This is a genomic window from Methanobacterium alcaliphilum (assembly GCF_023227715.1).
In the GTDB taxonomy this organism is placed as follows: Archaea; Methanobacteriota; Methanobacteria; order Methanobacteriales; family Methanobacteriaceae; genus Methanobacterium_E; species Methanobacterium_E alcaliphilum.
Genome location: NZ_JALKIF010000007.1, coordinates 57,672 through 115,342 on the forward strand (window position 1 = coordinate 57,672; position 57,671 = coordinate 115,342).

Genomic DNA, 57,671 nt, shown 5'->3' on the forward strand with positions numbered 1-57,671 from the left:
CATGGTTTTAAAGCATTTTCTTCTTTTTTTTCTACAGGTATGTCCTCTGAATTAACCAAAGCCTGGTTTTTAAAAAAATCATCCATCCAATCCGCCAGATCATAGTCCGAAAGATTTTCAAAAAAATCCCAAGCATAACCTTCATGCTCGTCACTTAAATTAAGTTCTCCTCCGGTAACTGTTCCAGACATTATAATGTGGACGGCCCTAATAAGGTGTAAATTCTGCTCAGAAACACCAACAACATGGTCTAAATCTATTTTAAGGCCAGTTTCTTCATAAACTTCTCTCAATAGAGCATGATCAAATGATTCATTTTGATCTACTTTTCCACCGGGAAGTTCCCATTTTCCAGGATTAGTTTTTGAATCAGTTGATCTTTTAATAATGAGGATTTTTCTGTCATCGTCGCTGATTAAAGCTCTTACAGCCAGACCGTAGACATGGTTTATCATTTTTTTACCTTTAAAATATGGATGCTATTTATTTTAATGTTGTTTAAATAATCATTATGCAATTTCTTTAGAGTGTAGTTTTATAAATTAATAATGAGGCTTTAACCTATTTAAATATAAATATAATAAACTTTAATTTATTTTATCAAAAAAATTTAATCAGATTTGGGTGCATTATGAGCAAGATTATCAGCGGAACAGAATTTAAGATAGTATCTTCGAGTAGAGAGTGTCTTAATTGTTTATTTAATTGCGAAATAGTTGTCGAAGAACTCAAAGAGGTAAAAATTTATTGCAGACACCCTAAAGGCCCTGGAAATCCAGAGCATTGTATTTATTATAAACAAAAAAGAAATTAATTATATTAATGTCCTACTTTAATAAAATAGAGAAATTTCATTGAAATTTGTAAAGAGGGGAAATAATGGAAGCAAATAACACTAACTACATTCTTATAATAATTATATTAGCGGCATCTATTTATTATTTTTATATCCAGGCGTTATACACAGCTTTTGGTTGGCTCTTGCTGGCAATTTCTATTGTGGCCGGAATTTATCTCACTAAAATTGGTGCAGAAAAGAAATATTATTATATGATCATGTTATTGCCTGTAATATCACTACTACTATTTGTTTATGATTTTTTTTATTGATAAGATCCAGATTTTTAATTTTTTATATTCTTTTTTTATATTTTAATTCATTAAACCTAATTTGGAAACATGTTCCTTCCGACATGTCTACTTTTAAATCAGCATTCATTTGCCTTGTTAAGCTTTTAACTAATCTTAATCCTAGAGTATTCGTTTTATCATAATCAAAATTATCTGGAAGGCCAATCCCGTCGTCTGATATTTTAAGGAATAAATCATCATCCTTTTTAGTCAATTCAATGCATATTTTTCCATTTAAATCATGAGGAAATGCGTATTTTATACTATTGGTCATTAATTCATTAATTATAAGTCCACAGGGAGATGCAGTTTCAATATTAAGATATACTTGATCAATTTGGGGGATGATAGTTAGATTTAATGTTTCTTTTTCATAAGTACGGGTCAAATTGTTAATAATTTTAAGTATGTATATTTTCATGTTAATTTTTGAAAGATTAGACGATTGATAAAGATTTTCATGAGTCATAGCTATGGTTTGAACCCTATTTTGAATTTCTACCAGCGCATTTACGATCTGTTCGTCTTCAAAGGTCAATGACTGCAAACTGAGCAGGCTGGAAATAATTTGTAAATGATTTTTCACCCTGTGATGTATTTCCATTAATAATACTTTTTTTTCTTCCAGAGAACTTTTTAAATCATCTTCTGCCTTTTTCTGCTTAGTGATATCATGTAAAACAACACATAATACTGGATCATCCAGAGTTATAAGTGGGAATGAAGTCTTTTCTATGTTTTTAATCACACCAGAGGGGGTTTTTAAAGTGAAAGTCAATGTTTTCACATCTTCAGGGATTTCAAAATCATAAAATAGATTTTCAAGCGTTTTTTCTATATTTTCTTGAACATTAGGGAGCATTTTTTTAGGGGAGTAGTTTAACATAATGTCTATAAGAAATTTTCCTATAACCTCTTCTTTTTTTAATTCAGTAATATATTCAGCTGCGCGGTTCCACTCAACAATTTGGCCTCCTTTTTTGCATAAAACAATGCCATCATATGATTGTTCAATAACATTTCTAAATTTACTTTCACTTTTTTCAAGAAGTTCGATATTTCTTTTACGTTCTGTGACATCTCTGATAATGGCTGCCATCATAAAATTATCATTAAGTGGCCAAAAAGTCAATGAGATTTCTACAGGAAATTTCTGACCATTTTTTCGAATGAATGTAAATTCCAGTATTTCATTTAACTTTTGTACAGTTCTATTTGGTTTCTCATGGCCAAGAATTTTATCTAACTTTTTCAAACTACTATTTTGGGTTATATGGGTAAGTATTTCATTGAATTCTTCTATATGCTCTTTTGGAGTAATAAAATCAATTTTTTTACCAAGGATTTCTTCTGATTTATAACCAAAAATTTTTTCTGCTCCATTATTCCATTGTACAATTTCTTTTTCATGAGACATGATAATTATAGCATCAATCGAATTTTCAATTAAGGCCATTGCTTTTTTTTCGTTTTCTTCAGCAGTTTTCCGCTCAGACCGGGCCTCTCTCATAGTGAGCATCAGCCTGAAAAGTACAAGCCCGATTACCAGACTTGTTGCAAGTAGCATATTCAAAAAAATCCTCGGGTTGCTGTAATAAATCCATATGATTGATAAATAAAATGTAAAACCCCAAACTGGAATTAAATATGGAGTTATAGCTAAATTCATGAATTTTGATTTATATGAAAGATCTTTTATGGATTCGCACTGTTTTTGAGTAATTTGTAAAACAGCGGCATACCCTATACATAAATAGGCAGTTAAACATATGAAATCAGCCACTCCGCCACTTAAATATGTGTTCTGAGCACTGTAAAAACCAAAAATGGCTGCGGCCAATATTAATATTAGTGCACCTAATATTAAAAATGAAACCGGCCTATTTCTTAACTGCCCTGCATTTCTAAAGAATACCGTGATGTTAACAAATATAAATATGAATTGTGTGATAATAAATAAAGATATTATAATTAAGTTATAAAGATCGTTATGGCTGTAAGCTACGGCAGATTCAATTAAAAATGCCCATATCATCATAAAAATAATAGTAATCATTATCCCAATGTCCACGATTCTTATTGCTCTTTTTAAAATGCTTAGTTGTGGTCGGGGTAATATGAGTAAACCTGCAGAAAATAACATGGAATATAATGCATAAGGTATAAAGTGCTCAGTTTCGTAAGATGGTTGGTTAAATACTAATTCTAATATTGTCCAGTGGAAATCACTAAAAAACCATATAACTTGGGCTAAAAATATAATAGTCCATGCTAGGTAATAATTTCGCCCATATTCTTTTGATTTTTTCAAAGCTTTAAATAATAGATATACTACAAATAAATTGGCTATGGGGAGAATTATAGAACTTGCCACGGCTCTATGATTATAATTAGACGGAGTTGCTTGCTGAAAAAGAATCAGTAAAACCCCAAAAGTAATTAAAAGACCTACAGATAACTTTAAATAATTTTTAGGAGTCAAATATTGTTTTATAATGACACCACCGCCGATTAAATAATATTTTAATTCATAGTTAAATTTTAAATTTAATTATCACTTTGGTGCCATTTTCGAAATTAGTTTCTAAACTACCTTTAATTTGAATAACCAGGCTTTTTATAATTTCAAATCCAAAAGAGTCTGTATTGTCAATACTAAAATCAGAAGGTGCGCCTACACCATCATCTGCAACTTCTAATGAAACATGTCCGTCAGGGGTTTTATGAAGATTTATTTTAATATTGCCGTTTCTAAGATCTGGAAATGCATGTTTTAGGGCATTAACTACTAACTCATTTAATATAAGTGCCAATGGGATGGAAAAATTAACATCTAACAATACTTCTTCCAGATCCATTTTTAATTTAATGATTTGGTCTTCTTTTTGATATACTCTAAATAGTTCCGTGGTTACATAACCTATATAATCTTCGAAATTCATGTATTCTAATTTTGAAGATTTATAAATCATTTGATGAACTAAAGCCATTGAATATGCTCTGCTGCGTGTTTCTTGCAAAATGTCAATTGCTTCTTGATTTTGGGTATGCTTGCATTGAAGATTCATTAAACTAGAAATTAGCATTAAATCATTTTTAACACGATGGTTAATTTCTCTCAGCAACATTTTATTGTCTTCAAGGGATTTTTTCAGTTTTTCTTCAATTGATTTTCTTTGAGAGATGTTTCGAGTCACAACTATGGTTTCTTTTACTGAATCATTTTTAAAAATACCCTTACCATTAGTTTCCACCCATAAATAAGACCCATCTTTTTTTCTGAGTCTGAATTCTGCAGAATATGAATCACCGGATCTTAAAATTTGTTGAGCTTTTTTAAGAACATCTAAATCTTGGGGATGTATAAAATCATACCCATTCTTACCAATGCATTCTTCTACAGTATAACCGGTTATATTTTCACATGAAGGAGATATGTAGGTGATTAATCCGGTGGGATCATGTACAGAAATTATGTCTGTGACATTATCTGCCAGTATTCTGTAATGCTTTTCACTAGCTCTGACTTTTTTCTCCATTTCATGTTTTATTAAGGCCATTTCGATAGTAAATTTTAATTCTTGTTTGTTGAATGGTTTCGCTAAAAAATGATGGGGCAGGGTTGATTTAGCACGATTTTGATTCATTTCGTCATTATAAGCAGATAAATAAATAACTGGAACATCAATTGCTTCTTTTATTTTTTCCACAGCATTTATTCCGTCTATTTCTCCTTTTAACACAATGTCCATCAATATAAGATGCGGATTATGTTCTAAAGCTAATTGAATCGCTTCTTCTCCTGCAGGAGCTACTAAAGTTGAATAACCCCATAATTCGAGGTATGCTTCGATTTCCATTGAAGTCAGTGCTTCGTCTTCTACAATAAGGATTTTTTTCTCCATTTTAACCCCGTCATCTAAATGTTAATCATTCTAGCTTTATTTTTAAGATATTTATATTATTTTGAAATGCGAAAATTCATATCTGCATACCAATTATTTTGTACTAATATATTCTGCTGTGTTCTATAAATCCCCCATAAACATATTATTTTTTTTAAGCTAGTCCTTTATTCTCTGGAAGTTCAGTTGAATTCATTTCTATTTTTTATAGTATAGCTAGAAAATTGAGATGATGGTTTAATAAATGTTTAATAGCAGTAATTTCAAATTAATTTAAACAGATGTTTATCTTAAAAGAGTTAGGTTCAAAATGAAATTTTTTTAGTATATGTCAATTAATTATAATCAATTGCCCTGATTTTTTAATTATTATAAAACATTAATCTCAATTGGAGAAAAAAATGAAAATTATTACTATAATACCTGCTTACAATGAGGAAAAAACAATATCTTCTGTTGTAAAGGGGGCTTTAACTTATTCTAATGTTCTGGTTGTTGATGATGGGTCAATTGATCAAACTTCAAATCTAGCAAGCCTTTCGGGTGCAGATATTATAAAACACTCTAAAAATAGAGGAAAAGGGGCAGCTATTAAAACAGGTATTAAAAAAGCTTTAAATGATGATTATGATGTCATGGTCTTTATTGATGGTGATGGTCAACATGATCCGGATTCTATTCCATCTTTAGCTCAGTCAATTGGGAGATATGATTTTATAATTGGTTCAAGGTTTAAAGAAGATGATTTTCGGAATATGCCTATTCAGAGACGGTTTTCTAATAAATTAACTACAAAACTTATTAGTTATGTCACAGGATATCATATTACAGACAGCCAGAGTGGTTTCAGAGCGATTTCAAGTAATTGTGCTGAAATATTTCTCCATATCAAATATGATGATTACGTTTATGAGTCAGAGGCTCTCTACCAAGCATCAAAAAATAGCTTATTGATTAAAGAAGAACCTATATCTTGTAACTATCAGGATGAAAAATCGTATATCGGTTTGATGGATGTTTTAAAATACCTCAAATTTATCATAAGGCTTTTCATAAGGAAAATTAAAAGGAGATTCTATTTTGAAGCAATTTTATGTATTAATTGTTAGCTTATTACTCGTAATATTATTAATATTATGGTTAGGCCCGATAAATATTATTAATGCATTGAAAAGTGCAGATTGGTGGTTAATTTTATTAGCTTTAATTATACATTTGGTGGTTGTGGGTATAAGGGCATTAAGGTGGGGGTTTATAATTGACCAGCCCTTTGAATTTAAAAAAAATTATATTGTTAAAACAATTGGCCTTTTTGCAGGTAATTTTAGTCCTATGCGAAGTGCAGGTGAAGTTTTAAATGCAGTAGCAGGGAAAAAAATCAATGGAATCACTTTATCTGAAGGGTTATCTGCAGGTTTAACAGAACGGTTTTTCGATCTAGCCATAGTAGGTGTTTTACTCTTAATTTCAGCAATTTTTATTCCAAAAGTGAGAGTACTTGCTTTTTTAGGAGGTTTAATCTCTATTGGTGTAACTGTACTGGTTTATCTTATAAATTGGAGGGAAAGAAGTGGTTTAATTCTTTATGAAAAAATACACAAAATTTTTTCAAAATTACCTATCAAAGAGGAAATCCTAGATAATTTTTATAATAAATTCACCGTTGGGTTAAAAGGAATAATTGAGTACACTCAATCTTATTCCAATTTTAAAAATTTGACAGTTATCTGTGTTTTATCTTTAATGTCTTGGTTATTGGAATGTTTACGACTTTTTATTGTATTTGCTGCTTTTAATATTGAAATAAGTTTTTTTGCAATAATAATTATTTTTCTCTTGGCTAATTTAGTTGGAATTCTCTCAGCGCTTCCAGGAGGAATAGGATCGATTGAAATCTCACTCACAGGATTATTCGTATTATTCGGAGTTTCTGCATCATTAGCAGGTAGTATTGCATTAGTAGATCGTTTGGTATCATTCTGGATTGTCACAGTTATGGGGATTATTTTCTCAGCTTATTATGCCAGCGATATTTTAGGGGAAATCAAAAAATATACTTTAGATTTGACTGATTATAAAGATTAAGTTGAATTTAATGTTCTATTAACTTTTCATACTTTGATATTGAAACCAATATCTACTTCGCTAGCTGCTTTACCTCCGCGAATACCCCAATTTTCCATAGGGGGTTCTTTAAGGATAATTGTGATATCGTTTCCATCAATTCCGGGATTTTCTGTTAATTTGTTCACAATATTTTTATAAAGTGATTTTTTGGCTTGTAAAGATCTGCCGGGGAATATGGTGAGTTCTATTAAAATAGCTTGATCCGATTTTGTAGAGGGAATTTCAAAACAATCTTTATTTAACTCGTAAATTCGCTGAAATCTATCGTAATCCGGTATTTTAAAAGATTCTACTAAAGAAACATGAACTGCATCCAGTATGGCCTTTTTATATTCGTTTGATTTTCCTTCTAGGATTTCTATTTTCACTAGTGGGCACATTTTATAACCTCAAAAAATTTCCTAATATTATTCTAATTTTAATTGATATTGACATAATCCACTCTGAATTGATTTAGTAATAGGTTAAGGTGAGTGAATACTTTTTTTTATTCATAAATTCAAAATATATTTTGGAAAAACAATATTTTCTATATTTTTCAATATAAAAATTTGTATTTATTGGTATATGGCATGTTTTGTCCATTGTTATTGTTAATAGGCTGATTTTAATGGCGGTGCTTGCAGCTGCAATATCCCATATTTTTTTCAATCCTCATTACAAAGAAATGGACAAGTTTTTATACTCTAAAAAAATTGTCTTTGTTTCTTTTAATAATAGGTGCTTAAAACAGGAATTAATCAGGATAGCAGAGTTTTTTTTTAGTTTTAATTTAATTTCTACAATTTTATTCAGTTTTAATATTTTATTCACAGCTTAAGTTTGGTACAGGTGCAGAAAATACATCTAAATAACAAAAGAAGCCGTCGGTTTTTTGTTTGACTTTATTTCATTTTTATTTATTCTATTCTTCTGCAATTTCTTTCAACTTTTCCAGAGCTTTTTGCCAGATATCGTTAAAATATTGTTTCATATCTTCGTCTATTTCTCCGGGTCCAGTTAAATCCACTATTAATTTAGTTTTATTGCCTATATCTTTAAAGGTGTAATTTTCAAGTGATCCAACATATTTTTCAGCTTCTTCACCGGTAGTGATTTCTTTTCCTTCTTTCACTAGGCCTCGGTTTTCAATAGAAATAAATTCATATGGTCTGTTTTCTTTTATGAGACTTAACATTCCAAAAATCTTGCCATTCTCGTCTGGTGACATGAAAACTATTTTACTCCCTTCACTCCAGTCCCCTTCAAATGTCGAACCTGGTGAAAATGGTTCTGTCCAGATTTCGTAAGTATCCCTGTCAAGCATTATGTGCCAAACCTTTTCTCTTGGTGCATTAATACTTTTTGAGTACTGTTGTTTTATCATATTATTCTTCTCCCTTTTTCAAAATATAAACAATATTAATATTGTTTTTTTAATATTAATAATTTTCCAGTTATTAAATTGAAAATAATGATTAAAGAATTGATTAAAATTGGAAAAATGAAGAATATTTTAATATTGCATGCTTTCTTGAATTAGATTATTTGGTGTAACTGTTGGATACTATTGCATATTTAAAAGCAGAAGAAGAAACCCTGTCATTAATGGTCCGGCATAAGAAAAAAGATATAAACTAGCAGCATTTCTAACTAGCATTCTTGATAAGTTTTGGGTTACAGATTTTAATGTGAAATTCACTTGATGAATTTCTAAGCAATCAAAGAATTTGGTTTAGTTTTCAAATAGTTAATATAGAAAAATTAGTCACGTTTATTGAAGTGTATGGTCTTATGTAAGTTCTGCCTAGTCGGTGAAGCTCCACCAATTGAGCTCCTAGAGAAGTGGTGAGAAATAAGGGAGAAACTCCAACTCAAAATCAGTTAAATTATGGCCAAGTTATTACATCCCATTTATGGAATCTAATAATATTTTGGGGCCAGTTTCTGCTTATTATCTTCTTTTAGTATTCGTGTCTCTAATTAATTTATTCACCATTAAATTATATTTCAAAACTCTTTTTACACTAATTTTTTTTCAGATTGGTAAAAATTTTATTTTAAATCAAAATCTTTATATACTCCTATGACCAATTATTCATTTAACTGACTAGCAAGTCATCAAATTGATCACTTAGTCAGAGGTTATATGGTGAAGAATATGTCACTTGCAAAATGGAAGGAAAGAGAAAGAGAAGAGCGTCAAAACGATATCACAAAAGCCGCAAGGAAATTATTTGCTGATAAAGATTTTGATAGTGTTTCAATGGATGAAATAGCAAAAAAAGTCGGTCTTGGTAAAAGTACTCTTTATCTTTATTTTAAAAGTAAAGAATCATTGTACTTTGCTGTAGTTTTAAAAGGTATACGAATTTGGGCTGAAATGATTAAAAAAGAAGTTGAAAAAGGCAATACTGGTTTAGAAAAGTTTATTTTGTATAAGGATGCAAATAATGAGTTTTCTAATGAATATCCTGATTATTTCAGGCTTCTATATTCTCCTACCTCCATTAAAAAACAATTCAATAAGGAAAAAATGAACAGTAGTGAAGAATTTCAGGAAGTAAGGGAACTATTCCAAGAAATAATGTTCATAGGGATAAATTCGATTCAAAAAGGTATAGATGATGGTGAAATCAGGCCCGATGTGGATCCTATAGAATCAATTATTCTTCTATCAGTAATATTCAATGGTAAGGTCAATATGGGTGATTGGAGCAAAGAAATACTGGAAAGCAAGGGAATTAATGAACAGAAATTTACTCAAGATATCGGGGACTTATATCTTCACATGTTACTGAAACACTAAAATCAGGACTTAAATTGAAACTTTGGCTTTAAAATGAGATATAAATTTTATTAAAAAAATAGGGTGTAGAAATGAACTGCAATGAATTAGGAAAAAAATTAAATGAATTACTAAATTTGGAAAATGAACCGGTAGCCATAATGTGGTCTGTAAAAGAGCCAAATGATGTTAAAAAGGAAGAAGATAAATCTAGATTCTGTAAAAAACTTAAAAAAGCAATGGAAGGCGAAATTTTTTATTCTACGGTGGAAGAGGAAGAATGTATGGGTGGGGCTAGATATTCTGGGCTTAAAGACATGGGCGAATACCCTGCAAATGTGCAAAGTGGTGCATTCATGGTCCCTAAGGGTTTATATAAAAATATTCCTGCAGTACAACGTTCAAGGAAAAATGAAAAATACATGACTCCCGGAATTTTTAATGCAGTAGTTTTTGCTCCTTTAAATAAGGCAGAATTTGAAGCAGATGTGATATTCATGGTTTGCAATGCGAAACAGGGTATGGAGCTACTTCATGCAAATGCATATGATTCAGGAAAACATGGAATGGGTGCTGACGCGGTTCCAATATGCAGTTCAATGGCTGCAGCCCCCTACATGGCTGGAAAAGTCACCTATGGATTCGGCGACGTTGCAGCAAGGAAAAATATGGATATCAATCCAGAAGATATCATGGTAAGTATTCCGGGAAGTGACTTGTTCCGTATAGTTTCAAATTTAGAAGAGATGCGAACTAAAATGTTCTTTAAGGAAAAATGATTTTTTAACTGATTATTCTATCTTTTTTAAAAATTATGTCCTTAAAAAAAGAATTTAGACTACTCCTGAAATATTTAGAAAATTAAAAAAAATATAGTTATAACCTGTGGTAGTTATGAATTATGAAAACCACTATGATCTTGCTAAAGATGAAATAATAATGATCTTGGCGGGATTAATGGTCGGACTCCTTGTTGCGGCATTCGATTATTCAATCATGGGAACAGCCATGCCTAAAGTTATTAAAAGTTTAAATGGTTTGGAATATTATATATGGCCGTTCACATCTTACATGCTGTCCTCCACCATTTCCATAATCCTTTTTGGCAAATTATCAGATATTTATGGTAGAAAACATGTTTTAATCATGGGAATTATCATATTTATTATAACTTCAGTTATGTGTGGATTTGCAACCAACATGTTTGAATTAATTATATTTAGAGGACTTCAAGGAATTGGGGGCGGAATTTTAATATCTCTACCTTTTATTGTGGTTGGAGAAATATTTTCTCCAAGGCAAAGAGCTAAATACATGGGAATACTTGCATCGGTATTCGCACTTGCAGATGTTTTAGGGCCTATTATGGGTGGTGTTATTACAGATAATCTTGGTTGGAGGTGGGTATTTTTTGTAAATGTTCCAGTTGGGATCGCTGCCATATCAATGATTTTTTACTCACTTCCAAACTTTCGATTGCCTGATGTTAAAAAAACCCTTGATTATTCTGGAATTATTACATTTACATTTGCTTTAACTTCATTATTTCTGATAATAACATTTTTAAGTGATCTAAACACATATCCTCTCATTGAACTAGTGGGAATTATTGTATTTTCAGCAACTATGTTCGTATTATTCATTTTGACTGAAAAAAAAGCAGTAGAACCAATTTTGCCATTAAATCTCTTTAAAAATTCAATATTTACTATATCTGCAATAGAAAGTTTTTTAGCAAGCGCCTTAATGTTCTCGGGGGTAATCTATGTTCCTTTATTTGCACAAGGTGTTTTAGGTATGAGTGCTACAAATTCAGGAATTATAATGATACCCATGCTTTTCTGTCTTACAATGGCATCAATAATCACAGGAGAAATCATATCTAGGACTGGAAAATATAAAAAGCTAGTAATTGTTGAATTTATTATAACTGGGGTGGGGGTTGTGCTTTTGGCTTCTATGAATGAATATACTTCTTATTATTTATTATTAGTTTATTCCACTGTTCTGGGTATTGGTTCTGGAATGGCATATAATATATTCAATGTGGCTGTGCAGAATGCATTTTCACTGAGAGATATAGGTATCGTAACAGCTTCCATGCGATTTTTTAGAAATGTAGGTGCTATTATATTCGTTCCAATATTTGGATATATAATGAATTTCACCTTAGAAAGTTCAATTACAGTTGCTTTGAGCAAAACTCAAGTTTTAGTAATTTCTATTCAGAATGTTTTTTTCACAGCCATATTACTGGCATTTGCAGGTTTAATCTTCGCTTTCCTCCTTAAAGAAATACCTTTAGGATGAGATTCAGCGATTAAATCTGGATTTAAAATAAATTTTTAATGGAGAATGATAGGATGATTCGAGTGGCTGTAACCGGGGCCAGCGGAAAAATTGGCTCAAAAATTATTAAAACCATACTTAAACAAAAAGACATGAAAATTGTGGCAGCTATAGGTTCACCAAACACACATCTGGAAGGACGTGATGTTGGTGAGATAATCGGTTTGGAAAAAATGGGCATTCTACTAAATGGCGCTCAAAAACTTGTTGAAGTTTTAAATGAAAATAAACCCGATGTCATAGTTGATTTCACATCGCCTAATGCAGCTACTAATACAATAAAAACTGCAGCAGATTGCAAGGTTAATTTGGTTGTGGGTACGACTGGATTTTCAGACCAGCAATTAATTGAAATAAAAAAAGCAATCGAGAAAAATAAAACTAAAGCAGTTATTGCCCAGAATATGGCTGTGGGTGTAAGTGTATTCTTTAAAATCATTGAAGACCTTGCAATGATTCTAAATGATTATGATATTGAAATAATTGAAGCTCATCATAAACATAAAATAGACGCACCTTCTGGAACTGCTGTTAAAGCACATGAAATCATAGCTAAGGCACTTGGAAGGAATAAAGATGAAACTGGGATCCATGGCAGGCACGGTATTGTGGGTGCACGGACTTCTGAAGAAATAGGGATTCATGCAGTTCGTGGTGGAGATATCATTGGCGAACATACTGTAATCTTTGCGGGGAGGGGGAGCGAATAGAAATAGTTCACAGAGCACATAGCAGACAGGTATTTGTAAGAGGGGTAATCAAATCACTGCGATATGTTATGTTGGCTTCTGAAGGAGAAATAAGTGACATGGGAGATGTTCTAAATATAAAATAAAAAAGAAAAAGTTTTAATGAATCAGGTAGAAAGGGGGATGTTGAAAAAATTCAAGAAATTGTTTATATTTATTCCACCTAAACCCACTGAATTGTTTAAAATTAATTTCACTGGTGTCTGATTGAATTGTGGGGATTGAAGTTCTACACTGGTATTGGTATTTTTTATAACTTGATAACCCGGTTCAAAATTAATTCCACCTGAATCAATCACTCCTCTTATTGAAACACCAGTGGTGTTGAACTGTTTTAATGCAATGGTGATTCCACCGATCTGTGCATTGGTGGTAATATTCCCACTTTTATTCATTTTCGGAGTTCCCATTATCATGAAACCACCGGTGTTAACTTTCATATTAACCTGGTTGAAATCTGCCTCATCTAATAATAAATAGCCACCACCAAAGTATTTAATATGGGTATTTAATTGATCTATCTGTGTTCCATTTCCAAGTGCAATATTTAATCCACCCAGATCAAATTCTATATTTCCATTATAAGTATATGCACTATCCAGGGCTATTTTTGCAGAGCCTGACTCCATATTGGTATTTATATTAAGAACGTCGCCCTGTCGGTTATAGGTGAGTGTTGGTATTTTACTATCATTATTAGTTTTAAAAGTTATTTCATAAATTGAATCCATATTTTTGGGGAAATAAACTTCAGCCCCACCAGATTTCGACGAGAAATTCAAGTTAACGGTTTTAATTCCCTGAACTTGTGATTTGTCCAGTTTAAAAGTTTTAGTCACTATGTCTTTTTCATTTTCTTCGTTTGTGTATCCAAATACAGCTAAATAAATAGCTCCAATCAATGTTATTAAAAGAATTACCACTATAATAATCCCTAAAATTTCTTTATTTTCCATCATAGTACCCCCATTATAAAGAACACTATAATTACTAGAAGAGATGGAATGCCCATACAGGATAAGAATGATTTTCCATATCCTATTTTTTGTTCACTTTCTGTAGCAATAATTCCAATAAAAATTATCCAGATCAATGCTAATAAGAACATGATTAATGATGCAATTATGGCTTTTCCAAATGCAATAGAAGTTATGCCTATTATTAAAAGGATATAAGGCGCTGCACTGTATCCCATTAGTCCAAAAAATCTCCCTAATTCTCCTTCCCCATCAAAAAATACTTTTGAAACGATGTGGGTGATGAGTGTCCAGATAAAAATTTTTATCAGAGCACATATTATGGCAAAAATTGCAAAAACCAATACAAGCAGGGGGTTCCCAATTGCTCCACCTAGTACAGTTCCAAAAATCAATCCTAAAAATGCTGAATAAAATATTAAAAAATAAACACCTTTTTTCGCTTCATTTTTCTCCTTAACTGATTTTAATGTTTTTTCGGGGTTTATAAAAATTTCAGCGGTTTTTTCAAAAAAATTTAAATATTTAAATGTCAAACTGAACCTCCTTTTTAATTAACATGCTTGTTGTTATCATTTTGATTTATATATATTAATTAGGGTTTTTGTGGTCTGATTATTTTTTTTAGAAAGTTCTTGGGCACGGAGGTTGTATTTTGCCTACTTTTTAGAAGATAACATTTAGGCAAGCCAAAAAGTTTATATATTTAACTCCCTTTAATTAATCTATACGTGTTTAGGTGAACCTAAAATGTCAGCAAACGACGCTTCAAAGAATAAAAATTTAAGTGAGAGTATTGAAGAATACTTGGAGCTCCTGTATAAAATTGGTGATGGTAGTCAACTGGTTAAGACATCAAAAATATCAGAAAATCTTAATATTGCCCCTGCCAGTGCCACCCAGATGCTAAAAAAATTAGATGGTTTGGGTTATGTCAATTATTCTCCCTATAAAGGAGCTTTTTTGACTGAAAAAGGCTTAAAAAAAGCAAAAAGCATCACTCGGAAACATAGATTACTTGAAAAATTTTTATACGATGTTTTGAAGATAAAAAAAGAAAAAGTCCATGATCAAGCTTGTGAAATGGAACATACGCTATCAGATGATGCCGAAAGAGCTTTGTGTCACTTATTAGAACAACCAGCTCAATGTCCTGATGAGGAAGTAATTCCTGCTTGTAATTTTAAATTCACCACGTGCGAAGAGTGTAAGGAACGTAAAAATGAAGAAGTTGATGAAGTAGGAAATAGAAATGAAAATTTAATTTCCATTTCAGACCTTAGAGAACATGAAACCGGCAAGGTTTCTTTTATTCGTGGGGATTATAAAGTTATCCGACGGTTAATGGATATGGGAATAACTATTGGTGCTACAATAAGTGTCATGAATATTGCTCCATTAAAAGGCCCAGTTGAAATCGCAGTCAGAGGATCAAAACTTGCTTTAGGTCGAGATATAGCTAATAATGTCTTTGTAGAACAAGTTAATGAAGATAGTAACAACACAGGGGCAGCCAGTCATGGTAAATAGTGATAATGGGATATTAAACAATTCTTCAAAAATTAATTATAATAATCTTGATTTTACAATTGCTCTTGCAGGAAATGCAAATGTTGGAAAAAGTGTCATATTTAATCATTTAACTGGATCACAACAGATTGTTGGTAACTGGCCAGGCAAAACTGTTGAAAAAGCAGAGGGTAAATCCAATTTTAAAGATCATAATATTCATATAATTGATTTACCGGGCATATATTCATTTTCTACATTTTCTCTGGAGGAAATAGTTTCCCGAGAATATATTGCTCATGAAAAACCAGACGTGGTCGTCAATGTTTTGGATGCTTCTGTTCTGGAGAGAAATCTATTTTTTACATTACAACTCATGGAAATGGGAGTTCCATTAGTAATTTGCATTAATCAAGTTGATATTGCTAAACAAAAGGGGATTAAGATTGATACTCAAAAGTTAGAAAAAGCTTTAGGAGTACCAGTAGTAGCCACAGTAGCTATCCGGGGTGAGGGATTACAGGAACTTATGGATACTGCTGTAAAAGTTGTAAAGAATAAAGAAAAATGTAAAGAATCTATTAACTATGAGTCAATAAAATATGGGGCTGAATTAGAAAACAGGATTAAATCTTTAAAAGAGTCTATGGACTCTGAAAAATTAGAATTTGATTATTCTAATCGTTGGATGGCTATTAAAATACTGGAAAATGATCCCGAAATTAAAAAACTTATAAATTCTGAAACTACTTCAATCATCCCCTATGCTAATCAATTAGCTAACGAAATCGAAGAGATTCACAGTGAACCTACTTTTTCAGTAATGGCGTCTGAAAGATATGCTTTAGCTAATAAAATAGCTTCGGGGGCTCAGATTCAGACTGAAATTAAGATACCATTTTCTGAAAAATTAGATAAATTTTTAACCCACCCCTTTTATGGCTATGTCAGTTCGATTATAATAATAGGTGGCCTGTTATTATGGACTTTTTTAATTGGGGGATATTTATCGGATCAAATTACACAAGCTTTAAACTTCTTTGAACCTGTGAGTTTAGATTCATCAAGTTTGTTATATGTTATTTTGTGGAATGGTGCTTTCGGAGGATTTGTAGCGGGCATAACACTTATAGTTCCATTTGTAGTTCCATTTTATATTCTTTTATCCTACATTGAAAATTCAGGACTTTTAACCAGAGTGGCCTTTATGATGGATACATTCATGCATAAAATAGGGCTACATGGAAAGGCTTTAATTCCTCTCATATTAGGGTATGGGTGCAGTGTGCCTGCTATCGATAGCACTAGAATCCTGGAAAATCGAAGAGAACGCCTTTTAGCAGCATTCGCTATCACATTCGCCCCATGTGCAGCTAGGACCATAATAATATTAAGTTTAGTGGCCATATTTGTTAACATATGGTGGGCATTAGCTCTTTATGCACTGGATATTTTAATAATATTTATAATGGGCAAACTTGCTCTTAAAGCAATGCCTGGTGAATCAACCAGCCTTATAATGGAAATGCACTCATTAAGATTGCCTGATGCTTCAGCTATTTTAAAACAAACATGGAATAGGACTAAATCATTAATATACTTGGTTTTCCCTTTATTTATTGTTGGAAGTGCTATTATTCAAGTATTCTATGCACTGGGTATTTTGAATATGATCAGTGATTTTTTAACACCATTGACTGTTACCTGGTTGGGTTTACCTGCTTTTGCAGGTGTACTTCTTCTTTTAGGAATAGTAAGAAAGGAATTCATCATATTAACCCTAGTGTCATTTGTAGGTACAGATCTATCACTGGCATTAACTCCCGCCCAATTTATAGTTCTGGCCATTGTAGGTATGCTGTACATACCCTGCTTATCTACTGTGGGTATATTGATTCGAGAATTTGGGTGGAAAGCTGCAGCCTCAATCACTACTTCCAATTTAATCACTGCATTTTTAGTTGGGGGCTTATTTGCATGGCTATTACCTTATATTCTGTAAGTAAGGAAAAATTAAAAATATTATATATTTAATATAATATTCCTACCCATTCCAGGGGATTCTGAAATAATATAATTATTAAGGTGTAAGTGTGAGTAGTAAAGTAAAAATTTTTTCATGGAATGTAAATGGTATAAGGGCAATTCACAAAAAAGGCTTTTTGGATTGGTTTAAAGAGTCTAAAGTGGATATTTTATGCATCCAAGAAACTAAAGCATCTCCTGACCAATTACCTAGGAAATTAAAGGATGTAGGGGGTTATAAAAGTTATTTCAATTCTGCAGAACGTAAGGGCTACAGTGGGGTGGCACTTTACACCTCTATTGAACCAAAAAATGTTCAAAATGGTTTTGGGATTAAAAAATTTGACAGCGAAGGCCGTGTACAAATTGCAGATTATGATGATTTTACACTTTTTAATATCTATTTTCCTAATGGAAAAATGTCTGATGAAAGACTTAAATACAAATTAGAGTTTTATGATACATTTCTGGATGTTGTAAATAATCTTAGGGATCAAGGCAAAAATATTGTGGTTTGTGGTGATGTTAATACAGCACACAAGGAAATAGACTTGGCAAGACCCAAAGAAAACAGTAATATCTCAGGTTTTTTACCTGTAGAACGAGAATGGATGGATAAATTTTTAGACAATGGTTATTTGGATACTTTCAGGATGTTTAATTCCGAAAAAGATAATTATTCTTGGTGGAGCTACAGGACCAGAGCACGAGAGCGAAATGTCGGATGGAGATTGGACTACTTCTTTGTAAATAAAGAATTTAAAAATAATGTTAAGAATGCATACATTTTATCTCAGGTCATGGGCTCAGACCACTGCCCAGTAGGTTTAGAAATTGAAATTTAGTATTGTGGGTTATCCATAAAATTAATTATTTTTTCTAGATATGACAATGAATTTACATTATTGCTCAAGGCAATATTAAATTCTTTTATTAGTTTTCTTCCATTTTTGTCTGCAGTGTGCAGGTCAATAAATAAGAGTATTTCTTTAAAAATAGTTTCATCATATTCTTCAGGAGGAGACATCCCCCAAATATTGATTAAGGCCCATTCTTCGCTAGATTCAACAATTTTTTTCAATTCTAAAGGTTCATTATTAAAAACCTTATCTTGAATGAACTTCGTCAGATCTCTGTTTTTTAAAGCCCAAAACTTCAAATCTTCATATTCCTCATTGAAATCAGATATTTCTGTTGATTTCTTTTTTCTTAATTCTATAAACTCCTCTTCATAACGGTTTAAATAATAAGGTGATTCGTTTAATTCGAATGGTATGTTATTGTCATATCTCACTTTAAGTTCTTTTCCAGTTTCCAGGTGCAATATTTCATCGTCTGAGAATTTTCTATGTTCTAAAAGCTTTTTTTGAATATCCAATTCACTTTTCCATTTCTTATATTTTTCAGCCTTTAAATGGGCAATGTTAGTTTTAAAATAGTTTTCAAGCATTTTCATTGCCCTAATTTTTTCCCAATTATTTTTTTTAATGAATTGGTTGGTTAAAAGACCTATTTCAATGGGGTCTTTTGGTTTGTTCCTTTGAAAATGCAGTGTGAAATTTGCCACTTCCTCTGGAAATAGTGAGGGAATCAAATAAATCATTGTCCAGAAAAGGACACAAACAAAAAAAGAAATTATTAAAGGGATTAATATAGTTTCTAAATTCAATTTTATCCCCTAATTTTTTGAGTCATTCTATCTTAAAAGTGATGGATTTAGTCTTCTTCATATTCTAAAATGGTTTTTCTAAGTTCTCTTTCACTTTCAGCGATGATTTCAACTTTATTAACGGTGACGTTTTTATCTTTTAAGTAACTGGCTAACTGAGTTGGGGTAACAATATCATCTAAATCAGCTATCACCGATTCAGCTTCACATGAAACACTATCAGCTCCAAATATGGAAACTGCATGGTATGCTTCTTTTTTCTGAGCAGTGGTTATTCTAAAGGTACGTATCTTTTTTTGCACCTGCGAAATATCAATATTCATTCGCTGCAGAGAAATTAAAACGTGTTTGTTCAAGGCCTCTTCTAGAGTTTCTATATCAATAACGTCCTTTTTTAAAGTTATACGGGCTGCTTGACATATTTGGGCTAAATCACGCGCGTGAGCGTAACTTGGTTCTAGTCCTTCTCCTCCTTTAACTGTAGGAGTATACACCTTTTTAAGTCTTTCAATTACATCGGAATCATAGTTTTCCTTTAATAAATCTAAATTCCTTTTAAATACTTCCGCAACATTATCAACTGGGGGATTTTTAAGGAAAATATGTAATGGTGCCCTCCTTAAATGGGCTTCATCCATGATACTAACATCGAGGTTTGTTGAAAAAGCTGGAATGAAGTGACTGTGCACAATTACTGGAACTCCTCTAACGTAAATAACATCTTTCTTGTTTTCCATAGGGACGATAAGTCTGTTAAGGATTAATTCATGATCATCTCTTTGTCTTCCTAAATCATCTACTAATAATATTCCGCCATTGGCCTTTATCATAGGAGATGTTTCATAAACTCCTTTGTTAGGATTGTAAGTAGTTTCTAATTTATTTAAATTTAATTCAGATCCCGTAAATACAAATGGGGCGTGAATTTTAACCCATCTGGGATCTGATGGCTGTTCTGGACAGTTTCTATGAAAATCAGGATCATATAATTGAACAACTTTTCCACCAAATTCCATATATTTGGGAATGATAAGGGGCGGTAAAAGATCTGAAGTTTTACTCACAATGAATGTTTTTCCTGTTCCAGGAGATCCATAGACAAAAATACCTTTTCCAATGGTGCATGATTCTACTAAACACTCTTTTGCATAAGTAAGACCCACAACGTCGCTGAATGTTTTTTCTATTATTTCTTCTGGCACATCTACAGGGTGACGGTTGTTTAATTGGGCATCCATAATTTCCCAGTAATTATCATAGGAAACCGGTGCTATGCCAATGTAAGGATTTTCTTCCATTATTCTTTTTGCTTTTTCTCTTCCTTTTTTGGTTATAGTATAATCAATACTGGAAAATAGGAAACTACCACCAATTTGCGCGCAAAAGCCGTCTTGTTCTATTTTACGCAGTTGTTCTTCAAGGATATCCCAGTGAATACCAGTCATTTCATTTATACGGCTGGTTTTTACGGTTCCATGGGTGGAAATAATTTTTAAAAGTAAATCTCGAACAAAAACTTCTGATAAACGTAAATCTTCTAATTTTTTGGGTTGTTTTAATTTTTCGAAGATGGATTCCATTTGTTCGTCATGATAATAACTCATCAATAACACTCCTCAATATGATAATCTTAAAAAATTTAATAAAAATTTTATTGTCATGCTTCATAATATTTTTTGAAGATCACTAATATCTGCTATGACTCTCACATCCAGTTTTTCTTTTTCAATAAGGTCCTTTTCTTCTTTTGTTAATTGAGAATTCACAAGAATAGCAGACATCCCTGCGTTAACTGCACCCATTATATCCTCATTAAATTTGTTACCAATCATTATGGACTTTTCAGCTTTACAACCCATCCTGTTCAGAGCTTCTTCAAATATCCTGCTGTGAGGCTTTTCAAATCCGACTTCATCAGAAGTAACCACTTCTTCAAAGAAATTATAAATACCTAACCTTATTAGCTTTTCCCACTGTTTAATGGTAATTCCATTAGAAATAACTCCTAAACGATATCCTTTACTGGTTAAATCTATTAATGTTGATGTGGTGCGTGGAAAAGGTCTCAACAATGCAAATTTCACATTATGGTAATTAATCATACCTAAAGCAATAAGTAGTGGTTTTTCCTCACCAAAAACAGTTTTTGTGAGAACATTAAAATGTTTGTCATAATTCGATCCTTTTTGGGCAATTATTTCCCTTAAAAGGTCATAAGCTTCAGAAGTAGTTAAGGGTAAACCTGCATCAATCATCATGTCTAAAGCGGCATTTCTAGCAAGTTTTGCGAAACCCGAAGTGTCATAAAGAGTATCATCAATATCAAAAAAGACTGCCTTTAGCATTATCCCACCTATCTAATAATGAGATATTTTGACTTAATAAGGTTGTTGATTTAAAGTTGTGATTCAATTTGAAAGATATCTTAATTAATTAGGAATACACTTTTAAATTAGTTTTATTTTAATATATGTAAAAGAAAAGAATTTTAAATCAAAAAAAAGCATCTAAACTACTTTGTTTCTCTTTTTGAGCTAATTCGGATAATTCTTCAAACGAATAACCCAATGAACTCATTATCCTGGAAACAGCAGGTAGGACTTGATTGTTTATATAATAATCTGGATCATATTTCCGATTTTCAGTATCTTCAATAGGCACTGCTCTTTTACTTATCGGATCTTTCCCCTTAACGATCACGTAACGAATAATAGATCCTCTTTCTATTTTTCGCCCCTTTTCTATAGATCTTTGGGCGGCAATTACATGAGGACCTATTTGTTTATAGTCACTTAATTTTTTGGTGATCTGGGTATGAATGACCAGATCATCCATTTTAATTTTACCGCTTTTAATACTTTTCAAGACATGTTCTATAATCTCTTTAGCTTTTTCGGGCGATCCATCTTTTAGAATGGCCATGAGTATATTTTGTTGGGTTTCTTTTGCAATAGGGGCCCAGTCACGCCTAACTAATTCCAACCCTTTGGCTACTATTTTGTCGTCTTCAATAAGGGCATATCTTTTTTTAGATACAAAGAAACCTCTGCGGTAAAATCCTTCATATTCCAGTTCCATACCTTCCGGCAGGTCATGGTTAATATACTCTAAAAATTTATTTACCTGAGTTTTAATTTCTTTTTCCAGTTCACTCTGCAATGAGCACACCGTTTATAACACCGTGTTGGCCTGGTCGAGAGGTTACCCGTACTTTACCTGCACTGGTCTCAACAACAGCACCTTTGGTGATAATATTACGCCTAACAAAGTTAGGGTTAGCATTATTTTCTATAACATTTAAAACTTCAGCTACTTCTATTTTATTAGTTTCAGGATTAACAACGTTTATTCTGCTGTCAGTAGCTAATCGAACTTTAAGATTTCCGCCCCGGGTTCTGATTTTTCTACTTTTTTTGTCTCCGATTTTAGTTTCAGCAGCTTCTCTTCCTAATTCACATTTCTTTTTTCCGCGGTTCATTTTTGCTCGTCCGCCGGATGGTTTTTTCATTGATTTTCCTTGCCAAATTGCCATTATTTCACCTTGTTAACATTATTTATTAATTGATTTCGCTATATGACTATTAAAGAACAATCATAATCATAGTTGAAATCATAGAATCATCATAATAGATTCAAAATCAGTAAAAACTGAGTTCAAAAGCACGATGGTAATTTTATTTAATTGAATTATATACTTTTGTATCTATTAAATTATCCCATCAAGCTTTAAAAATATTTGCTATTCTTGATAGTATTAATCTTTGAGGCCATACCAATTATTTATCCTCAGATTTCCAAGAATATATATCTTTAATTTAGTTTACATTATCTACTATTTAAATATTAAACTTATCTGACCCTCGAATTATACTAATATCATTTTATAATTTTTATTAATTCCTCGCTATAATGTATTGTTAATATGTGTATGGAAATTTTTAATAATTAATATGATATGTGGTTAATTTCACATCAAATATGGCCAATTATGTAGTGGAGGTAATATCCTCAATTGCCTTAATCTAGGCATCTTATCTATTTATCTCAGTACCTTAACCTGTAACATTGCTAATATTGTGGGGATCCAATAAAAATCCCTGGTCCAATTCATATGGATATATAGTTTCACACCATTTTATGGGTAATATAATTTACATTCATGGATCAATTCAACAGTAACTATCAATGTAAACATTAAATGAAGTTTATACAATTACCAGTAAAACCATTACCTTTTCATAATGGATCGGTATTATATACTATACCTTGATGGTAGCATTCGCACACCTCTAAGCACAAAATACTCAAGACCTATTACAATAAAACCTTCTAAGACCATACGATTCATGAAGGTAAGTTCACTTGGTATCTGGAGTCCAATATACTCCGAAACTTACATCATTGACAGAACGGCACCAAAACTTGTTTCCACATCTCCTAAGCCAAAGCTATTAAAATCTCAAGAACATCTACTATTGTAATTAAATTAAGTAAAAAGGTAAAGGAGGGTATTAACTGGTCTAATTTTTGTGAAAAAACAAATACGGAAAAAAAGTTTCCATAAAAAAATGGATTTCAGGAAATATACTTTATATAAAAACCAGTAAAAAAAGAAGTAACTACTCTTCCTACGTGTTTAATGTCCCAAATCAGCTATAAAAGACTAAGCAATAATAATTTGGTTAAGTACTACATTTATAAATTTAAACAGGAAAATAGCTCTTTTTCTGATTTTTTCTTTTTTATTAATTCTATTTTTTTAGTATGATACTAATTAATTAATATTTGTCACATATTTTTAATTCTCATAACCTTTGAAGATAAAAAAGGTTTATTTAAATATTTTAAATCTCAATCTTGAATCAAGATTAAAATATTTTTTAAATTTCATTAATAATTAAAAAAGATCTAAAAAACAATTATCTCAAAGAATTAATCAAAGGGTGAATCTATGAAAATTGGCATGTCACACGGCGCTGGTGGAGAAGTAATGCAGAGTTTGATTTCAGATATCATACTCAAAAACATAACAAATAAACAGGTAAATGGCGGAGTAAGCCTGGATGATTTAGATGATGGTGCTACCATCCCACTTAATGATTATGAAATTGTGGTTAGTACAGATGGACATACAATCGATCCTTTATTTTTCCCTGGGGGAGATATCGGTAGAATTTCTATTGCAGGAACAGTCAATGATATTGCTGTGATGGGCGCTAAACCATTAGCTATTACCAATGCTATGATCATACGTGAAGGTTTTCCTGCTGATGATCTGGAAACTATTGTTAAATCAATGGATGAAGTATGTAATGAAACCGGAGTTTCCATTATTACCGGTGATACAAAAGTAATGGAGCAGGGCAAATTAGATCAGATGGTTGTTGTTACTACTGGAATTGGTTTAGTTAAAAAAGGAGAAGTAAAACGTGACAGTGGATTAAAAGTTGGTGATAAAATAATTCTCAGCGGAAGCGTTGGGGATCATGGAATGGCATTAATGGCATATAGGGAAGGATTTGGATTTGAAACTGATCTTAAATCAGATGTTGCACCAGTATGGGGGATTGCAGAAGCAGCTCTGAAAATAGGTGGAGTAACTGCAATGAAAGACCCCACTCGTGGAGGCATTGCCAATGCTCTTAATGAAATCGCCGAAAAGTCTGGTGTTGGTTTAATGCTTGATGAGGATAAAATACCTCTTAAAGAACAGGTTAAAGCAGTTTCTGAAATGCTGGGTATTGACCCATTCGAGGTAGCCAATGAAGGTAAAGTTATTATGGGTGTTCGCCCGGAATTAGCAGAAGAAACATTAAGTGCAGTGAGAAGTACTAAATATGGTTCTGAAGCTCAAATAATTGGCGAAGTCACTGAAGGAAATCATGTACTTATGGAAACATCTTTAGGTGGGAAAAGAATATTAGAAGCACCAATCGCTGATCCGGTTCCTCGAGTTTGTTAATATTTCTCTTAAAAGGGAAATTATAAATATTTTTTATCACAAATTTTACTAATATAGTTAATATAATAATTATTTCAATGGACATTGTTTACAAAGCAGGGTTAAAGGGATTTTAATGAAAACTATACTAAAAAAAAGAATTTTGGCCTTTATAATAGATTTTTTAATTGTCACTGCTTTTATATGGATTTTAAGCATTATTTTATATCCAGTACTTTTAATGACTGGATTCTTTGCCATATTTAATTTTTGGCTTTTATTATTAGCCATTTTAATTTTAGGATATTTTACTTACCTGGAGAGTTCATATGGGCGTACAGTGGGAAAAAGCATCATGGGGATAGAGGTAAAAGCTAATGAAGGTGACTTAACCTATCAAAAAGCAATTATACGAAACTTATCTAAAATATTATGGTTCCCTATAATTATAGACTTTTTAGCATCTTTTCTTACCAAAGATGATTGTTTAAGATTACTGGATAAATATGCTGGAACTAAAGTGGTCTTAATTGAGGATACCAAGGAAAATAAAGATTAATAGTGTCCTTCTATTTTTATTCTTTTTTCAGTGATCTGAATTTTTCATTTAATACTTTTTCTAAGGACTATATAAACTACTCAGAACAAAAATATTATTAACCTTTATTAGTTTTGGGGAGGTTTAATAATGAAAGATCAAGTAAATGAAATGAAGAGTCAAGTTGCAGAAACCATGGCCACTTTAGTAACCACTGCATTTGGATTAATTGCAGCATTAGCATGGAATGATGCTATAAAGGCCATAATAACGGAATTTGTGGGTAAAGGTAATGGGATTATGGGTTTATTAATATACGCCATTATAATTACCATTATAGCAGTCATTGCAACTATATTAATTGCAAGAGTTCTTGCTAAACCTGCAGTTCAAGCTGTTAGAATAGTAGAATGAATAATTAAAAGGCCGGTTTTTTAAAGGAGGAGGATAATTATTCAACTCTTCTTTATTTTAATTAAAAGAATTTTTTGTCTAAAAAAAGATTTAATTGAGCAATTGAATTTATCTCAATTTTCTATTATATCTCATAATTAATCTTCATATTTCTTGAGTAGGAGAGATATAGCTTTAAGCAGTTGCTGCCAACTTAAACTTATTTGTGCTTTTTTTGATGATTTATTAATTATAATTAAATAAAACTTAACATGTTCATGACCAACTTTTTGTAAATTCTAATTCCTGAAAATAAAAATAATATTTGAAAATATTTGAATATATTGATACTTCAGAGGAAATAACTGGGACAAGTTATAATTTGTGATAAAAAAATTTTCGAATGAGAAAATCAGTGCTAGATTTGATATTAAAATAGTAAAATTTTTGTAAAAAGGGATGCTGTGTAGTTAATGGTGTTGTATTAGTGCTATTTTGACTCCATTTGGATCTTCCAAGAATGTCAGGGTCCCTACTGTTATAGGTATAGGTTCCATTGTAATATTAGCACCTTTAGATTTGAGATCTTTCAATGTGCTTTCCATGTCTTCCACATCTATCCCCACTGAAAACAAACCTTTTTCATTTTCTGCGGTTTTTATGAGCTCTATCATGGTGTCTCCTTCCCCTTTTAGCAAGTTGATTGTTACTCTAGGTATAGGATTGTGTTGGCTATCTAATTCAAATCCCATAACCTCTGTATAAAATCTAATTGACTCGTCCATATCATTAACGATGATGGTAATATATTTAATTTTCATATTTTTTATCACCTTAACCCTCTTTTACTCTCTGTTAATAATTATTACGTGGTTATGCTTTCATTAAATTATAAAATCAGGATGCAAATAATAAGAATTTTAATAATATATTAGATTATATTATCAAAAGCATCTATTAATTAGGAAATCCCGGCTGGAACTCTGATGGGGGAATATACATAATTTCAGCATATCCTTTTTTTAGTAAAAGAGCATTTAGATTTGTTTTATTCACGTAAACCACGGCTAAAGTTCTACCATATTTGTCCTTATTTTTTTTATCATCCACGTCTAGATAAACTGTTTTTCCCAGACAATAAGATTTGACGAAATCTTTAGCTTCTTGATATCCTGATTGTCCCCGTTCTGGAGTGTTCACTCCAACAAATCTTACTCGACCTACTCCTTCTACGTCAATAGTGTCTCCGTCCACTACATAATAACAATAACCTTTTTTTTCAAAATTTTTGGGTGTTTCATTATTTTTACTAGAATTAGCAGTATAATTTGAATTATTAATTGAATAATTATTCTGTGAATCATCTTCTTTGATTGAAGATTCAGAATCAATACAACATGCAGTGATGGTTGAAATCAGTATAATGGCCAGTACACATATTACAGATTTATATTTTTTGTCTAACATGATTATCCCCAATTTATTATGTGGGTTACAATAATATAGAATATATAATATAATACATTGAATCATATATAAAATATGTGTATTTGTATGGGTGTATTCATATGGTGGTTGTTATGATAGGGTGATATTTTTAAATTTAGACCAATAATATATAGTAAATAATTTCATTTTATAAAAGCATAAATCATCTGGGATGGACATGGTTTTAAATGAAAAAAATGAGTTAAGAAATTACATTTGGGATGTTATTAAAGAGGAAGATATTTCTAATAGGCCTGATGGTGACCATGGGAAAATTCCGGATTTTAAGGGGTCGCATAAAGCAGCTAAACTTTTGGCAATGACTATTGAGTGGGATGAATCTCATAACATTTTTTGCAGCCCTGATTCTGCACAGAGAATTGTTAGAGAATTTGCCTTAAGGGATGGAAAAAACCTGATTATACCATCACCTAAACTAGAGAAAGGTTATTTATTTATAACTCCTAAGAATGCTCAATCAGATATTAAAACAGCTTCAACAATCGAAGGCACATTCAAATTTGGTAATCCTATCGAAAAATTTCCTAAAATTGACATTGTAGTAGAAGGATCTGTGGCTGTTGATAAAGAGGGTAATAGATTAGGAAAAGGGGGAGGATATGGGGATAAAGAGATTAAAGAGCTGTTTCGTCAAGGGTCTATCAATCAGAAAACTCCTATCATTACCACTGTACACCCTGTGCAGATTATAGATAACATTCCAACAGAAAAGCATGATGAAAAAATAAACATGATCATAACTCCTGACTTTATATTGAGATTATTTCTAGATCCATCTATACCTGTTGTAAGGTGATATTGTGGATTTTAAATCAATAAACTGGAAAGAAATTATAATTGCATTAATACTGGGATTAATATTGACTATTTTAATCAATTTGAGATTTATATTTGTAAAATTCCCTTAAAAATGGAAATTGAATTTAATGAGTAAAATACTTTGGAGATAAAAATGAGAAGTCATAATTCAAAACCTCACCCTCAGATTAAAGGAGCGCAGATTATTGATGGAAAAGTTAATTTTCCAATTAGCTGGCTAAATCAGCAAGGTTATTGTGAATACAGTTTGTTTTTAGAATATGTTCAGGGAGTAACTACTGCTGTGACACCCGAAATGCAAAAAGGTCAAAATATACATCAAGAATTAGAGGAAAAATTCAAAGAAGAAGCGGTTCCGACCACTTTCTCTGATATGATGGAACTTTCAAAAAAAGAGGAAATCATGTCCCGTGAATTGTGGGTTTTATCACCTAAATATGGTATCCGTGGATTTATTGATGAAATATGGCTTACACCAAGTGAATTTGTAATAATCGATGATAAGCCGGGAACTACTGCATATTATTCTACTATTAATCAAGTGATGGGATACTGTCTAGCATTTAAAGATACAATAAATGATGAAAACCGGACTATAAGGGCGGCTTTAAGAGAAAGAGGAACAGATAATATTTTCTGGACATCGGAATTTAATGAAGACGCTCAAAATAAGATAGAAATGTTGATATCTCGAATGCAAGATTTATTTAATGGCAATAAACATTTTCTTCCTACTAAAAATCCTAATAAATGTGCTAAGTGTAGATTTAGGAATTATTGTGAATTTAAATAGAATTTAAAGGATATATTGTTAGTTGATATCAGATACATTATTTCAGACAATTCTATTAATATTGCTAATTAAAAGCAGCAATAGGTAGTATCTGGAGGGAGGGGCAATGAAAAAAGATTTTAAAAGGGAAAATGATTCTCTAGGAAAAGATATTCATTCTGATATATTAAAAAATGATTTATTATACTACGCATTATTAGCTATCCCCTGTCCGGTTTTTATATTTGATATTAATTGTAAAGTCACTTATTTAACTAATGAAGCTTCAAAAGAGTTTGATCTGGATATGGAAGAGGCCATTGGGAAAAAATGGAGCGAAATAATATTTCATTTAAACGAAGATTTTGATTCTAAATTATTAAAAGTTTTTAAATCAGGACTTTCGCATAAAGATGAGATTATTCTGCCTTCAATTTTGGGAAATAGTTATTATGAGTATGTAATAACTCCAATTAAAAGTGAAAATGCTGCTGTTGAGCGGATAATGGTTACTTTTTGGAATATAACTCCTCGAAAGGCTGATGAAGAACTTAGAAAAATAAATACGCTGCGGCTGGGGGCTATGTTGGATTTGTATGCTCTTTCGACTGCTGATTGTCATGATTTAACTGATTTTGCATTAGAAAAAATTGTTGAGATAACCAATAGTGAAATAGGATACTTGAGTTTTCTAAATGATAATGAAGATGTTCTAAATATGTATTCTTGGTCTCAAAAATCCATGAAACAATGTCAAATAGAAAAAAAACCTATTAAATATGAAGTTAAATCAACTGGACTGTGGGGTGAAGCAATACGCCAGAGAAAATATATTATAACTAATGATTATGATGCACCCCATATTCTAAAAAAAGGATTTCCGGAAGCCCATGTCACGATCAGAAGACATATGAATGTACCTATCTTTGATGGTGAAAAAATTGTTATGCTGGCTGGGGTAGGTAATAAACTCAAAAAATATACTGAAGACGATGTAAACCAGATTACACTTCTTTTAAATTTCTTATGGAGCATTCTCAAGAGAAAACGCTCTGATGAATTTTTGCATAATTCATTGAAAGAAAAAGAAATTTTGCTTAAAGAGATTCATCACCGGGTAAAAAACAATATGCAGATTGTTTCTAGTTTATTGGGTTTACAAGAAGATTCTATCGCATCTATTGAAGGAAAAAAAGCTCTCAAAGAAACTCAAACTCGAGTCAAATCCATGGCTATGATTCATGAAAAGCTCTATGAATCTCAAGATTTTTCAAAAGTTAATGTTGCAGAGTATATAAAAAGCTTAACTGAGGATATTATGGGGACTTTTAGGGCAGATACTCGTAATATTTCTTTGGATTTAGATTTAAAAGAATATTTTATAAAATTAGAATCTGCTATTCCCTTAGCTTTAATAATTAATGAGTTATTTACCAATACACTAAAACATGCTTTTTCTGATGGAAGAGACGGGTTGATTCGTATTTCTATTGGGGAAGAAAATGGTAAAATAACACTTATAATATCTGATAATGGTGTTGGGTTTCCAAAGAATATAGATCTTAAAAATACTGATACATTAGGACTACAACTTGTTAATTCTCTTGTTCGACAACTAGAAGCAACATTGGAATTTGATGGAAATTATGGAACGAAATTCACTATAATTTTTGATGCATAATTTATCAATATTCTGGCCCTTGTTTTTCATCTCATACTCTTTTTAATAGTAGACTTTAAATGCAAGAGATAACATATTATGTTTAACTTACTGGTTTTTGATTATTTGCTAATTTTTAATTTTGTTGCAAAATCAGATTCAAATAATTAATTATCATATTTGTAATTGAAATAAGGAAGATAATATGGATCAATTAGCATTCAACGATTTAAATATATCAAAAAATATTAAAAAAGCTATTGTAGACATGGGATTTGAAGAAGCAACTCCTATACAATCTCTTACAATTCCTTTTGCATTAGAAGGAAAAGATGTTATTGGGCAGGCCCAAACAGGTACTGGTAAAACCGCAGCCTTTGGGATTCCTGTTCTGGAAAAAATATATATTCCCGATAAATCTGTACAAGCCATTATTCTATGCCCCACCAGGGAATTAAGTATTCAGGTGGCAGAAGAACTGGGAAAACTCTCTATGCATATAAGTAAATTAAAAACTTTACCTGTTTACGGTGGACAACCTATTGGCCGGCAGATCAGGGCTTTAAATAAAGGAGTTCATGTGGTTATAGGAACTCCTGGAAGAGTTATTGATCATATTAAAAGAGGAACTCTCATATTAGATGGTGTAGAAACAGTTGTTCTTGATGAAGCAGATGAAATGCTTGATATGGGATTCAGGGATGATATTGAAGAAATTTTAAGGCACGTTCCTAAGAAAAGGCAAACCTTATTATTCTCAGCAACCATGTCCAAGGCCATCTTAAAGCTAACTAAAAAATATCAACAAAATCCTAAACACGTGAAAGTTGCCCAACATCAAATCACTGCCCCTGAAATTGAGCAAATATACTTTGAAGTTAAAGAAAAGATGAAAACTGAAGTATTGTCTCGATTATTAGATATTCATGATTTAAATCTTACTCTGGTATTCTGTAATACTAAAAGAAGGGTTGATAGGTTAGTAAAAGACCTTAAAACCAGAGGATACTTTGTTGATGGTATTCATGGAGATATGAGGCAGGGACAAAGAGATAAAGTTATGAACAAATTCCGAAAAGGTAAAATTGATATCTTAGTGGCTACTGATGTGGCAGCAAGAGGAATCGATGTTTCAAATGTTGATGCTGTTTTTAACTATGATGTTCCAAATGATAATGAATATTATGTCCACAGAATCGGTAGGACTGGAAGAGCTGGTCAAAAAGGTCAGGCATTTACTTTTGTAGCAGGCAAAGAGATTTATAAATTAAGGGATATTCAACGATTCACTAAAACAAAAATAAAACAAAACCAGATTCCATCTTTAAGAGATATTGAAAAAATAAAAACCGATATATTATTGGATAAAGTTAAAAATATTGTTGAAAATGATAATCTGGATAGATATGTACACAATGTGGAACGTTTGATTGAGGTTGGTTATACTTCAGTTGATATTTCTGCTGCGTTATTGAAGATTATTGAGGACAGGGACGGACAATAGCCTGTTCTAAAGTTTAATCTTTATTTAGATTTTTTTACTAATTCAGAATATTATGTTATTTTTTTATTCTTTTTTGATTTATTAATTAAATTTAGAGTATTCTGAATTATTCGATTATTTCTAAAAGAAAAAACTTTTATTTTAATAAAATAATTTAATGATTGTTATGAATTCAAAAGTAATGCTCCTGGTCATCTTTTTAATTGTTTGCATACCTTCATACATGTTTATTGAACCTTATTTAATTGAAACTAAAGAAGTTGTAATAGAATCTAATCAGATACCTACGCAATTTGATGGGAAAACCATTGTTTTTGTAAGTGATATCCATCACGGTCCTTTTTTTGATAAAAATAGAGTAGATGGTTTGGTGAATCAAATAAATGATCTAAACCCCGATCTTATTTTATTGGGCGGGGATTATGTCACAGGTGATGCAGAATATATTACTCCTGTGTTTGAATCATTATCTAAATTAGAAGCCCCTCTGGGTGTTTATGCTGTATTGGGAAACAGCGACCCTCAGTACTGGACACTTAACAAAATGCCAAAATATAACATTACTTATATAGGCAATGAAGGTACATGGATTGAGCTGAATGGTTCTAGGATACGTTTAGGAGGAGTAGGGGATTATAATAATGGTAATCAAATTCAAAACGCAACCATAAAACCAGTAACTACTCAAGATTTTGTAATTTTAATATCGCACAATCCTGATTATTTTCCAGAAGTAGTCAAATCAAAAGTAGATCTGGTTTTATCGGGACACACTCATGGGGGTCAAGTAACCTTTTTTGGACTATGGGCTCCGGTTGTTTACTCCAATTATGGGAATAAATATAGAACTGGAATCATTAAAGAGGACAATACTACTATGATTGTAAGCAATGGGATCGGCACTGTTATATTACCTATTCGATTCTTTGCCCGCCCTGAAATCTATGTAATTAAATTAAAAAGGACAAGTTGATAGTAAATTTACCGCTATTTTCGTGGTGAAATTCTACATTTTTTTTTTAAGTTGTATTTAAGTTAAGATGCATACCACCAAATTATATTCTTAGAAATGTATTTTGAATCATATATTTCATAACTCTATATTTTACGATTGTATTAACTCATTTTGAGCTTTTTTAAGTATTTTTATTCATATAGGGTCTTTTTGGTTAGGAGTCATAAAATATTTTATTAATAACGAAAGGGTTACTAAACCCAAACATAAAAAAAATAGAATGGTTCAAAAATTCATTATCTTTTTGCAATGATTTCTATTTTCAAAAAGAAACTAATACTATGTTGATCATATTAATATAATAAGATGTGATATTATGGAAAATGAAAAAAGCAAAGGAATGCCACTGTTAGGGGATGAATTTCCTGAAATGACTGTAGAAACAACTCATGGGACCATAGAACTACCAAAAGCCTTTTCAGGAAAATGGTTTGTTCTTTTCAGCCATCCGGCTGATTTCACCCCAGTTTGCACTACTGAATTTTATGCTTTTCAGAAAAGATACGACCAATTCCGAGATTTAAACTGTGAACTTATTGGTATGAGTGTGGATCAGGTTTTTGCTCATATCAAATGGGAAGAATGGATCCAAGAAAACCTCAACATTGAAATTGAATTTCCAGTAATTGCTGATACTGGAACTGTGGCAGGGAAGTTGGGACTTATACACCCGGGCAAAGGAACCAATACAGTAAGAGCAGTTTTTGTAGTGGATGATCATGGTAAAATACGAATTATACTTTACTACCCTCAGGAACTTGGTAGAAATATGGATGAAATCTTGAGGGTGGTTGAAGCCATGCAGATTGCTGATAATAAAAAGGTAGCTATGCCTGCTAATTGGCCTAACAATGAGCTCGTGGATGATCACGTTATTATTCCCCCAGCTAAAGATGTTAAAACATCAAAAGAAAGACTTAAACAGGCAGAATCAGGGGAATTTACTTGTTATGATTGGTGGCTATGCCACAAAAAACTAGATTAATACCTGAAATCTACATCCCCTATTTTTTCTTTTTTTTCAATGTTTATTATAACATAAATAGTGCTGTTGAATTGTTTTTTTAAACTAGAGATTTCTAATAGGGTAATTACATGATTTTAATTATATTGTACTTATTTTAAAATTAAACAATTTTTAGCTTCTTAATTGGAAATTAAAGTATTTATTTTTTCTTATCAAGACCCCATTTTTTTCTGAATTTAAGTTTTTGTTTGGCATCCATCCAATGGCTACCGTCACAATAGGGTTTATTTTCAGATTTCCCACATCGGCATAATGTAACTCTATTTCTAATTTCGTAAATTTCCCCATCAGATGATTCTATAGGTATGCCTCCTCTAACCCATATTGGGCCTTGACACTTTTTCTGTTTATCATGGATTAGTACAATGGATGGATCAAAATCATGTTCATAATATTTTCCGGTTTCTTTATTCCACAATACTAATCGTCCAGATGGACAAATCATGGCTTCTTGGATGGCCATTTCTTGGTCCGCGGGCTTTTTTGATTTGATAAGGCTTCTAATACCTCCTGATCTCAGACAGAACCGTGAATGATCACAAAATTCATGAGCATCAGTTAATCGAAGTTCTTCTCCTTCAAATACCTCGGCTTTTTCAATATATAGTTTTTGACTGGCTGTTTCTTTTCCATCAAAATTTATATCCGTATGAGTACCATCACAGAATGGCTTATTTTTGGATTCACCACATCTACAGAGACTATAATTTTCTTGTAATGGGAATTCTTTTTCATCAACTAAGTCTTTTGTGTGGCCTTCATTATCTGTAATAATCACTTGTTCATAAAGTGGAACATTCCCAGTAACAATGTAAGGGCCATTTTTCAATATTTTAATCTTCATGTGATCTGTTGATGATTCCTTTTCTTTCATAAAATTCCCCTATGTTGATTCTATCTGAATTTTTGATAAAATCAAGTCGTTGTATATTTAATTTTAATTTTTTAATATAAAAAATAGATTATTGGTAAAATTTATTCACCTATTCAAATTACGGGGATTACCTATTAAATTCAATTAAATCAACCATTAATTTTATTATTATGGTTTCTTTTAGCAAGTGCTGCAAAAATACCCACGAAACACATGATACTGAATAAAATGAAACAGATTTGTGTTGCTTGTAGCAATAAATGATAATATTCTGGACTAATTTGAACTCTTCCCAGAATATAAGCAAATATTAAAGTTACCATACCAATACTAAAAGATTGGCCAATAAGTCGCATTGAACTTACAGTTGCTGATGCGATCCCATAATATTTTCTTTCAACAGATCCCATAATAGCATTGGTGTTGGGCGATGAGAATAATCCAAATCCAAGACCTAACATCATTAATGATAGTATTATCATGGTTAAACTGGTATTTTCATGGATGAAAGCCAGTAAGAACAGTCCTAAAGTTGTTATGGACATTCCAATTCCAGCTAAAACTTGTGGATTTTTTTTATCAGAAAGCCTTCCTGCTAAAGGTGCTACTATGGCCATTACAAGGGGTTGTGCAATTAAAATAAATCCTGTTGTTTGCTGGTCTAAACCATTAATATACTGTAAATGGTAACTTAAAAGTAGAGAAACAGCGAATGTTGCGCTGTAATTTATTAATGCTGCCAGGCTGGAAAAAGCAAAAGTGAAGTTTTTAAATAATTTCATGTTAAATACTGGGCTTGAATTGGATAATTCCCATTTAACAAAACCGAATAATAATAAAACCCCAATTAAAAGCATAAAAAGCCCTTGTGGAGCCGGAAGTAGTGAAAATCCGTACATTAACAAGAAAAGTGCTATTGAATAAAGGATAGAACCTAATACGTCAAATTTTTCCCCTCGTGCATCAGCCCATTCATCTTTAAGTTTCCATAATACAATCATGGTTGTCAAAAGACCAATAGGTACTGCAAACCAAAATATACTTTGCCAACCCAAATTTTGGGTCAAGATCCCACCTAATACTGGTCCAAGAGATAAACCAATATAAACAACGGCGATGTTAATTCCAATGGCTTTTCCTCTATCTTGAGGGGGATAAACTCTTGTTAAAAGAGCTAAACCTGTGACAAAAATCATTGCAGATCCAATACCCTGCATTACTCGGAATATTATTAAATAAAAAGCATCGGGTGAAAGAGCAGCTAAAAATGAAGAAATTGTAAAAAGGATTATGCCATATGTGAAAATTTTTTTCATACCTAATATTTCTGATATTCTACCAAAAGGAACAGCAAATATGGCTGCTGCTAAAAGAAAAGATGCAGGAATCCAGTTTTGAATAATAGCATCTATTTGAAATTGACTGGCGATGGCTGGTAAAGCCACATTCACTGAAGAACCCATAAAAGGTGTTAAAAAGGATGAAAGGGCAGCTATAATCAATACGTAATGTTTTACTGATATTTTTCGCATTTTTATCTCCACAAATTTAGTATAACTAAATATGATATATATTTTCTTATCTAATCCTTATTTTTAATAAAAAATAAATATAAATTAATTCATATTTTATTTTAGAAGTTATTTGATCTTAAGTTGATTCTAATGAAGAAATGTGAAAAATGTGGAAACAATTTTTATAAAGAAGATTTTTCGAATTTAAAGTTTAAACAAGGGTTAAGTGGCCACTTTACAGATGAATTAGATCTTTTCAACGAATTAACTATTTGCCCTGAATGTCTTTACAAACAAAGGATAAAATCTTCTGCTAAACATTCTAATAAAGAATAAAGACATTTGTATATTAATTTATTAAAAACAGTTGAATAATATGCATCTATTTAAAATAATCTAATTAAAAAATAAAAATTTAATAGTTTTCACTATTAAATTAGTTGTACTCTATTTTTTTTAGAATCAGTCGATCGTGAATGGAGATTCCATTCCTGCAAGTTTCACACCAGTTAAAGCTGATGACTCAATAGTAAGTGCTCTAAGATCGTCTTTTTCTAGCTTGCTAACATCTGTGTTTCCGGCTTGTTGGGTTAGCATGCAAACTTCTTCAGTCATGGCCTCTATGTATCTGGCTACTTTTTTTCCGCCTTCAACATAATCTAATCTTCTTCTAAGCTGAGGGTTTTGAGTAGCAATACCCTTTCTACAGGTACCAGTGTAACATGTCTGACAAACTCTACATCCAATGGATACTAATGCAGAAGTTGCAATATATGCTGCATCTGCTCCAAGAGCAATAGCTTTAGCTACATCAGCACCATTTCTGATACCTCCACCTGCCACTAGACTTACTTTGTCTCTTAAGTTGACTTGTTTTAAAGCCTCATCTGCCTCTACGATGGCAGCAATGGTGGGTACTCCCGAATGTTCAGTTACTATATCTGGTCCGGCGCCGGTTCCTCCTTGCATACCATCAACTACGATGATATCGGCTCCAGCTTTAGCAGCAATTTTTACATCGTCGCTTACTCTTCCAGAAGTGAACTTAACAATAATCGGAACTTTCCAATCACTGATTTCCCTTAATTGAGATATTTTCATGCTTAAATCTTCTGGCCCCACAATGTCCATATGTCGTGCAGGACTTAAAGCATCAGTACCTTCTGGAATCATTCTTATTTTAGAAACTTCTGCAGTTACTTTTTCCCCTAGAAGATGTCCACCCATACCAGATTTTGCGCCCTGTCCTATCTTAATTTCAATAGCTTCAGAGTTGTTTAGATAATCGGCTGATACACCAAATCTTCCAGATGCATATTGTGCAATTAATTTTGAAGCATATTTACGTTCTTCTGGCAACATTCCACCTTCCCCGGTATTGGTGGCGGTTCCAGCTAAGGTTGCGCCCATTGCTAGAGCAATTTTTGCTTCTTTACTTAATGCACCAAAAGACATGGCCGCAATCATGATGGGAGTGTCTATTACTAATGGATTTTCAGCATATCTGTCCCCTAAAACAATTTTTGTATTGCAAGGTTCCCGGTATTTGTCAATAGGTGGTCTGGATACTTGAGCAGGTACAATTACCAGATCATCAAATGTAGGTATGGGTCTAGTTGCACCGCAGCCTCTTACTTTATATGATCCTTCATTGGATTTTCGCTGAATTTCAACCAAATCCGCGAATGACCAAACATTTCTTCTGTCTTCTGGAACAGCATTAACTTCTATTGCATTGTTTGGACACATTTCTTCACATATACGACATCCAACACAGTTTTCGTGTTTAATTGGATATGGTTCATCCCCAATTATTTCGTAAACATCGTGGGGACAGTTATTGTAACATGAATAACAATTTTTGCATTGACTTTCGTCCCGGTTGTCACATAAGTACCAACAGCATCCTGGACGGTCAAAATTTCTCTTACAGAGCTCTCGACTTCTTTCTATTTTGAAAGGCATGATGATCCCCTTATTCTTTTAATGATTTAAATATGGGACAAGCTGAATATTTAGTCCCTGAAGCTTTAACAATTGCTTCTAAATTATTTACAAGTTTTGCTTTTGGTTTCCATGGGTTCTGGCTACTTTTGTCAACTACTAATGCGTTATCTACAATATTTTCCGATAAAGCATAACTTAAAAGGGCAGTAACTATTCCCCCATCCTGTCCTTGGAACATAGGGGCTTTAGCAGAAACTATTTTAATGTACTCACCAAATGCTGATTTTTCTGTATCTCTATTAGATATGCTGTCTGGCACGTAAGTTCTGGGACATGCTATGTAACAGGCATTGCACCCTTCAGGACAGCTTCCTTTAATCTCTGGCTTTCGGTCTTTTATTTCCACAATATTCTCTGGGCAGGCTAAAAGACACGCTCCGCATAAGACACAAGCTCCTATATCGATAACGTCTCCTTTAAGATCTGAAAATTGGTTTTCTGCAACTTCATCGGTGTACTTCTCTTCGGGCATTATTCTCCATGAAAGCACTGGCCGTCCTATGTTTTCTCTTTTTTTAATCTCTTCTAAGTTTTCAGATTTTTTCTTCAAGGCGAGTCTTTCTATTAATTTAATTCCAGAATCGGACACTGGTTTAGTTTCAATATAATTTTCTTTCTCGGCTTTTTCTAGAATATCCAAACCTTTTTCATTTCGCACAATTATTGTGGACCATCCATCCGGGGATCCTACTGACCCAACAGAAATGTCTGCTTGTTCTGAAGTAAAGTCCATACAAATTTGACAACTTTTTCTCATACATGACTTTGCTTCACTTAAAGGGATGCTAAATATCTGGTCTTCTGTAAGGTAAAACCACATTTTACCTTTTTCTACTCTGCATTCAACTACATCTTTAAGGTCAAGGTCATATTTTTTCAATAACTCTTTCAGATAATTGTATGAAAAGTTTTCCATACAAAAAAGCCCTATTTTAAGATCAATTGGTAAATCCTCTAAATAATTATCCATTAGGGAGGCGGCCATAATTTGACAGGGTGTACCTGTCATGGCGGTTTTCTCTTTTCCCTTTTCAACAGTATTTCCTGTCATTATCCTTCCTCCGATTCTTGACCATAGAATGGCCTTTTACTTCTTGGAACTATTTTCTTGAATTGATCATATTGTGCATCATTTAAATCAAAACCATATTCCGGCAGTAATTCTTTCAACTCTTTTTTATCCTCAGAATCCAGTTCCCCTACTTTAGCGTTTTTACCCAGGCTTTTTATATCTCCCATGACGTATATAGCTCCTCGGATAATGGATTCACCGGCATCTTCAGCCAAGTCCCCTAATATGATGATTTTCCCACCCATCATAAAAAGACCAGTCATAAAACCAGAACTTCCACCAACAATTATAGTTCCGTTTTTCATTATTTCCCCGGTTCTAGACCCTACATCTTTCTTGACAATCACTGTACCGCCATATATTCCCTGCCCTACACCATCTCCAGCAGAACCTTCAATGATGACTTCACCAGCAGTCATATTATCTGCAGGGAACCATCCTGCATTACCATTAATTTTAACTTTAGCATTGTGAATCATGGTTCCTACAAAATATCCTGCGGAACCTTCTATCACAATTTCCACATCATCAGTTAGCCCGGCTAAAAGATAATGCATGGCATTAGGATTTTTTATGATAATTTTATCATATTCTTTTGCCATCGATTTTAGGGAACGGTTTATTTCCCGAGGAGTTTTTGATTGAGCGTCAATTTCTATTTCCCTCATAATATCACCTTTAAATCTTCAAATTGCTTTTATTCCAATTATGTGAAATATTAAAAGCACTTGTTATTATCTTAAATTTCGTAAACCCTCACTTCTCCAGGAGATATCTGTTCCACATTGTGAGTATCCATTACTTCTCTTAGAGAAACTTCTTCGGATGCAATGGCAAAAACATCATTATTTTCAGCCATTACGCCAGGTCTTAATCCTAGCTGGTCTTTCGCTATTCCCACACCGTTAGGAGTACCTACAATATATGAAAAAGGTCCATCCATGTCCTTTACGGATTGTTCGAGAGTTTCTTCTAAAGAATATCCCATGGATAATTTATCTGCTACATAGTGTACAATACATTCTGTATCGTTATTAGTTTCAAAAATATGTCCTTTTCGTTCTAAAGGATCTCTTATTTTCCAGTAGTTAGTTATTTGACCATTGTGAACCACTGTAATATCAGGAATGATATAACTTTGGAAAGGGTGTGCATGGTAACGATCTACAATACTTTCCGTAGAAAATCTAGTGTGGCCAATGGCATGGGTTCCTTTTTTGGACCATGTATCGTATCGATCTGCTATTTCTAGAACAGAACCAACATCTTTAATCATTTCAAATGAATGACTTCCGTTAAGTACGATAACATCTTCGACTTTATCAATATCCATTATGAGTGGTTTTAATTGATCAAAGGTATTAAGGCCTATTTTGCATCGGTAAATATTATAATTTTCAACTGAAGGGATAATTTCTTCAGATTTTATAGGGCTCACAAATTCAACTTTCTCTTTAACAGTTTCTATTAGTCCTGGTTTTTCTTTAACTTCAATGTTTAATAGATACTCATTTTCTTCTAATCCAAGACCTCCGTAAAGTGAAAATCCAGCTGAATCAGGCCCGCGATGTTGCAAAGCATCTAACATTTTTGTCATATCGCTTCCCACGGGGTGGAGTTTCTTATCTTTGTATACTACTCCTGCTATTCCACACACTATAATACCTCCTTTATAAAGTGCTCATGTAATCTGGTGTCTTGAGTAAGTTCAGGATGGAATGCTAGTGCAATGTTTTTATCCTGTTTAACACCAATAATAATATTATCTAACTTGGAGATGATCTGGGCATTTGCTCCAATTGATTCAACAGCAGGAGCTCTAATAAATACTCCAGGATATTTTTCTCCAAATATTTCAATTTCTTTTTCAAAGGAATCTTTTTGTCTACCAAAAGCGTTTCTTTTTACTGTCATATCCATTATGTTCAGTAAAGGTTGTTCAAAATCTGTTTGAGATGCAAGAAGAACCATGCCTGCACATGTACCGAAAATAGGTATCTTTTGGTTAATTATGATGTTTTTTATTCCAGTTTCAACAAGCAGTTTACCTATAACTGTACTTTCTCCGCCGGATATTATAATACCATCACATCTAGAAGCTTCTTCCGATGTTCTCACATTAAAAACTTTAGATTCTATTTTTAAATTTTTTAAAGCCTTTTTTGTGATATCAAAGTGCTCTGAAACGGCCCCTTGTAGATTTAAAATTCCTATTTTTATCATTTTTGCTCCTTTTTAAAGATTTTGTGATTATAATTTAATATAACACATTTTGTGCAATTTGATTTATATGGAATAATATTATATAAACCTACCGGAAAATTATTGCCGACGAAAAGTTTTTCTGAATTTTTGATTTCATTTAGTCCATGAAAATATACAATGTTCAGAAAAGTGATGCTATTACATTGTATAACTGAACAATTATATAATCCTTTTGTAACTAAATTTCTTTAGCAAAATGAACAAAAAAGCGTTATACTGTTATTTTTATATATCAATTGTGAGGATTAGTAATTAATCTTAGAACTAATTTTTAGAAAAAATTAAGAATTGATATAAGGAAATAAATTAAATGTTATCTATTCTAACTCTTTCATTATTTCATCCGTGGACTTTTTTATAAAGTCAGCAGCATCTTGAAGAGCTTCTCTTTCATCCCGATCCATCTGCACTGGAACTATTCCCTCAATACCATTTTCTCCTAATTTAACAGGCACACCTAAACAAACATCTTTAATTCCATCTATTTCTCCTTCCATCAAAGTAGAAACAGTCAAAATCTTCTTTTCATCATTCAAGATAGTGTTTACAATATTGGAAATCGCAAAGGCTGGGCCGTATTCAGTCGCCCCCTTTTTACTAATGATATTGCTGCCTGCGTTAATAACCTTTTCAATGGTATTTTTTAAATTAAATGATTTATAGTCTGTGAAATAATCTCGAGCAGAATAGTACTCTATTGGGATACCTCCAATAGAAGTTGAACTAATAAGAGGAACCATATATGGGCCGTGTTGACCTATTACTCGAGTGTGAACTTCACTCACATGCACTTTAAAGTGCTCAGCCATATAATTTCTAAGTCGCAATGAATCCAGGTGGTTACCTAATCCAAAAACCCTGCTCGATGGAAAACCAGAATTTTTCAGGGCCACATAGGTCATCACATCTACGGGATTAGTCACGACTAATATGATTGTATCAGGAGCTGCTTTAGCTATTTTTTTAGCATAATCTGCAATTATTTTCGCATTTTCTGATCCTAATTCCATTCTCTGCATATCGGGTGTTCTTGGAGCTCCTGCGGTTATAACCACAACTTGGGAACCCTGAACATCTGATACATCTGAAGATGTCTGTATAGTTATTGAAACGCCTTTTGCTGCCAAGGCATCATATATATCTAAAACTTCACCTTTATTATGATCCAGACTTTCCTCTCGAGAAATAAGCTGTAATGTGTTCACGGCATGTTCTTCTGCTAGGCAGAGTGCTGCTGCTTTACCTACTCTCCCGGTGGATCCAATAATACTCACTTTCAAATAAACACCATATCCCTGTTGTTTAGGTTGTTCTAATATTTAGAACATCATTTCTTCTATATTTTTCAATATAACTAAAATTTAATAGTTGATTATTTATTATAAAAATTATTATTAGTTAATCAACTTTTTTTTCTAGAAAATCAGCGGCAACTTTTTTAGCATATCCACTATCATTTTTAGTAAGTTCTTTCATGGCAGATTCTACTTTTTCTCCACCAATATTACCCAGTGCCCATGCAGCGCCACTTCTTACGAAACCACTTTTATCATTTAGAACTTTAATTAGGGGATCAACTGATTTAGGGTTTTTAATGTTTCCTAAAGCCCATGTCGCAGCACCTCTAACTTTCCAATCGTCATTGTCGAGTAAATTTATAAGAGGATCTACAGCGTCATCACCCATTTTAGATAGGGCTCCTGAAGCTTCTCGTCTAACCCATTTATTATCATCACTTAAAGTTTCAATTAATGGATCAACAGCTTTGGAATCATTTATATCTCCAAGTGATTTAGCTGCACCCATCCTGACAAATTTATTTGGGTCTGATAATGCGGTTATGAGTGGCTCAACGGCAGGGCTCCCAATTTCTTCTAGTAGTTCTATCACCTGAACACGCACATGTTCATCTTCTTCCTTTAATGATTCTATAAGCCGGGCAACATTTTCTTGTTTTTCCATTTTTTCACCATAACCTATTCATTATATGCATGATAAATCATTATTTGTTTTTTGTAGATAATAGATTTTTTGAAAAATAAAGAAGGATTCCATAATATTCTTGAAATTAAATTAAATTAAATCAAATGAAATGTTTTAAATATTCATTATAAAAAGAATATAAATCTATTGAGATAACATAGAAATAAGACTTTTAGCTACGGATTCTCCTTTTTTATCACCTAAAACTTGGAATAAGTTTATGGAATCTTTAAATACAGTGTACATATCTTTTTTTCTATCTAAAATGAAATAAACAGCACCAATTAAAAGAAGAGAAATTGCTTCTCCTTTTTCATTTTCTGCTTTATTGAATATAGAATATGCCTTCTTGAAATGATTCAATGCATCATTGGTATTTTCATTTCTTAAAATAATATCCCCCATCATTAAATTAATCGTGCCTTGACCATCATGATCTTCAATAATATCCGCGGTATTCAATGCTTCTTCAAGATATGCGGTGGTCTTAGTTTCTTTATAATATTCTGCATAGAGTTTAGCATTCTCCATTAACATGATAGACTCTTCCAGCTTTTCTGCAATTTTTTCTATGTTGGTAGTGAACTTTTCATGTGATGGTTTAAACTCTGAAGAATTTTCAGTTTTAATATGTTTATGCTTTTTATTTTCAGACGGGCTTGTTTTGGTTTTGATCCCCAGGGACTTTTCTATTCCATGTACGTCATTAATTTTCTCAGCCATATCTTCTTTCAGTGGAGAATTTATATCTGAATAAATATCTAATGCCATTTGATAATGTTTTAAAGCGCCTTGAGCGTCTCGATCGCTTAAATATGTGTCTCCAATTAAATCATGGGTAAATGCTTCTCCTTCAGAAAATTCTAATTTTTCATATGTTTTAAGAGCTTCTTGAAAGTGTTTTAAAGCCTTTTCTGATTTTTCATCTTCTAAATAGATGACTCCAATGTCAATGAGAACTTCGGCTTCCTGTTCTTGATATTCCGCAAGTTTTTTCTCATAGTTTTTCAGTGCACTATTTTTACCTCTAAAAGAGTCCATTAGCCCTAGAACTGAAATGATTTGTTGCATTATACCACTACCTTAATTGTTTCATTCTTCTTTATTTTTAAGGATTTCAATAACTTCTTCTGCTTTTTCAGTATCTTTAATTTTTGAAAATAACTCATTTTTCAAAGGAGATTTCATTGAAGCATAAAGTTTAAAAGAATCCTGGTAATGCATAATTGCTTTTGATGGATTTCTCATGGAAATATAAAGATCCCCCAAAAGATTATGAACAAAGGCTTCACCTTCTATTGAATGTAAATTTTTGTACATTTTAAGTGCTTCATAAAAATGTTTTAATGCTTTTTCAGGGTTTTCATCTTCTAAATAGATGACTCCAATATCAATATGTGTTTCTGCTTCCTGTTCTTTAAAATGCAAAAGCTTGTTCTTATAGTGTTTCATTGAACCTTTTTTACCTCGGATTGAGTCCATAAAACCTATTATATTTATTGGCCACAAATTATATCCCCCATTATCGCTATTTTTACTATTTATAAAATTTTTAAAATTTATTAAAGATAATTATAACTCTCAATAAATATATAATTTTCAAGAGATGATTAATATTAAGCTAATGGTGTTTCAATGATAAAAATCACAGTAATTAAAGGAGATGGAGTCGGTAAAGAAGTCATGGATGCGACTCTTTTAGTTTTAAATCATTTAAATCTAGATGTAGAGTATATATTTGCTTCAGCTGGAAATGAGTGCTTCCAAAAATATGGGACCACTATCCCCGAAGAAACAATTGACATTGCTAAAAATACTGACGCAACACTTTTTGGAGCAGTTACTACAGTGCCTGGGCAAAAAAGTGCTATTATTACTCTTAGAAAAGAACTGGATCTTTTTGCTAATGTGAGGCCGGTTAAATCACTTCCCGGAAGCAATTCTCTGTTTAATAACCTTGATTTTGTTATTATTCGTGAGAATACTGAAGGATTATATGCTGGTTTAGAAGAGTATACAAAAGAAGGGGCTCAGGCCACCCGTGTTATCACAAAAAAAGCTACAGAAAGGATTTTTAAGTTTGCATTTGAATATGCACAGGAAAATTCGCGAAAAAAGGTTACAGCTATTCATAAAGCCAATGTCCTTAAAAAAACAGATGGCCTTTTTAAAGATACTTTTTATCAAATAGCAGGTAGCTTTCCTAAGATAAATAATGAAGATTTTTATGTAGATGCCGCTGCAATGTACATGGTAACAAAACCTCAAATATTTGATGTGATTGTCACTTCAAATCTTTTCGGTGATATACTATCTGATGAAGGTGCTGGACTTGTGGGTGGTTTGGGAATGACTCCTTCTGCTAATATTGGCCATCAGAATGGATTATTTGAACCAGTTCATGGATCTGCACCAGATATAGCTGGTAAAGGAATTGCCAATCCTACAGCAATGTTATTATCTGCAGTAATGATGTTAGATAATTTGGGTGAAAAAGAATCTTCGTTAAAATTAGAAAATGCTGTTTTCAATGTTTTAAAAAAATCCAAATGTTTAACTCCTGATTTAGGGGGTAAATCCAAAACCATAGAGATGGCAAAAGAAGTAATAAAAAATTTATAATCTAAGAAAAATGGGGATTATTTAGTAATCATAGTCCCTATTCCTTTTTTAGTGAAAATTTCAAGTAATATAGAATGTTTTACACGACCATCAATGATGTGTGCTGATGAAACTCCGTCCTGAATTGCTTGAATACAGGTCAGTGTTTTGGGAAGCATACCATCTTTAATTATGCCGCTTTTTACAAGATCGCTGATTTCGTCAATTTTAATTTTTTTAATCAATGTGTCCGGATCTTTAGGGTCTTCTAATATTCCAGGAACATCAGTTAATATAATTAATTTCTCTGCATCAATTTTAGATGCGATTTCTCCAGCAACGGTGTCTGCATTTAAATTAAGTGTGTTGGAATTCTCAGCAATACCTATAGGTGATATTATTGGGATGTAATTATTTGTTGTGAGCATATCAATAATTTCTGGATTCACAGATTCTATTTCTCCAACTAATCCCAAATCCACATGTTTCTCCTCACCAGTGGTATGGTTTTTGATGATATGGGGAGCTTTTTTTCTAGCCATTAAAAGTTGGCTGTCTTTGCCTGAAAGACCGATTCCTTTTCCACCATGTAAACAAATTTTTGAAACAATAGTAGTATTTATTTTCCCGACCAATACCATTTTTACAATTTCCATTGTTTCTTCATCAGTGATACGGAGTCCTTCAATGAATTGAGGTTCTTTACCCATTTTGTTCATAGATCTGGAAATTTCTGGTCCCCCTCCATGGACTACAACAGGATCCATACCTACATATTTTAAAAGAACGGTGTCACGTGCAGTGGATTCCATGGCACTTTCATCAATCATGGCATGGCCCCCATATTTAATCATAATTTTCTTTTTATGGAATTTTTTGATGTAAGGAAGGGCTTCTACGAGAATATTAACGGTTTTCATTTTAATCCCCTTATTTTATTTATAGGGTGAATTTTTTTTATATTGTGCAGTACAATTACTTTTAATTTATGTGGTATATTCTGCATTAATTTTTACATAATCATAACTCAGATCACAGCCATAAGCTGTGGCAGAATATTTATCTAAAGAAAGGTCCACAATAATTTTTATTTCTTTTTGTTTCATTATGTTTTCTGCAATTTTAAGTTCTTCAGTATTTTCGAAAGCTTTCACTATTCCATTATATACGATGGTCACATTTTCATTAGGTGATTGAAGCGTCACGCTAATCTTATCTTCTTTCATTTCAGCACCAGAATATCCAACTGCAGCTACTATGCGCCCCCAATTAGGATCTCCACCAAATAAAGCTGTTTTAACTAAAGGTGATTTTACTACTGATTTAGCTGCATTTTGAGCATCTTCATTGGATCGGGCATTTTTAATTTCAACTTCCATGAACTTTGTAGCCCCTTCACCATCACGGGCCATCATTTTTGCTAGTTCTTGGCATAAAAAATCTAAGGCTTTTTGAAAATTCACATCAATTTTTCCAGATTTACCATTAGCCATGATTACAACCATGTCATTAGTACTTTCATCTCCATCCACTACAACCATATTAAAACTTTGATTCACTGCTTTTTGAAGGGATTCTTGTAATTCTTGGGGGCTGGCTTTAACATCACTTGTAATGAAACATAACATAGTTCCCATATTAGGTGCAATCATTCCAGAACCTTTAGCAATACCCCCAATTTTAACATTACTTCCATCAGTTAGTTTTGTTTCTACTGCAAACTCTTTAAAAAAAGTATCCGTCGTCATTATTGCTTTTGCAGCATTTTTTGAGGCTTGCGCTGAATTTTCAAGAGGATCAATGGCATGGTCAATAAGATTGTTTATGGTTTCCATAGGCATTTCTCGACCAATAACTCCTGTAGAACCTACCCCTACATCATCATAATCAATTTTTAAATGAGTTGCAACTTTTTTGGACATTTCTTTGGCATCGGCAACCCCCTGAGCCCCTGTAAAACAGTTGGCATTCCCACTATTTACTACAACTGCAGAGAGAGTTCCATTAATTAAAGCTTTTTTTGTAAGTTTAACTGGAGCGGCCACAACTTTGTTTGATGTGAAAACGCCTGCAGCATTACTGTTGGGGTTTAATATTATTCCAAGCCCATATTTTCCTTTTCTAACACCTGAAGCTTTGACTTGTTCAACAGCACATATCCCGCCTTCAATTATTTTCATGATAATCCCTTGATAAATAGTAATTATAAAATTTATAGTTTAAAAAAGGAGAATGTGAGATAAAGCCCTCACTAACTTAATCATAGATGAATATGAGAAATTTACTCATTATATATCCTAATAAATGCATCACTAATTCTAAAACTTAGTAACTGTCATTATTTTCATTGAAGTTGCTATTACCCGTACTGTTATCGCTGTTATCGTCATTTTCATTTTTTTCATAGTTTTGTTTATTTTTTTGATTGTTGTTATTGGATTCAACATATACTTCTTCAGAATCTTGATTATCTTGAGAAGTGGTTGTTTTAGCTGGTTCAGTGTAACTAATGTTTGATGTTGGAAGCTGTGGATTTTGTTGTGTATAATTAAGTGAAAATGGAGAAGAGGTATCATTTTGAGAAATACCTATTACTATACCTACACCGGAGCCACAACCAAATGCAATTAAGGATATTATCAATGCAACCATTATTTTTCCTTCAGTCTCTGGCCTCATACTATCTCCCGGTATCAATTTTTGTATTTACCCCTTTAAATAGGTTACCTTTAAGTAGTAACGGCATAGAGTACTGATAAGAAAATGGCCACAATTCCAAACTCCCAATAGCCAATACTCCAACCAACAAATGATGCGATAAAAACAAAAACAAATATCAACAAAGCTTTGAATTTTTTATTTAATGTGAAATCCATTATTGCTCTTGTAAATTCAGAGGGTACATAGTAGCCATAAATCCCATCTGCAATTTCAAAGATTATCAGAGAACTGGGATGCCAAATTTTAATTTCATCTGCTAATTGTGCTCTTTCACCGGCTTCACGCCTACTTTTTCCAATACCTGCTCTCAGTTTAGCCCCATTATTAAGAGCATGCCATGCTGAATCAATCCCTGCTTTCATGGCCAGGTCTTTGGTTGGTAGATTAGCAATTAAATCATCTCCACCCTCTCTATATCCTTCTATTTTTCCTTTACATTCCTTTTCAATAAATCCTTTAATATCATTCATTATTTCAACTAACTTGTCTCGACCATAGTCATCGATAAACTTAGTTGAATCAATCATATCAATGAAAAGGTAGTTATCATAATATGCCGGTTCTCCCTGCAGTTTAGAGAATTTTGAAGGAAATACTACTGCGAATTCCCCGCCCAATTTAGTGAAACCCACACCTGAAATTTCACCTATTTCTTTATTTAGATTAATGGACCTTTCAATAGATGCGGCACCAGTCATTCCCACAGCAGCTCTAACATTAACATCTTTGTTGCTACCTATTCTGATCAAATCAATAGCTACTCTAATTGCGTCATTTTTAGATAAAAGCTTAGCAACAATTTCACTTTTGCTTTGTTCGATTATAGTACCATTTTCTTTTTTTATTATATTAGCAAATTCTTGAATTATTTTTCCTTTGTTGAATATTTCTATGTATAAATAGCGATCGCTACCCATGATAATATTGCTTAAAAGAGCATATTCGTCAACCCTGTCTTCAGCAGCTTTTAATTCAATAAAACGCCTATTTTCAGGAATATTCTCAGGACCAACTTCATTGATGAGGTTTTCAAATATCTTACTTGTGCTGATATGTGCCTTTTCAATTTCTAATAACATGGTCTGAGTATAATTTATCATTTCCACGTATTCACGTTCCACGTGATTAGTGGGGTAATATTTTGTGCCAATGCTCAGAACCTTGTTTTTAATGAAAAAGCTTAACAGGCCACGTAATAAGTAATCAGAGACCATTAATCATTTCCTCCCTTTTCTAGCGTTACATCATATTGTCCGGCTTTTTCCATTAACATACTAGGTTTTACAGATACTATTGGAAATTTCCATGTTCCCAACCGGGCAGCTATGGTACTGGCAATGTTTCGGGAGTTCTTTTTTACAAAAGAGTAGTCATGATCATTAATTGTAATATTAACATTATATGGTGATTCTTCTACTACTTCATCGGAATATATGATATTAAGCTCAAAGCTGCCGGGTTTAGTAAAAAGATCATTTCTAACAGCTACCAATGGAGCATGATCTAATTTAAGTCGATCTCCTACAGTTACTGCAATATTTCCTGCGTTTTTTACAGCATCCTTATAATCTTTAGGATGAACTAAAACAAAAATAATAAAGTCGCTGGTTCGTTCTGCTTCTTCAACCATGTTCATTACTTTTTCAAAAAGAGGAATTTTCATAAAGAGGCCTTCTAATTTAGGTTCAATACCTTCTTCTTTACTTTTAGTGATTCTGTCTATGGCTTCTTTAGCAATAGCGATTCCACTAATTTTTTTACCTCTTTTGACACGATAAGAATCCATATTTTTCTTTTCAAATTCTGATAAAGTTTGAGAAGCGATTTTTTGCAAGATATTCTTTATTTTTTTAGGTTTTGACGAACTACCAATGAATATTTCTCCATCTTTCAGGGAGTAAGGTATTCTCCTACTATTAATATCCTGAAATTCATCAAAAAATTCTCTAAAAATATCATTTGATAATATTTTCGCATCATCTTCTTCTGCAAGTTTTAATATGTAATGATCTGCGTTAGTTCCAGAAGGCACTTGATGAAACTCTCCTTCCTGTAAAAATTTGTTGAAAGCCTCTTTTTCATCGATTTCATGGCGTAATGATGCATCAGCTATAATAACTGGTTCATAACCCAAATCTTTTAAGGCCTGTACTGAATTTAAAATATTCTTTAAGCGAGGTTTTTCATCCTTTCCTTTCCCGTGATGGGCAACATTAGATGCATCTATGATTACTTTCAATTAATCACCTATAGTCATACTAATTTATAGATAATTATATTATTGCGTTATTAAATATGGAATGGTTCATTAATCAATTCTTTTAAACTAATTCCATTCAGCATATAAAAATTATTAGCTATTTAATTATATTAATTGATTAGATTGATACTATAAAAAAGTTTACTGTATAAATAATTTTGAAATATTAATTAATTACGACAAGTGTTTTCATATTTTGCCAGCAAATATTTTTTACCTTGAACCTGCCTTAAATTAATTTCTATACAATCTTCTTTAATATTATATATATTGAATGAGTTAAGATCTTTTCCTCTTAACTTAAGTGATGATACAGTTCCTGCAGTTACAAATATGGTATTTTCAAGTTTCCAAACATGTGGGACATGTTTATGTCCTGAAATTACAAGATCTGTTTTATTATTAATTAATGAAAATAAAACATCGCCGGCATCTGCTAGAACATTCCTTTCGCGCCCAGTTTTAGGCACGGGGATGATATGATGATGAAGAGCAATAACTTTGTACTGTTTTTCATTATAAGCTTTTTGAAGCTCTTTTTCCATCCATATCTGTTGTGATCTACCAACTTTACCATAATCAAGGTCTGGTTCGCTACTGTCTAAACCTATAACCTTCAAAGTTTTAGTGTCATTTTCAATGGTGCCATGTCTATGTTTAAGAACTTCTTCAAAAGTTTCATTACCAACATGCCGTGAATCGTGGTTACCTGGCACCACCATTAATGGACTTTCAATCTTTTCTAAATATTGTGATGCCTTTAAAAATTCAAGATAATATCCATTTTCTGTTAAATCACCAGTAACTATAGTTAAATCTGGATTTAAATCATTTATCTGACCTATGGCTTTTAAAAGAATTTCTGCGTGGAAATTCATGGCTCCCACATGAAGATCAGACAAATGAACCAGTAATGCCATTAACTCAACCTCATAATTGCTTCAGCTAAATCTCCTTCAGTTTCTTTAAGAGCATTTTCTGCTTCTTCAGAGGTTGCGCCGGTTTGTGTTGCAACTAGTTCAATATCATCTTTAGGGATGATTAATTCGGCTTCAATGGCTTTTTCTTTTGCTTTTCCAGTAATCTGATAGGTTTGTTGACCCATAAAATCCATTATATTGACTTTTGGGTTTTTAATAATAATTTCTTTATTTTTTAATTTGATTATGACTTCTGTAGCACCACGAACTTCTTTCATGTCCATGCCCATTTGTTTCATACTTCTCTGCATCTGTTTTAACTGTTTAGGATTCATACCCATACCTGGTATCATCATATACCTCCTTTTCTAGTTTTTATTGCTTGACCTGTTTTAAAATCATTTATTTCATAGCTGCTTAATAGTGACTTACCAAAGGCCAGTAGCTCATCTTTATCATTTACTATTAGCACTTCATCATTAGCCTTTATATTCTTATCACAATCTATAATGAATTTAGCAAATATACTTTTTCCTTCGCGGGCAAATGGTTCAGAGTCAGCATTGACTACAACTCTATTTATAGGGTATTCCATTTTTTCATGGAGTCTTATTGCTCCCTCTTTGCTTAAAACAAATAAACCATCTGATGCCCTCATGGTAGCAATTAAATTATCTTTAATGTAAATATGTCGTATTTTTCCGGTTTTTTTACTTTTTACAATTTGAACATCTCCTTCAAAAAGTCCTTCGCCGGCTCCAGGACCAAATTGATAATTTGCTACTGATTTTATCTTTTTAAGTTCATCTATTTTTATTTTAAAATTATCGGGTAATATATACTCTGAAAATAGCCCTAATTGGTATTTTTTATCTAAATCAGCGTGGACAATTACTTCTTCGTATTCATTATATGTGTTTTCAATGATACTTTTTACAAATTCTTTCGCATCTTTGTCAATTATTCCAGGGGCTTCATTTTGGGCTAAAGGATATACTTCATCCAACTCTAAAGGTATTAAACCAAAAGGAACATCCGCCACCATTATATCGGTATCATCCATACCTGATTTTTTAGAAGATCCTTCGCTGAAAAAATCTCCCATTTCAGATGATAAATATTTGTGATATGGCTTTCTTGTTGAGGATAATAACAATAATCTGCTTTTTTTAGGCATTTTCTGTATTTTTTGCATGTGTCTATACACTTCGACTCTATTTAAAGATTCTGGGCCACTATAAAAGAAAGCTGATTTTTTTGAAGCAGGATGATATTTTTCAATGATTTCCGCATAATTTCCAAGTTGCCGATAAGCTTCTAAAAGACGTGGATGAGATCTACAACGGGTTTCGACCAACTCCATTAAACTTCCTTCAGCAATGGCTTGTTTTATACTCCGTATTTCAGCAAAACTTACATATAAATTATGTTGAGCAATTAAAATTTTTCTTTCGCTTTTTTCCATTTTTCTTAGATCATCTGGTGTGTATTTTATACAAATAGGGCATGAACAGGGCATCTCAACAAGATTTTCCAGTTTATATGTCCCCCTTACTGATAAAAAGCGATCGTCTTCTGCATAAAGAATATAAGCTGCAGAATCAAATAGGTCACAGCCCATTGCAACTGCCAGTGCAAAAATCATAGGATGGCCTGCACCCATCAGATGACGAGGTCTAGATTCTGGCAAATGAGAAACAGAGGATATTACTACATCCACTAAATCTTTATATTGGTAATTTTCCATCAAGGGAACTACTGCTCCAATAGGATGAAGTTCAAAATCCATTTTTCCAAGTTCTTCCGCGCATCTAGCCCTTAAATCTGTAAAAGTCGATCCTTGAACAACTGAATTTAGCATAATATTTTTTTTATATTTTAAAGATTCCTTTGCCCTTTTCAATGTTATTTCTAAGTCTCGCTCAGCTCTTCCATGGCTAACATAAGGGGGAGTTGGTATATCCAGTGAAGTTCCAATATCTGATCCAATTAATTCTTGAAATTCAATTACTTCTTTATTTCCAATATCTATATCTCCATATTCTGAAAGCTGGAATGAACCAGAATCTGTCATCACAGGCCCATCAAAATTTATTAATTCATGAACACCTTTTTTAGAAGCTTTTTCTCGCAATTCTTCATTTTTATAAATTATATAAGCATTGGTGATAACAATTTCAGCACCTAAACTTTTAACATCAATTGATTGTTTGCCGGGATGAATAACAGGCATTAATGCGGGTGTTTTGATTACGCCGTGTTTAGTTTTTAGAATTCCGGTTCTTCCTAAATTATCTTTTAATTTGATTTCGAACATTTTCGTACCTCCTCGGGAAGATCCTCTAAGTATATAATTGATAAATTCATTAATCTGGAAAATAATTGTAATTATGAAATTTTAATTAATTAAAAAAAGATTACAGATTAATTCTAATATCTAATCAGATTATTATAACTATTAAATCTGATCATTCAAGTTTATAATTTCTTGAGAATCCCTCCCATATTTTATTTATTATATAATAATTAATACAAAATATACTTTATAATATTTAAGTATTACTTTTTAATTGGGAACAATAGTCATGTTTTGAAGCAATATTGTTTTTGAATAAGAATATTGTTTTAAAATAAAAAGAATTTTTATCGGCTACACACGGCTTTAAATAATTTTAAGAGTATTTTGAAATTTCAGACAATCTTTCAGACATATTAATTATCCTATCTCTAGAATTAGATATTCTTTTTTGATTGCAACCGCAGATACAATAGTTGGATTGTAAACAAATCAAAAAAAGAGCATATTTTGACTTTAAATCAGGTATATTTAACTTGTTTATATTTCTTGTTACCCTGCGGCCTAATTTATCCATTTTTATATCTTTCCCCAGGAATATGGGAGTTTTAACAGCTGAAGATAGTTTAGTTTTACCACGAACTTCTTTTCGTTCATTATCACGATTTTTTAAGATTTTTTGCGAGACTAAATTAAAATGTGGATCTCTAAAAGGAATACCTGCATCAGATAAAGCAATCATCCGCTCGTCATTGTCTTTGAGATTTTGTGAAATATTTTTTAAAGATAAAGAGGCTACTGTACCTCCAGATTTTCTACCAAAGGATGGTCCTTCTCCTATATGGAAGCCAGTTTTAACAAGAGCAGATCTAACCGGTGCTGCAGAAGTATAAGTAGTTAAAATTCCGTCTTCTTTTATAATCCGTTTTAATTCACTTAAAAATTCTACAGTATAAAGTTCAGGAGCTTTCAATGGGCTGAATGGGTCTAAAAATATGGCATCATAATGGTTTGAATTTATGTTAACCATAATTTCTCGGGCATCTTTGGAGAAAATACTAAAATTTATATTTGGGGGAATTGTTACTTTTTCAAACTTAAATTTGGCATAATCATTATTGATTAAATGTTCTTCTATGGCTTTTTTAACTATATCGTGGCTATTTACTGGACTGGGTACAAATAATCCACAAGCAAGGGTTTCAATGGAAATTTCAACTAAATCAAGACAGATTTTTATATTTTGATTAGTATAGGCCTGTAAATAATCAATCAATGCTGCGGAATTATATCCCAAACCACTACATATATCTAAAACTTTTATATTCTTTTTATTCGTTAGATTGGAAGGTTTTACATATTTTTCTAATGATTCTGTAATTGCACCATGGACGGTGTGCATGGCCTCACAATCTCCATTTATATCCTCTGATTTGAGAGTGTAAGATCCGTCATCTGTTTTGATTAAATATTTAAAAATTTCTTTTTTGGCCATTTTCCGGGCTTCACAGTCTCCTTTAATTTCTTTTTGAAAATAATATTTAACTAGAGATAAAGCTTTTTTTTGAGGAGTTAATGAATTAGAAGTTTTTGAAGTCATGGTACCACTTTAAAAATTTAAATACTATTTTCTTAAATTAATTAATTAGCGATTAAGTTAAATTGGATTTATATGAAAATATGCATTTTAATATATTGATTATTTAGAGGTCGAGTATGAAAATATGTATTGTATCTGATTTTTTTGTTCCACATTATCAGGGTGGCGGTGAACGAAGATATTACGAAATTGCTAAACGGATGGTAAAGAATGGCCATAGTGTTGATGTTATTTGCATGAAGATAAGTGGTGTAGTGGATTTTGAAGAAATTGAAGGCATAAATATTCACCATATTGGACCAGAAATTAAAAAACCTCCTGAGAGAAAATCGTCAGATTTTATAAAATTCATATGCTCTGTTTTTAAGTGGATTCTGACTCATAGTTATGATGTTATTGATGCCCAAACATATGCTCCACTCTTTCCATCTTTTATAGGTGCTAAAATAAAAAAAACTCCCATTATAGCCACAATACATGATGTTAGTACTGGTGGGGATGATCAGTGGATACAATCTTCTAAAACCGCAGCTATTGTTGAGAAAATTTTGGCCAGAATGCCTTATAATAAAATAATCACTGTGAGTAATGAAACTAAAAATTCTCTGATTGAATATTATAGGGTAAAAGAAGACCGTGTTTGTGTGGTATATAATGGTGTGGATATAAAACTTATTGATTCGGTGCAAATAGATGAAAAATATAAAAATACTATAATTTTTGTAGGCCGATTAGCTCCTCATAAGCATGTGAACCATCTCATAAAAATTATGAAATCTTTAAAAAAAGAAATTGCAGATGTTAAATTATTAATTGTTGGAACCGGTGTAGAAAAAGATAATTTAACTGTTTTAACAAAAAATTATGGTCTTCAGGATAATGTAAAATTCTTAGAAAATTTGGATTACATAGAACTCATTACTGAGATGAAAAAATCTAATATGCTTGTTCTACCTTCTACTCGAGAAGGATTTGGAATGGTTCTGGCAGAGGCTAATGCATGTAAAATTCCAGTTGTTGCCTATGCATCTGGTGGGGTGGTAGAAGTAGTTAAAAATGGCATCAATGGGTTTTTGGTTGAACCAGAAGATTTAAACAGCTTAGAAAAACATGTGAAATTATTATTAAATAACGATTTCGAATCGTTAAAATTAGGAAAAAATGGATATAAT

At 32.2% G+C, this 57,671-nt stretch carries 57 protein-coding genes and 1 pseudogene (2 of these 58 cut by a window edge); 24 read left to right on the forward strand and 34 right to left on the reverse strand.

Annotation, left to right across the window (positions count from 1 at the left end):
• Nucleotides 1-455 carry the 5' portion of an NUDIX hydrolase gene (locus MXE27_RS06435; RefSeq protein ID WP_248611588.1) on the reverse strand. Its footprint begins 49 nt before the window's first position, so the window shows 455 of its 504 coding nt (coding positions 1-455); it begins with the start codon at nucleotides 453-455; the stop codon falls past the left edge of the window.
• A 176-nt stretch (nucleotides 456-631) separates the two neighbouring features.
• Here MXE27_RS06435 and MXE27_RS06440 point away from each other — a divergent pair, with 176 nt between their 5' ends.
• Both MXE27_RS06440 and MXE27_RS06445 read left to right on the forward strand, forming a co-directional pair.
• Nucleotides 632-814 (forward strand): hypothetical protein, encoded by a 183-nt coding sequence (locus MXE27_RS06440; RefSeq protein ID WP_248611589.1) that lies wholly within the window; start codon nucleotides 632-634, stop codon nucleotides 812-814.
• 65 nt (nucleotides 815-879) lie between these two features.
• On the forward strand, nucleotides 880-1,110 hold the full coding sequence (locus tag MXE27_RS06445) for a hypothetical protein (RefSeq protein WP_248611590.1): 231 nt from the start codon (nucleotides 880-882) through the stop codon (nucleotides 1,108-1,110).
• Nucleotides 1,111-1,132: 22 nt separating this feature from the next.
• Here MXE27_RS06445 and MXE27_RS06450 read toward each other — a convergent pair whose 3' ends face one another.
• A complete protein-coding gene (locus MXE27_RS06450; RefSeq protein WP_248611591.1) occupies nucleotides 1,133-3,613 on the reverse strand; it encodes a PAS domain S-box protein in 2,481 nt (826 codons plus the stop codon).
• A gap of 52 nt (nucleotides 3,614-3,665) precedes the next feature.
• On the reverse strand, nucleotides 3,666-5,036 hold the full coding sequence (locus MXE27_RS06455) for a PAS domain S-box protein (RefSeq protein WP_248611592.1): 1,371 nt from the start codon (nucleotides 5,034-5,036) through the stop codon (nucleotides 3,666-3,668).
• A 401-nt stretch (nucleotides 5,037-5,437) separates the two neighbouring features.
• On the opposite strand from MXE27_RS06455, the gene MXE27_RS06460 reads away from it, so the two are divergent.
• Entirely contained in the window at nucleotides 5,438-6,145 is a 708-nt protein-coding gene (locus MXE27_RS06460; RefSeq protein ID WP_248611593.1) for a glycosyltransferase family 2 protein, read from the forward strand.
• On the forward strand, nucleotides 6,117-7,121 hold the full coding sequence (locus MXE27_RS06465) for a UPF0104 family protein (protein ID WP_248611594.1): 1,005 nt from the start codon (nucleotides 6,117-6,119) through the stop codon (nucleotides 7,119-7,121). The genes MXE27_RS06460 and MXE27_RS06465 overlap by 29 nt, the downstream gene beginning before the upstream one ends.
• A gap of 26 nt (nucleotides 7,122-7,147) precedes the next feature.
• On the opposite strand, the gene MXE27_RS06470 is transcribed toward MXE27_RS06465, so the two are convergent.
• Nucleotides 7,148-7,543 (reverse strand): tautomerase family protein, encoded by a 396-nt coding sequence (locus MXE27_RS06470; protein ID WP_248611595.1) that lies wholly within the window; start codon nucleotides 7,541-7,543, stop codon nucleotides 7,148-7,150.
• Between the two features lie 524 nt (nucleotides 7,544-8,067).
• The gene (locus tag MXE27_RS06475) at nucleotides 8,068-8,529 is read right to left on the reverse strand and encodes an SRPBCC family protein (RefSeq protein ID WP_282731089.1); all 462 of its coding nucleotides are present in this window, start codon (nucleotides 8,527-8,529) and stop codon (nucleotides 8,068-8,070) included.
• Between the two features lie 774 nt (nucleotides 8,530-9,303).
• Here MXE27_RS06475 and MXE27_RS06480 point away from each other — a divergent pair.
• The 4 genes and pseudogenes from MXE27_RS06480 (at nucleotide 9,304) to dapB (ending at nucleotide 13,114) form a co-directional block, all read left to right on the forward strand.
• A complete protein-coding gene (locus MXE27_RS06480) occupies nucleotides 9,304-9,951 on the forward strand; it encodes a TetR/AcrR family transcriptional regulator (RefSeq protein WP_248611597.1) in 648 nt (215 codons plus the stop codon).
• Nucleotides 9,952-10,022: 71 nt separating this feature from the next.
• Nucleotides 10,023-10,709 (forward strand): DUF169 domain-containing protein, encoded by a 687-nt coding sequence (locus MXE27_RS06485; RefSeq protein ID WP_248611598.1) that lies wholly within the window; start codon nucleotides 10,023-10,025, stop codon nucleotides 10,707-10,709.
• A gap of 115 nt (nucleotides 10,710-10,824) precedes the next feature.
• The gene (locus MXE27_RS06490) at nucleotides 10,825-12,240 is read left to right on the forward strand and encodes an MFS transporter (RefSeq protein WP_248611599.1); all 1,416 of its coding nucleotides are present in this window, start codon (nucleotides 10,825-10,827) and stop codon (nucleotides 12,238-12,240) included.
• Between the two features lie 53 nt (nucleotides 12,241-12,293).
• Nucleotides 12,294-13,114, forward strand: a pseudogene (gene dapB / locus MXE27_RS06495) (4-hydroxy-tetrahydrodipicolinate reductase).
• A 21-nt stretch (nucleotides 13,115-13,135) separates the two neighbouring features.
• On the opposite strand, the gene MXE27_RS06500 reads toward dapB, so the two are convergent.
• Nucleotides 13,136-13,987: a hypothetical protein gene (locus MXE27_RS06500; RefSeq protein WP_248611600.1), complete on the reverse strand. Its 852-nt coding sequence runs from the start codon at nucleotides 13,985-13,987 to the stop codon at nucleotides 13,136-13,138.
• Nucleotides 13,984-14,541 (reverse strand): YIP1 family protein, encoded by a 558-nt coding sequence (locus MXE27_RS06505; RefSeq protein ID WP_248611601.1) that lies wholly within the window; start codon nucleotides 14,539-14,541, stop codon nucleotides 13,984-13,986. The genes MXE27_RS06500 and MXE27_RS06505 overlap by 4 nt, the downstream gene beginning before the upstream one ends.
• A 214-nt stretch (nucleotides 14,542-14,755) precedes the next feature.
• On the opposite strand from MXE27_RS06505, the gene MXE27_RS06510 reads away from it, so the two are divergent.
• From MXE27_RS06510 to xth, 3 genes are all read left to right on the forward strand, one after another.
• The gene (locus tag MXE27_RS06510) at nucleotides 14,756-15,535 is read left to right on the forward strand and encodes a metal-dependent transcriptional regulator (protein WP_248611602.1); all 780 of its coding nucleotides are present in this window, start codon (nucleotides 14,756-14,758) and stop codon (nucleotides 15,533-15,535) included.
• Nucleotides 15,525-17,516, forward strand: a complete 1,992-nt coding sequence (feoB, locus tag MXE27_RS06515; RefSeq protein ID WP_248611603.1) for a ferrous iron transport protein B — start codon at nucleotides 15,525-15,527, stop codon at nucleotides 17,514-17,516. Before MXE27_RS06510 ends, feoB begins: the two co-directional genes overlap by 11 nt.
• Nucleotides 17,517-17,607: 91 nt before the next feature.
• Nucleotides 17,608-18,384, forward strand: a complete 777-nt coding sequence (xth, locus tag MXE27_RS06520) for an exodeoxyribonuclease III (RefSeq protein ID WP_248611604.1) — start codon at nucleotides 17,608-17,610, stop codon at nucleotides 18,382-18,384.
• Here the strand turns inward: xth and MXE27_RS06525 are convergent.
• The 5 genes from MXE27_RS06525 to MXE27_RS06545 form a co-directional block, all read right to left on the reverse strand.
• Nucleotides 18,381-19,208 (reverse strand): hypothetical protein, encoded by an 828-nt coding sequence (locus MXE27_RS06525; protein WP_248611605.1) that lies wholly within the window; start codon nucleotides 19,206-19,208, stop codon nucleotides 18,381-18,383. The two genes, xth and MXE27_RS06525, sit on opposite strands and share 4 nt — an antisense overlap.
• Nucleotides 19,209-19,255: 47 nt before the next feature.
• Complete coding sequence (locus MXE27_RS06530; RefSeq protein ID WP_248611606.1) at nucleotides 19,256-20,812, reverse strand: ATP-binding protein; 1,557 nt, start codon at nucleotides 20,810-20,812, stop codon at nucleotides 19,256-19,258.
• Between the two features lie 60 nt (nucleotides 20,813-20,872).
• Nucleotides 20,873-21,553: a TIGR02253 family HAD-type hydrolase gene (locus MXE27_RS06535; protein WP_248611607.1), complete on the reverse strand. Its 681-nt coding sequence runs from the start codon at nucleotides 21,551-21,553 to the stop codon at nucleotides 20,873-20,875.
• Between the two features lie 148 nt (nucleotides 21,554-21,701).
• Entirely contained in the window at nucleotides 21,702-22,367 is a 666-nt protein-coding gene (locus tag MXE27_RS06540; RefSeq protein ID WP_248611608.1) for a DNA polymerase domain-containing protein, read from the reverse strand.
• Complete coding sequence (locus MXE27_RS06545; RefSeq protein WP_248611609.1) at nucleotides 22,357-22,740, reverse strand: 30S ribosomal protein S8e; 384 nt, start codon at nucleotides 22,738-22,740, stop codon at nucleotides 22,357-22,359. Before MXE27_RS06545 ends, MXE27_RS06540 begins: the two co-directional genes overlap by 11 nt.
• A gap of 787 nt (nucleotides 22,741-23,527) precedes the next feature.
• On the opposite strand from MXE27_RS06545, the gene MXE27_RS12035 reads away from it, so the two are divergent.
• From MXE27_RS12035 to MXE27_RS06560, 4 genes are all read left to right on the forward strand, one after another.
• Nucleotides 23,528-23,689, forward strand: a complete 162-nt coding sequence (locus tag MXE27_RS12035; RefSeq protein WP_425438278.1) for a hypothetical protein — start codon at nucleotides 23,528-23,530, stop codon at nucleotides 23,687-23,689.
• A 470-nt stretch (nucleotides 23,690-24,159) separates the two neighbouring features.
• Entirely contained in the window at nucleotides 24,160-25,170 is a 1,011-nt protein-coding gene (gene hypE / locus MXE27_RS06550) for a hydrogenase expression/formation protein HypE (RefSeq protein ID WP_248611610.1), read from the forward strand.
• Nucleotides 25,171-25,285: 115 nt separating this feature from the next.
• Nucleotides 25,286-25,708, forward strand: a complete 423-nt coding sequence (locus MXE27_RS06555; RefSeq protein WP_248611611.1) for an RDD family protein — start codon at nucleotides 25,286-25,288, stop codon at nucleotides 25,706-25,708.
• Between the two features lie 129 nt (nucleotides 25,709-25,837).
• Nucleotides 25,838-26,101, forward strand: a complete 264-nt coding sequence (locus MXE27_RS06560) for a DUF5654 family protein (protein WP_248611612.1) — start codon at nucleotides 25,838-25,840, stop codon at nucleotides 26,099-26,101.
• Between the two features lie 449 nt (nucleotides 26,102-26,550).
• Here the strand turns inward: MXE27_RS06560 and MXE27_RS06565 are convergent, their stop codons facing one another.
• Together MXE27_RS06565 and MXE27_RS06570 are read right to left on the reverse strand one after the other, a co-directional pair.
• Nucleotides 26,551-26,901 carry a VOC family protein gene (locus MXE27_RS06565; RefSeq protein WP_248611613.1) on the reverse strand — a complete coding sequence of 117 codons (351 nt, stop codon included), beginning with the start codon at nucleotides 26,899-26,901 and terminating at the stop codon, nucleotides 26,551-26,553.
• 136 nt (nucleotides 26,902-27,037) lie between these two features.
• A complete protein-coding gene (locus tag MXE27_RS06570; protein WP_248611614.1) occupies nucleotides 27,038-27,547 on the reverse strand; it encodes a thermonuclease family protein in 510 nt (169 codons plus the stop codon).
• A 199-nt stretch (nucleotides 27,548-27,746) separates the two neighbouring features.
• On the opposite strand from MXE27_RS06570, the gene MXE27_RS06575 reads away from it, so the two are divergent.
• The 6 genes from MXE27_RS06575 (at nucleotide 27,747) to MXE27_RS06600 (ending at nucleotide 34,344) form a co-directional block, all read left to right on the forward strand.
• A complete protein-coding gene (locus MXE27_RS06575; protein WP_248611615.1) occupies nucleotides 27,747-28,385 on the forward strand; it encodes a 5-formyltetrahydrofolate cyclo-ligase in 639 nt (212 codons plus the stop codon).
• 156 nt (nucleotides 28,386-28,541) lie between these two features.
• On the forward strand, nucleotides 28,542-29,201 hold the full coding sequence (locus tag MXE27_RS06580; RefSeq protein ID WP_248611616.1) for a CRISPR-associated protein Cas4: 660 nt from the start codon (nucleotides 28,542-28,544) through the stop codon (nucleotides 29,199-29,201).
• 106 nt (nucleotides 29,202-29,307) lie between these two features.
• Nucleotides 29,308-30,861, forward strand: coding sequence for a histidine kinase dimerization/phosphoacceptor domain -containing protein (locus tag MXE27_RS06585; protein WP_248611617.1), 1,554 nt, complete (start codon nucleotides 29,308-29,310; stop codon nucleotides 30,859-30,861).
• 184 nt (nucleotides 30,862-31,045) lie between these two features.
• Nucleotides 31,046-32,344 carry a DEAD/DEAH box helicase gene (locus tag MXE27_RS06590; protein WP_248611618.1) on the forward strand — a complete coding sequence of 433 codons (1,299 nt, stop codon included), beginning with the start codon at nucleotides 31,046-31,048 and terminating at the stop codon, nucleotides 32,342-32,344.
• Between the two features lie 166 nt (nucleotides 32,345-32,510).
• Complete coding sequence (locus MXE27_RS06595) at nucleotides 32,511-33,317, forward strand: metallophosphoesterase (protein ID WP_248611619.1); 807 nt, start codon at nucleotides 32,511-32,513, stop codon at nucleotides 33,315-33,317.
• 358 nt (nucleotides 33,318-33,675) lie between these two features.
• Nucleotides 33,676-34,344: a peroxiredoxin gene (locus MXE27_RS06600; RefSeq protein WP_248611620.1), complete on the forward strand. Its 669-nt coding sequence runs from the start codon at nucleotides 33,676-33,678 to the stop codon at nucleotides 34,342-34,344.
• Between the two features lie 181 nt (nucleotides 34,345-34,525).
• Here MXE27_RS06600 and MXE27_RS06605 read toward each other — a convergent pair whose 3' ends face one another.
• Nucleotides 34,526-35,260, reverse strand: a complete 735-nt coding sequence (locus tag MXE27_RS06605) for a CDGSH iron-sulfur domain-containing protein (RefSeq protein ID WP_248611621.1) — start codon at nucleotides 35,258-35,260, stop codon at nucleotides 34,526-34,528.
• Between the two features lie 149 nt (nucleotides 35,261-35,409).
• A complete protein-coding gene (locus MXE27_RS06610; protein WP_248611622.1) occupies nucleotides 35,410-36,792 on the reverse strand; it encodes an MFS transporter in 1,383 nt (460 codons plus the stop codon).
• A gap of 132 nt (nucleotides 36,793-36,924) precedes the next feature.
• Here MXE27_RS06610 and MXE27_RS06615 point away from each other — a divergent pair, with 132 nt between their 5' ends.
• The gene (locus MXE27_RS06615; protein ID WP_248611623.1) at nucleotides 36,925-37,110 is read left to right on the forward strand and encodes a hypothetical protein; all 186 of its coding nucleotides are present in this window, start codon (nucleotides 36,925-36,927) and stop codon (nucleotides 37,108-37,110) included.
• Nucleotides 37,111-37,236: 126 nt separating this feature from the next.
• Here the strand turns inward: MXE27_RS06615 and MXE27_RS06620 are convergent, their stop codons facing one another.
• From MXE27_RS06620 to MXE27_RS06660, 9 genes are all read right to left on the reverse strand, one after another.
• Complete coding sequence (locus MXE27_RS06620) at nucleotides 37,237-38,739, reverse strand: glutamate synthase-related protein (protein ID WP_248611624.1); 1,503 nt, start codon at nucleotides 38,737-38,739, stop codon at nucleotides 37,237-37,239.
• Between the two features lie 10 nt (nucleotides 38,740-38,749).
• Nucleotides 38,750-39,832: a Coenzyme F420 hydrogenase/dehydrogenase, beta subunit C-terminal domain gene (locus MXE27_RS06625; protein WP_248611625.1), complete on the reverse strand. Its 1,083-nt coding sequence runs from the start codon at nucleotides 39,830-39,832 to the stop codon at nucleotides 38,750-38,752.
• Entirely contained in the window at nucleotides 39,832-40,521 is a 690-nt protein-coding gene (locus tag MXE27_RS06630; protein ID WP_248611626.1) for a GXGXG domain-containing protein, read from the reverse strand. The genes MXE27_RS06625 and MXE27_RS06630 overlap by 1 nt, the downstream gene beginning before the upstream one ends.
• 71 nt (nucleotides 40,522-40,592) lie before the next feature.
• Nucleotides 40,593-41,510, reverse strand: a complete 918-nt coding sequence (locus tag MXE27_RS06635; protein WP_248611627.1) for a class II glutamine amidotransferase — start codon at nucleotides 41,508-41,510, stop codon at nucleotides 40,593-40,595.
• Entirely contained in the window at nucleotides 41,510-42,076 is a 567-nt protein-coding gene (pdxT, locus tag MXE27_RS06640; RefSeq protein ID WP_248611628.1) for a pyridoxal 5'-phosphate synthase glutaminase subunit PdxT, read from the reverse strand. Before pdxT ends, MXE27_RS06635 begins: the two co-directional genes overlap by 1 nt.
• A 359-nt stretch (nucleotides 42,077-42,435) precedes the next feature.
• Complete coding sequence (locus tag MXE27_RS06645; RefSeq protein ID WP_248611629.1) at nucleotides 42,436-43,398, reverse strand: malate dehydrogenase; 963 nt, start codon at nucleotides 43,396-43,398, stop codon at nucleotides 42,436-42,438.
• Nucleotides 43,399-43,516: 118 nt separating this feature from the next.
• Nucleotides 43,517-44,080, reverse strand: a complete 564-nt coding sequence (locus MXE27_RS06650) for a HEAT repeat domain-containing protein (RefSeq protein WP_248611630.1) — start codon at nucleotides 44,078-44,080, stop codon at nucleotides 43,517-43,519.
• Nucleotides 44,081-44,245: 165 nt separating this feature from the next.
• Nucleotides 44,246-45,172, reverse strand: coding sequence for a tetratricopeptide repeat protein (locus tag MXE27_RS06655; protein ID WP_248611631.1), 927 nt, complete (start codon nucleotides 45,170-45,172; stop codon nucleotides 44,246-44,248).
• Nucleotides 45,173-45,193: 21 nt separating this feature from the next.
• Nucleotides 45,194-45,610 (reverse strand): tetratricopeptide repeat protein, encoded by a 417-nt coding sequence (locus MXE27_RS06660; protein ID WP_248611632.1) that lies wholly within the window; start codon nucleotides 45,608-45,610, stop codon nucleotides 45,194-45,196.
• Nucleotides 45,611-45,736: 126 nt separating this feature from the next.
• On the opposite strand from MXE27_RS06660, the gene aksF reads away from it, so the two are divergent.
• Nucleotides 45,737-46,723 (forward strand): homoisocitrate dehydrogenase, encoded by a 987-nt coding sequence (gene aksF, locus MXE27_RS06665; protein ID WP_248611633.1) that lies wholly within the window; start codon nucleotides 45,737-45,739, stop codon nucleotides 46,721-46,723.
• Between the two features lie 17 nt (nucleotides 46,724-46,740).
• On the opposite strand, the gene argB is transcribed toward aksF, so the two are convergent.
• From argB to MXE27_RS06710, 9 genes are all read right to left on the reverse strand, one after another.
• Nucleotides 46,741-47,622: an acetylglutamate kinase gene (gene argB, locus MXE27_RS06670; RefSeq protein WP_248611634.1), complete on the reverse strand. Its 882-nt coding sequence runs from the start codon at nucleotides 47,620-47,622 to the stop codon at nucleotides 46,741-46,743.
• A 66-nt stretch (nucleotides 47,623-47,688) separates the two neighbouring features.
• Nucleotides 47,689-48,882, reverse strand: a complete 1,194-nt coding sequence (gene argJ / locus MXE27_RS06675; protein ID WP_248611635.1) for a bifunctional ornithine acetyltransferase/N-acetylglutamate synthase — start codon at nucleotides 48,880-48,882, stop codon at nucleotides 47,689-47,691.
• A 145-nt stretch (nucleotides 48,883-49,027) separates the two neighbouring features.
• On the reverse strand, nucleotides 49,028-49,381 hold the full coding sequence (locus tag MXE27_RS06680; protein ID WP_248611636.1) for a hypothetical protein: 354 nt from the start codon (nucleotides 49,379-49,381) through the stop codon (nucleotides 49,028-49,030).
• A gap of 50 nt (nucleotides 49,382-49,431) precedes the next feature.
• Nucleotides 49,432-50,637, reverse strand: coding sequence for a hypothetical protein (locus tag MXE27_RS06685; protein WP_248611637.1), 1,206 nt, complete (start codon nucleotides 50,635-50,637; stop codon nucleotides 49,432-49,434).
• Entirely contained in the window at nucleotides 50,637-51,662 is a 1,026-nt protein-coding gene (locus MXE27_RS06690; RefSeq protein ID WP_248611638.1) for an NYN domain-containing protein, read from the reverse strand. The genes MXE27_RS06685 and MXE27_RS06690 overlap by 1 nt, the downstream gene beginning before the upstream one ends.
• Before the next feature lie 191 nt (nucleotides 51,663-51,853).
• Nucleotides 51,854-52,603: a metallophosphoesterase family protein gene (locus MXE27_RS06695; protein ID WP_248611639.1), complete on the reverse strand. Its 750-nt coding sequence runs from the start codon at nucleotides 52,601-52,603 to the stop codon at nucleotides 51,854-51,856.
• Complete coding sequence (locus tag MXE27_RS06700; RefSeq protein WP_248611640.1) at nucleotides 52,603-52,956, reverse strand: nascent polypeptide-associated complex protein; 354 nt, start codon at nucleotides 52,954-52,956, stop codon at nucleotides 52,603-52,605. The genes MXE27_RS06695 and MXE27_RS06700 overlap by 1 nt, the downstream gene beginning before the upstream one ends.
• Complete coding sequence (tgtA, locus tag MXE27_RS06705) at nucleotides 52,956-54,920, reverse strand: tRNA guanosine(15) transglycosylase TgtA (RefSeq protein WP_248611641.1); 1,965 nt, start codon at nucleotides 54,918-54,920, stop codon at nucleotides 52,956-52,958. The genes MXE27_RS06700 and tgtA overlap by 1 nt, the downstream gene beginning before the upstream one ends.
• 355 nt (nucleotides 54,921-55,275) lie before the next feature.
• Nucleotides 55,276-56,499, reverse strand: a complete 1,224-nt coding sequence (locus MXE27_RS06710) for a tRNA (5-methylaminomethyl-2-thiouridine)(34)-methyltransferase MnmD (RefSeq protein ID WP_248611642.1) — start codon at nucleotides 56,497-56,499, stop codon at nucleotides 55,276-55,278.
• A gap of 116 nt (nucleotides 56,500-56,615) precedes the next feature.
• Between MXE27_RS06710 and MXE27_RS06715 the strand changes: the two genes are divergently transcribed.
• Nucleotides 56,616-57,671, forward strand: partial view of a glycosyltransferase family 4 protein gene (locus MXE27_RS06715; RefSeq protein WP_248611643.1) — the 5' portion only. The gene runs 84 nt beyond the window's last position; the window shows 1,056 of its 1,140 coding nt (coding positions 1-1,056); it begins with the start codon at nucleotides 56,616-56,618; its stop codon lies beyond the right edge, outside the window.

What these genes read in the sequence shown, in the direction of transcription:
- MXE27_RS06440 (WP_248611589.1), top strand. Translation starts at nt 632, where the DNA reads ATGAGCAAGATTATCAGCGGAACAGAATTTAAGATAGTATCTTCGAGT.
- MXE27_RS06445 (WP_248611590.1), top strand. Translation starts at nt 880, where the DNA reads ATGGAAGCAAATAACACTAACTACATTCTTATAATAATTATATTAGCG.
- MXE27_RS06455 (WP_248611592.1), bottom strand. Translation starts at nt 5,036, where the DNA reads ATGGAGAAAAAAATCCTTATTGTAGAAGACGAAGCACTGACTTCAATG.
- MXE27_RS06460 (WP_248611593.1), top strand. Translation starts at nt 5,438, where the DNA reads ATGAAAATTATTACTATAATACCTGCTTACAATGAGGAAAAAACAATA.
- MXE27_RS06470 (WP_248611595.1), bottom strand. Translation starts at nt 7,543, where the DNA reads ATGTGCCCACTAGTGAAAATAGAAATCCTAGAAGGAAAATCAAACGAA.
- MXE27_RS06475 (WP_282731089.1), bottom strand. Translation starts at nt 8,529, where the DNA reads ATGATAAAACAACAGTACTCAAAAAGTATTAATGCACCAAGAGAAAAG.
- MXE27_RS06480 (WP_248611597.1), top strand. Translation starts at nt 9,304, where the DNA reads ATGTCACTTGCAAAATGGAAGGAAAGAGAAAGAGAAGAGCGTCAAAAC.
- MXE27_RS06485 (WP_248611598.1), top strand. Translation starts at nt 10,023, where the DNA reads ATGAACTGCAATGAATTAGGAAAAAAATTAAATGAATTACTAAATTTG.
- MXE27_RS06490 (WP_248611599.1), top strand. Translation starts at nt 10,825, where the DNA reads ATGAATTATGAAAACCACTATGATCTTGCTAAAGATGAAATAATAATG.
- MXE27_RS06500 (WP_248611600.1), bottom strand. Translation starts at nt 13,987, where the DNA reads ATGATGGAAAATAAAGAAATTTTAGGGATTATTATAGTGGTAATTCTT.
- MXE27_RS06510 (WP_248611602.1), top strand. Translation starts at nt 14,756, where the DNA reads ATGTCAGCAAACGACGCTTCAAAGAATAAAAATTTAAGTGAGAGTATT.
- feoB (WP_248611603.1), top strand. Translation starts at nt 15,525, where the DNA reads ATGGTAAATAGTGATAATGGGATATTAAACAATTCTTCAAAAATTAAT.
- MXE27_RS06530 (WP_248611606.1), bottom strand. Translation starts at nt 20,812, where the DNA reads ATGAGTTATTATCATGACGAACAAATGGAATCCATCTTCGAAAAATTA.
- MXE27_RS06535 (WP_248611607.1), bottom strand. Translation starts at nt 21,553, where the DNA reads ATGCTAAAGGCAGTCTTTTTTGATATTGATGATACTCTTTATGACACT.
- MXE27_RS06545 (WP_248611609.1), bottom strand. Translation starts at nt 22,740, where the DNA reads ATGGCAATTTGGCAAGGAAAATCAATGAAAAAACCATCCGGCGGACGA.
- hypE (WP_248611610.1), top strand. Translation starts at nt 24,160, where the DNA reads ATGAAAATTGGCATGTCACACGGCGCTGGTGGAGAAGTAATGCAGAGT.
- MXE27_RS06555 (WP_248611611.1), top strand. Translation starts at nt 25,286, where the DNA reads ATGAAAACTATACTAAAAAAAAGAATTTTGGCCTTTATAATAGATTTT.
- MXE27_RS06560 (WP_248611612.1), top strand. Translation starts at nt 25,838, where the DNA reads ATGAAAGATCAAGTAAATGAAATGAAGAGTCAAGTTGCAGAAACCATG.
- MXE27_RS06565 (WP_248611613.1), bottom strand. Translation starts at nt 26,901, where the DNA reads ATGAAAATTAAATATATTACCATCATCGTTAATGATATGGACGAGTCA.
- MXE27_RS06570 (WP_248611614.1), bottom strand. Translation starts at nt 27,547, where the DNA reads ATGTTAGACAAAAAATATAAATCTGTAATATGTGTACTGGCCATTATA.
- MXE27_RS06575 (WP_248611615.1), top strand. Translation starts at nt 27,747, where the DNA reads ATGGTTTTAAATGAAAAAAATGAGTTAAGAAATTACATTTGGGATGTT.
- MXE27_RS06580 (WP_248611616.1), top strand. Translation starts at nt 28,542, where the DNA reads ATGAGAAGTCATAATTCAAAACCTCACCCTCAGATTAAAGGAGCGCAG.
- MXE27_RS06585 (WP_248611617.1), top strand. Translation starts at nt 29,308, where the DNA reads ATGAAAAAAGATTTTAAAAGGGAAAATGATTCTCTAGGAAAAGATATT.
- MXE27_RS06590 (WP_248611618.1), top strand. Translation starts at nt 31,046, where the DNA reads ATGGATCAATTAGCATTCAACGATTTAAATATATCAAAAAATATTAAA.
- MXE27_RS06595 (WP_248611619.1), top strand. Translation starts at nt 32,511, where the DNA reads ATGAATTCAAAAGTAATGCTCCTGGTCATCTTTTTAATTGTTTGCATA.
- MXE27_RS06600 (WP_248611620.1), top strand. Translation starts at nt 33,676, where the DNA reads ATGGAAAATGAAAAAAGCAAAGGAATGCCACTGTTAGGGGATGAATTT.
- MXE27_RS06605 (WP_248611621.1), bottom strand. Translation starts at nt 35,260, where the DNA reads ATGAAAGAAAAGGAATCATCAACAGATCACATGAAGATTAAAATATTG.
- MXE27_RS06610 (WP_248611622.1), bottom strand. Translation starts at nt 36,792, where the DNA reads ATGCGAAAAATATCAGTAAAACATTACGTATTGATTATAGCTGCCCTT.
- MXE27_RS06615 (WP_248611623.1), top strand. Translation starts at nt 36,925, where the DNA reads ATGAAGAAATGTGAAAAATGTGGAAACAATTTTTATAAAGAAGATTTT.
- MXE27_RS06620 (WP_248611624.1), bottom strand. Translation starts at nt 38,739, where the DNA reads ATGCCTTTCAAAATAGAAAGAAGTCGAGAGCTCTGTAAGAGAAATTTT.
- MXE27_RS06625 (WP_248611625.1), bottom strand. Translation starts at nt 39,832, where the DNA reads ATGACAGGAAATACTGTTGAAAAGGGAAAAGAGAAAACCGCCATGACA.
- MXE27_RS06630 (WP_248611626.1), bottom strand. Translation starts at nt 40,521, where the DNA reads ATGAGGGAAATAGAAATTGACGCTCAATCAAAAACTCCTCGGGAAATA.
- pdxT (WP_248611628.1), bottom strand. Translation starts at nt 42,076, where the DNA reads ATGATAAAAATAGGAATTTTAAATCTACAAGGGGCCGTTTCAGAGCAC.
- MXE27_RS06650 (WP_248611630.1), bottom strand. Translation starts at nt 44,080, where the DNA reads ATGGAAAAACAAGAAAATGTTGCCCGGCTTATAGAATCATTAAAGGAA.
- MXE27_RS06655 (WP_248611631.1), bottom strand. Translation starts at nt 45,172, where the DNA reads ATGCAACAAATCATTTCAGTTCTAGGGCTAATGGACTCTTTTAGAGGT.
- aksF (WP_248611633.1), top strand. Translation starts at nt 45,737, where the DNA reads ATGATAAAAATCACAGTAATTAAAGGAGATGGAGTCGGTAAAGAAGTC.
- argB (WP_248611634.1), bottom strand. Translation starts at nt 47,622, where the DNA reads ATGAAAACCGTTAATATTCTCGTAGAAGCCCTTCCTTACATCAAAAAA.
- argJ (WP_248611635.1), bottom strand. Translation starts at nt 48,882, where the DNA reads ATGAAAATAATTGAAGGCGGGATATGTGCTGTTGAACAAGTCAAAGCT.
- MXE27_RS06680 (WP_248611636.1), bottom strand. Translation starts at nt 49,381, where the DNA reads ATGAGGCCAGAGACTGAAGGAAAAATAATGGTTGCATTGATAATATCC.
- MXE27_RS06685 (WP_248611637.1), bottom strand. Translation starts at nt 50,637, where the DNA reads ATGGTCTCTGATTACTTATTACGTGGCCTGTTAAGCTTTTTCATTAAA.
- MXE27_RS06695 (WP_248611639.1), bottom strand. Translation starts at nt 52,603, where the DNA reads ATGGCATTACTGGTTCATTTGTCTGATCTTCATGTGGGAGCCATGAAT.
- MXE27_RS06700 (WP_248611640.1), bottom strand. Translation starts at nt 52,956, where the DNA reads ATGATACCAGGTATGGGTATGAATCCTAAACAGTTAAAACAGATGCAG.
- tgtA (WP_248611641.1), bottom strand. Translation starts at nt 54,920, where the DNA reads ATGTTCGAAATCAAATTAAAAGATAATTTAGGAAGAACCGGAATTCTA.
- MXE27_RS06710 (WP_248611642.1), bottom strand. Translation starts at nt 56,499, where the DNA reads ATGACTTCAAAAACTTCTAATTCATTAACTCCTCAAAAAAAAGCTTTA.